At 65.9% G+C, this 44,153-nt stretch carries 48 protein-coding genes and 1 tRNA gene (1 of these 49 cut by a window edge); 14 read left to right on the top strand and 35 right to left on the bottom strand.

The annotated features are described in order from the left end of the window. On the bottom strand, nt 1-416 hold the 5' portion of the coding sequence (locus tag AC5P88_RS09970; RefSeq protein WP_099553174.1) for a GNAT family N-acetyltransferase. Its footprint begins 1 nt before the window's first position; 416 of the gene's 417 nt are visible here — the first part of the coding sequence; its start codon is at nt 414-416; its stop codon straddles the left edge of the window (only 2 of its three bases are visible, at nt 1-2). A 77-nt stretch (nt 417-493) separates the two neighbouring features. Here AC5P88_RS09970 and AC5P88_RS09975 point away from each other — a divergent pair, with 77 nt between their 5' ends. Beyond that, complete coding sequence (locus tag AC5P88_RS09975; protein ID WP_495224930.1) at nt 494-1,450, top strand: SOS response-associated peptidase family protein; 957 nt, start codon at nt 494-496, stop codon at nt 1,448-1,450. Nucleotides 1,451-1,460: 10 nt separating this feature from the next. Here the strand turns inward: AC5P88_RS09975 and AC5P88_RS09980 are convergent, their stop codons facing one another. Continuing rightward, nucleotides 1,461-1,841 (bottom strand): response regulator, encoded by a 381-nt coding sequence (locus AC5P88_RS09980; RefSeq protein WP_049427448.1) that lies wholly within the window; start codon nt 1,839-1,841, stop codon nt 1,461-1,463. A 132-nt stretch (nt 1,842-1,973) separates the two neighbouring features. Between AC5P88_RS09980 and AC5P88_RS09985 the strand changes: the two genes are divergently transcribed. Continuing rightward, nucleotides 1,974-2,059 (top strand) — tRNA-Leu (locus AC5P88_RS09985). A 201-nt stretch (nt 2,060-2,260) separates the two neighbouring features. Then, nucleotides 2,261-3,700 carry a GGDEF domain-containing protein gene (locus tag AC5P88_RS09990; RefSeq protein ID WP_495224931.1) on the top strand — a complete coding sequence of 480 codons (1,440 nt, stop codon included), beginning with the start codon at nt 2,261-2,263 and terminating at the stop codon, nt 3,698-3,700. Here the strand turns inward: AC5P88_RS09990 and AC5P88_RS09995 are convergent. Together AC5P88_RS09995 and AC5P88_RS10000 are read right to left on the bottom strand one after the other, a co-directional pair. Next, nucleotides 3,697-5,523, bottom strand: coding sequence for a methyl-accepting chemotaxis protein (locus tag AC5P88_RS09995; RefSeq protein WP_495224932.1), 1,827 nt, complete (start codon nt 5,521-5,523; stop codon nt 3,697-3,699). The two genes, AC5P88_RS09990 and AC5P88_RS09995, sit on opposite strands and share 4 nt — an antisense overlap. Before the next feature lie 255 nt (nt 5,524-5,778). Continuing rightward, the gene (locus AC5P88_RS10000; RefSeq protein WP_495224933.1) at nt 5,779-6,324 is read right to left on the bottom strand and encodes a GNAT family N-acetyltransferase; all 546 of its coding nucleotides are present in this window, start codon (nt 6,322-6,324) and stop codon (nt 5,779-5,781) included. A 152-nt stretch (nt 6,325-6,476) separates the two neighbouring features. Here AC5P88_RS10000 and AC5P88_RS10005 point away from each other — a divergent pair, with 152 nt between their 5' ends. After that, on the top strand, nt 6,477-7,565 hold the full coding sequence (locus AC5P88_RS10005) for a DUF5694 domain-containing protein (protein WP_111203923.1): 1,089 nt from the start codon (nt 6,477-6,479) through the stop codon (nt 7,563-7,565). 61 nt (nt 7,566-7,626) lie between these two features. Further along, a complete protein-coding gene (locus tag AC5P88_RS10010; RefSeq protein WP_005410081.1) occupies nt 7,627-7,917 on the top strand; it encodes a putative quinol monooxygenase in 291 nt (96 codons plus the stop codon). Here AC5P88_RS10010 and AC5P88_RS10015 read toward each other — a convergent pair. The 10 genes from AC5P88_RS10015 to AC5P88_RS10060 form a co-directional block, all read right to left on the bottom strand. After that, the gene (locus AC5P88_RS10015) at nt 7,859-8,161 is read right to left on the bottom strand and encodes a hypothetical protein (RefSeq protein ID WP_414497308.1); all 303 of its coding nucleotides are present in this window, start codon (nt 8,159-8,161) and stop codon (nt 7,859-7,861) included. The genes AC5P88_RS10010 and AC5P88_RS10015 overlap by 59 nt on opposite strands. A gap of 62 nt (nt 8,162-8,223) precedes the next feature. After that, nucleotides 8,224-10,413 carry a PAS domain S-box protein gene (locus AC5P88_RS10020; protein ID WP_495224934.1) on the bottom strand — a complete coding sequence of 730 codons (2,190 nt, stop codon included), beginning with the start codon at nt 10,411-10,413 and terminating at the stop codon, nt 8,224-8,226. A 208-nt stretch (nt 10,414-10,621) separates the two neighbouring features. Continuing rightward, nucleotides 10,622-13,009, bottom strand: coding sequence for a Tex family protein (locus tag AC5P88_RS10025; RefSeq protein WP_495224935.1), 2,388 nt, complete (start codon nt 13,007-13,009; stop codon nt 10,622-10,624). Nucleotides 13,010-13,216: 207 nt separating this feature from the next. Next, nucleotides 13,217-13,432, bottom strand: coding sequence for a hypothetical protein (locus AC5P88_RS10030; protein WP_005417149.1), 216 nt, complete (start codon nt 13,430-13,432; stop codon nt 13,217-13,219). An 834-nt stretch (nt 13,433-14,266) separates the two neighbouring features. Then, nucleotides 14,267-14,719, bottom strand: a complete 453-nt coding sequence (locus AC5P88_RS10035; protein WP_495224936.1) for a hypothetical protein — start codon at nt 14,717-14,719, stop codon at nt 14,267-14,269. Further along, on the bottom strand, nt 14,716-14,919 hold the full coding sequence (locus tag AC5P88_RS10040; protein ID WP_106551363.1) for a PspC domain-containing protein: 204 nt from the start codon (nt 14,917-14,919) through the stop codon (nt 14,716-14,718). The genes AC5P88_RS10035 and AC5P88_RS10040 overlap by 4 nt, the downstream gene beginning before the upstream one ends. A gap of 66 nt (nt 14,920-14,985) precedes the next feature. Next, nucleotides 14,986-15,354, bottom strand: a complete 369-nt coding sequence (locus tag AC5P88_RS10045) for a YfeK family protein (RefSeq protein ID WP_495224937.1) — start codon at nt 15,352-15,354, stop codon at nt 14,986-14,988. Between the two features lie 33 nt (nt 15,355-15,387). After that, a complete protein-coding gene (phaC, locus tag AC5P88_RS10050; RefSeq protein ID WP_495224938.1) occupies nt 15,388-16,455 on the bottom strand; it encodes a class III poly(R)-hydroxyalkanoic acid synthase subunit PhaC in 1,068 nt (355 codons plus the stop codon). After that, nucleotides 16,452-17,516 carry a class III poly(R)-hydroxyalkanoic acid synthase subunit PhaE gene (phaE, locus tag AC5P88_RS10055; protein WP_106551361.1) on the bottom strand — a complete coding sequence of 355 codons (1,065 nt, stop codon included), beginning with the start codon at nt 17,514-17,516 and terminating at the stop codon, nt 16,452-16,454. The genes phaC and phaE overlap by 4 nt, the downstream gene beginning before the upstream one ends. A gap of 22 nt (nt 17,517-17,538) precedes the next feature. Next, nucleotides 17,539-18,153, bottom strand: a complete 615-nt coding sequence (locus AC5P88_RS10060; protein ID WP_049429661.1) for a CDP-alcohol phosphatidyltransferase family protein — start codon at nt 18,151-18,153, stop codon at nt 17,539-17,541. Nucleotides 18,154-18,503: 350 nt separating this feature from the next. Here AC5P88_RS10060 and AC5P88_RS10065 point away from each other — a divergent pair, with 350 nt between their 5' ends. Further along, nucleotides 18,504-19,148 carry a class I SAM-dependent methyltransferase gene (locus AC5P88_RS10065; protein WP_495224939.1) on the top strand — a complete coding sequence of 215 codons (645 nt, stop codon included), beginning with the start codon at nt 18,504-18,506 and terminating at the stop codon, nt 19,146-19,148. A gap of 119 nt (nt 19,149-19,267) precedes the next feature. Here AC5P88_RS10065 and AC5P88_RS10070 read toward each other — a convergent pair whose 3' ends face one another. From AC5P88_RS10070 to ppsR, 5 genes are all read right to left on the bottom strand, one after another. After that, nucleotides 19,268-20,635, bottom strand: a complete 1,368-nt coding sequence (locus AC5P88_RS10070) for an MATE family efflux transporter (protein WP_495224940.1) — start codon at nt 20,633-20,635, stop codon at nt 19,268-19,270. Nucleotides 20,636-20,768: 133 nt separating this feature from the next. Next, nucleotides 20,769-21,392: a DUF2239 family protein gene (locus AC5P88_RS10075; RefSeq protein WP_495224941.1), complete on the bottom strand. Its 624-nt coding sequence runs from the start codon at nt 21,390-21,392 to the stop codon at nt 20,769-20,771. A 143-nt stretch (nt 21,393-21,535) separates the two neighbouring features. After that, entirely contained in the window at nt 21,536-22,024 is a 489-nt protein-coding gene (locus tag AC5P88_RS10080) for an NUDIX hydrolase (RefSeq protein WP_106551357.1), read from the bottom strand. A gap of 42 nt (nt 22,025-22,066) precedes the next feature. After that, nucleotides 22,067-22,576: a DUF1249 domain-containing protein gene (locus AC5P88_RS10085; protein WP_111113715.1), complete on the bottom strand. Its 510-nt coding sequence runs from the start codon at nt 22,574-22,576 to the stop codon at nt 22,067-22,069. A gap of 195 nt (nt 22,577-22,771) precedes the next feature. After that, the gene (gene ppsR, locus AC5P88_RS10090) at nt 22,772-23,593 is read right to left on the bottom strand and encodes a posphoenolpyruvate synthetase regulatory kinase/phosphorylase PpsR (RefSeq protein WP_006452040.1); all 822 of its coding nucleotides are present in this window, start codon (nt 23,591-23,593) and stop codon (nt 22,772-22,774) included. 144 nt (nt 23,594-23,737) lie between these two features. Here ppsR and ppsA point away from each other — a divergent pair, with 144 nt between their 5' ends. After that, the gene (gene ppsA / locus AC5P88_RS10095; RefSeq protein WP_106551416.1) at nt 23,738-26,116 is read left to right on the top strand and encodes a phosphoenolpyruvate synthase; all 2,379 of its coding nucleotides are present in this window, start codon (nt 23,738-23,740) and stop codon (nt 26,114-26,116) included. Between the two features lie 137 nt (nt 26,117-26,253). Next, nucleotides 26,254-27,150, top strand: a complete 897-nt coding sequence (locus AC5P88_RS10100; RefSeq protein ID WP_495224942.1) for a mechanosensitive ion channel family protein — start codon at nt 26,254-26,256, stop codon at nt 27,148-27,150. A gap of 131 nt (nt 27,151-27,281) precedes the next feature. Here the strand turns inward: AC5P88_RS10100 and AC5P88_RS10105 are convergent, their stop codons facing one another. The 5 genes from AC5P88_RS10105 to AC5P88_RS10125 form a co-directional block, all read right to left on the bottom strand. Next, nucleotides 27,282-28,397: an alkene reductase gene (locus tag AC5P88_RS10105; protein ID WP_495224943.1), complete on the bottom strand. Its 1,116-nt coding sequence runs from the start codon at nt 28,395-28,397 to the stop codon at nt 27,282-27,284. A gap of 158 nt (nt 28,398-28,555) precedes the next feature. Continuing rightward, nucleotides 28,556-29,428, bottom strand: a complete 873-nt coding sequence (locus tag AC5P88_RS10110; protein ID WP_495224944.1) for an EcsC family protein — start codon at nt 29,426-29,428, stop codon at nt 28,556-28,558. Nucleotides 29,429-29,587: 159 nt separating this feature from the next. Then, on the bottom strand, nt 29,588-30,160 hold the full coding sequence (gene orn, locus AC5P88_RS10115) for an oligoribonuclease (RefSeq protein WP_049444646.1): 573 nt from the start codon (nt 30,158-30,160) through the stop codon (nt 29,588-29,590). A gap of 75 nt (nt 30,161-30,235) precedes the next feature. Then, nucleotides 30,236-30,760: a tRNA adenosine(34) deaminase TadA gene (gene tadA, locus AC5P88_RS10120; RefSeq protein WP_495224945.1), complete on the bottom strand. Its 525-nt coding sequence runs from the start codon at nt 30,758-30,760 to the stop codon at nt 30,236-30,238. A 75-nt stretch (nt 30,761-30,835) separates the two neighbouring features. Continuing rightward, complete coding sequence (locus AC5P88_RS10125) at nt 30,836-31,195, bottom strand: winged helix-turn-helix transcriptional regulator (RefSeq protein ID WP_106549107.1); 360 nt, start codon at nt 31,193-31,195, stop codon at nt 30,836-30,838. A 78-nt stretch (nt 31,196-31,273) separates the two neighbouring features. On the opposite strand from AC5P88_RS10125, the gene AC5P88_RS10130 reads away from it, so the two are divergent. From AC5P88_RS10130 to AC5P88_RS10140, 3 genes are all read left to right on the top strand, one after another. After that, nucleotides 31,274-32,041 (top strand): NAD(P)H-dependent oxidoreductase, encoded by a 768-nt coding sequence (locus AC5P88_RS10130; RefSeq protein ID WP_495224946.1) that lies wholly within the window; start codon nt 31,274-31,276, stop codon nt 32,039-32,041. A gap of 68 nt (nt 32,042-32,109) precedes the next feature. Continuing rightward, nucleotides 32,110-32,547, top strand: a complete 438-nt coding sequence (locus AC5P88_RS10135; RefSeq protein WP_106549105.1) for an acetyltransferase — start codon at nt 32,110-32,112, stop codon at nt 32,545-32,547. Between the two features lie 28 nt (nt 32,548-32,575). Then, nucleotides 32,576-32,812 (top strand): hypothetical protein, encoded by a 237-nt coding sequence (locus tag AC5P88_RS10140; RefSeq protein ID WP_258179461.1) that lies wholly within the window; start codon nt 32,576-32,578, stop codon nt 32,810-32,812. A gap of 21 nt (nt 32,813-32,833) precedes the next feature. On the opposite strand, the gene AC5P88_RS10145 is transcribed toward AC5P88_RS10140, so the two are convergent. Further along, nucleotides 32,834-33,340 (bottom strand): GNAT family N-acetyltransferase, encoded by a 507-nt coding sequence (locus AC5P88_RS10145; protein WP_495224947.1) that lies wholly within the window; start codon nt 33,338-33,340, stop codon nt 32,834-32,836. 260 nt (nt 33,341-33,600) lie between these two features. Here AC5P88_RS10145 and AC5P88_RS10150 point away from each other — a divergent pair, with 260 nt between their 5' ends. Genes AC5P88_RS10150 through AC5P88_RS10160 form a run of 3 tightly spaced genes read left to right on the top strand, consistent with a single transcriptional unit; the run spans nt 33,601 to nt 36,288 of the window. Further along, on the top strand, nt 33,601-34,272 hold the full coding sequence (locus tag AC5P88_RS10150) for a hypothetical protein (protein WP_495224948.1): 672 nt from the start codon (nt 33,601-33,603) through the stop codon (nt 34,270-34,272). A gap of 40 nt (nt 34,273-34,312) precedes the next feature. Next, nucleotides 34,313-34,966 (top strand): hypothetical protein, encoded by a 654-nt coding sequence (locus AC5P88_RS10155; RefSeq protein ID WP_495224949.1) that lies wholly within the window; start codon nt 34,313-34,315, stop codon nt 34,964-34,966. Next, a complete protein-coding gene (locus AC5P88_RS10160) occupies nt 34,963-36,288 on the top strand; it encodes an XVIPCD domain-containing protein (RefSeq protein ID WP_495224950.1) in 1,326 nt (441 codons plus the stop codon). The genes AC5P88_RS10155 and AC5P88_RS10160 overlap by 4 nt, the downstream gene beginning before the upstream one ends. A gap of 54 nt (nt 36,289-36,342) precedes the next feature. On the opposite strand, the gene AC5P88_RS10165 is transcribed toward AC5P88_RS10160, so the two are convergent. The 10 genes from AC5P88_RS10165 to AC5P88_RS10210 form a co-directional block, all read right to left on the bottom strand. Next, a complete protein-coding gene (locus AC5P88_RS10165; RefSeq protein ID WP_495224951.1) occupies nt 36,343-37,620 on the bottom strand; it encodes a hypothetical protein in 1,278 nt (425 codons plus the stop codon). Between the two features lie 97 nt (nt 37,621-37,717). Then, a complete protein-coding gene (locus AC5P88_RS10170) occupies nt 37,718-38,722 on the bottom strand; it encodes an XVIPCD domain-containing protein (RefSeq protein ID WP_495224952.1) in 1,005 nt (334 codons plus the stop codon). 57 nt (nt 38,723-38,779) lie between these two features. After that, a complete protein-coding gene (locus AC5P88_RS10175; protein WP_033833160.1) occupies nt 38,780-39,316 on the bottom strand; it encodes a hypothetical protein in 537 nt (178 codons plus the stop codon). 320 nt (nt 39,317-39,636) lie between these two features. Beyond that, entirely contained in the window at nt 39,637-40,161 is a 525-nt protein-coding gene (locus tag AC5P88_RS10180) for a DUF4189 domain-containing protein (protein WP_495224953.1), read from the bottom strand. Nucleotides 40,162-40,574: 413 nt separating this feature from the next. Beyond that, a complete protein-coding gene (locus tag AC5P88_RS10185) occupies nt 40,575-41,030 on the bottom strand; it encodes a DUF4189 domain-containing protein (protein ID WP_495224954.1) in 456 nt (151 codons plus the stop codon). 118 nt (nt 41,031-41,148) lie between these two features. Beyond that, a complete protein-coding gene (locus AC5P88_RS10190; protein ID WP_495224955.1) occupies nt 41,149-41,694 on the bottom strand; it encodes a DUF4189 domain-containing protein in 546 nt (181 codons plus the stop codon). A 110-nt stretch (nt 41,695-41,804) separates the two neighbouring features. After that, entirely contained in the window at nt 41,805-42,323 is a 519-nt protein-coding gene (locus AC5P88_RS10195) for a DUF4189 domain-containing protein (RefSeq protein WP_223846428.1), read from the bottom strand. 14 nt (nt 42,324-42,337) lie between these two features. Next, nucleotides 42,338-42,709 carry a hypothetical protein gene (locus tag AC5P88_RS10200; RefSeq protein WP_495224956.1) on the bottom strand — a complete coding sequence of 124 codons (372 nt, stop codon included), beginning with the start codon at nt 42,707-42,709 and terminating at the stop codon, nt 42,338-42,340. Nucleotides 42,710-42,885: 176 nt separating this feature from the next. Then, nucleotides 42,886-43,482 carry a DUF4189 domain-containing protein gene (locus tag AC5P88_RS10205; RefSeq protein WP_495224963.1) on the bottom strand — a complete coding sequence of 199 codons (597 nt, stop codon included), beginning with the start codon at nt 43,480-43,482 and terminating at the stop codon, nt 42,886-42,888. Between the two features lie 346 nt (nt 43,483-43,828). After that, nucleotides 43,829-44,153 (bottom strand): type IV secretion system protein (locus AC5P88_RS10210; RefSeq protein ID WP_495224957.1); only part of this gene is annotated, 325 nt, incomplete at its 5' end.

Consider the following 44,153-nt stretch of genomic DNA (forward strand, 5'->3'; position numbering starts at 1 on the left):
CAGAACCGGCGATACATCCCGATCGACGCCGGTGCTGTCGGCGCAAAACCAAACTGCGCGTACAACCGGTGTGCTTCACCATCGGCCAACAGGCTGACGTATGCCGATGGCGGCAGATTCGCCTGCATCCAGCCATCCAGGCGCCGCATCACTTCCTTGCCCAGGCCCTGACCCTGCAGGCGCGGCAGCACCGCGATATCGCAGACCTGCAGGTGGCACCCACCATCGCCGACGATGCGGCCCATCGCTACCAGCTCATTGCCCTGGTAGGCACACACGCCATACAGGGTGTTGGGCAGCGCCCGCGTCGCCGCCTCGTGGCTCTTGGCGCTGAGGCCGGCCAGCACGCGCAGCCGGCAGTAGTCTTCAACCGTGGGGACAGCCTCGCGGAACTGGCAGCTGACGGAATCATTCATGCGGTATCTCCCTGTAGGTCGGGCTATCCTGCCGCATCCACGTCGCAGCGAGTGCGACCCAGGCCTGCAGAGTTCCCATGTGCTATTCCGCCCTGATCCGCGCCGACTACGCCACGCTGGTCCGCGAGTTCGGTGCCATCCTGTCGCTGGAGGAGTTCGCCGAACTGTACGCGCACGACCCCGGCAAGAAGCGACCGAAAACTCCGAAAGCAATGGATGACGGCTTTGCCGGCGCGCGCACCGGTCAGGGCCGCGACATCGTCGCGAAGATCCAGCACTGGCACGCACTGGAACGCCAGGATCTGGAGACGGAGCTGGCCCGCCAGCGCGAGCGCCGCGATATTGCCCATGCAACGCTCGCCACCCGCCCCACCCAGAAGGCACGCAACGACCTGCGCGTGGCCGGCAACCGCATCGAGCGCGCCCAGGCCCGGCTCGAAGACCTGCACCGGGTCCAACTGCTGCCGCGCGACAACCGCATTTTCCCCGGTACCTACGCGCCGGTGATGGTCAGCGAGAACGGCCGCCGGGTGATCAAGCCGATGCGCTACCAGTGCCGGCTGCCCGACAAACCGGCACGCAACGACGTGCTCTATCCCGGCACCTACAACGCACGACGTGACAGCCTGGAAGGCTATTGGCGCGGCGCGTTCGGCCTTCGCCACGGCGTTGTGTTGGTGCGGGCGTTCTATGAGCACGTGCCACGCCACGCCATCGCAGGGCGCGCGCTTGGCGCCGCGGAAAAGGAACAGGATGTGGTGCTGGAGTTTCGCCCCGACCCGCCCCGCGACCTGCTTCTGGCCTGCCTTTGGGCGGAATGGGAGGGACCGGAAGGACGCCTGCTCTCGTTCGCCACGATCACCGATACCCCGCCACCCGATGTCGCCGCGGCCGGTCACGATCGCGGCGTGATACCGATCCGCAGGGAGCATCTCGATGCGTGGCTCAATCCCGATCCGGACAACCTGGCCGGGCAGTACCGCATCCTCGACGACCGCGAGGACATCCGCTACGTGTACGAGGAGGCCGGCTGAAGCGCCGTTCTCACGCCGTTGCGCTGGAACGGCCCACCGCACGGGTCAGCGCCCGGGTCAGATCCGCCGACAGATACGGCTTGACCAGCAGTATTCCGGCCAGCATCGACTCGGGCAGCTGCTCAGCCAGCATCCCGGTGGCGAGCACGAACGGTACGCCACGCGCCGACAATGCTGCCGCCACTGGCTCGCTGGTCTCATTGCGGGCCAGGCGATAGTCCAGCAGGGCCACATCCGGGGCCGAGTCTTCCAGCATGCGCAATGCTTCAGCCACGCTCGCCGCCAACCCGACCACGGTCGCGCCGGCATGCACCAGCTGCATCTGCAGCAGGGCCGCACTCATCTCGTCGTTCTCGACCACCAGCACCCTCAGGTCCTGCAACACTGTCATCGGCTATGGCTCCTGGAGGCATTCAAGCCGGCGCAGTATAGCCATCACAGAGCCGATGCCGACAGGAAACGCCCCGATCTGCCTTGCCCCTATGAAAGCCCTGCCCTCCTCGGTTACACTCACGCGCTGCCTGCCGGTGTGGCGGAATGGTATACGCAGCTGACTCAAAATCAGCCGGGGGTGACCCCATGAAGGTTCGAGTCCTTTCACCGGCACCACAGCATCAAAGGCCAGGTCCACGACCTGGCCTTTTGCTTTTCCAGGCGATGCATGCCCCTGTGGCCGCTCCGGCGTCACTGCATTGACGCATAACTGCGACCGCTGACAGCGTTGTCGCTAGACGCAGCGCACACTTTTCTTGCCAGCCTCACGTACATCTGCCTATCGTGATCCCGCCGGATCCGGGGGCGGGGGAATGCATGACGCTGCGTGCTGCACTGTTTTTTCTGGTCACGCACGCACTCGTCATTGCCTTGGTCGGCCCGCAGGACCCTGTCGGCTCCTACCTGTTGCTGATCACCGCCCCCCTGCTGGCCGCACTGGCCTGCGTGCGGCGCGCTCGTGCCAGCCAGGCGGCCTGCAAGTGGCGGCTGCTCGGCGCGGCCGTCGGCCTGTTCTCACTTGCCCTGCTTGCCCTGCTGTACCGCAATGTGGCCGGCCTCGCCCCTGCGCAGATGACCGCCTCAACACTGATCCTGTACGTGTTCTACCGGATCCCCCTGACCTACGTAGCTGCAAGCCCGGGCGGCGGGAACCGCTTCATCCGTGCGGTGGACCTTGCGATCATTGCCCTGCTTTGGCTGCTGTACTACCTGCATACGCGGGCCATGGCGCCTCTCAACACCGCGCTGTGGACGCAGTGCCTGAACACCATGAGCAGCGTGCAGAACAGCCTGGTGTTCTGCTTCGCGCTGATCCGTTTCCTGGCCGAGGACAATCCCGACCGCCGCGATTTCTTCCGCACACTTGCGATCTACGCGCTGGGCTACTTCCTGCTGGCGCTCTACATCAACACCTACCAGCCGCAGACACCTGACGGCAGCTGGGGCGACCTGCTGATCAGCGGGCTGTTCGTGCTGCTGGCCGTCCTGGCCGGCAGCCACCGCCGCCACCCGGCAGTGGAGGTATCCCGCAGCCTGCGGCGCATCGTCGATGCCGGCGTACCACTGATGCTGCCCTTGCTGCTGATGATGGTGGCGCTGCTGGTCGCGCGCCTGCAGCCAAGCCTGGCCATGGTAGGTTTCATCGGTGCGATGCTGGGTTACGCCCTGCGCAGCATGCTGAGCCAGATCGAGATCCAGCGCCAGCGCGATGAACTGGAAACGCTGGCGCGGCGCGATCCACTGACCGGGCTGGGCAACCGGCGCAGTTTCGATGAGTCGCTGGATGGCGCCCACCGCCGCGCGCGCCGCCAAGGCCAGGGCCTGGCGGTACTGATGATCGACATCGACCACTTCAAGCGGCTGAACGACACCTACGGGCACCCGGAAGGCGATCGGCGCCTGCGTGCCGTCGCCGGCATCCTCGACGGCTGCCTGCAGCGCGGTGACGACCTGCTGGCCCGCTACGGCGGCGAGGAGTTCATTGCAGCCCTGCCATCGCCCGAGGCGATGCACGCGCTGCATCTGGGCGAACGCCTGCGTGCCGCGGTCGAAAGCGCCGCACTGCCCGCTGCCGAGGGCCATGTGACCATCAGCGTGGGCGTGGCCTGGCAGTCCGCCAGCGATGAGTACGCGCCCGGAGACCTGGTCGGCCGTGCCGACCAGGCCCTGTACCGGGCCAAGCATGCCGGGCGCAACCGTGTGCACCTTGCCTCGGCCATGCAGCCCTCTGGCGAACCTGTCGGCCCGCGCGCCTAGACGACCCGCAGGGCTGCCCCTCCATGCAGATGCCCTGCGCCGTCCTGCACCCGGAAACCGGCGACGGTCTGCAGCAGCTGTGCCGACTGCTCTTCCATGCTGCGCGCCGCCGCCGACGCCTCCTCCACCAGGGCAGCGTTCTGCTGCGTGCCCTGGTCGATCAGGTCAACCGCGTGGTTCATCTGCTGGATGTCGTCGCTCTGCTGCTGCGAGGCCGTGCTGATCTCGGTCATCAGATCGCTGACCCGGCGGACGTTGGTCACGATCTCGTCCATGGTGCGGCCCGCGCTTTCCACCTGGGCGGTGCCGGCCCCCACGTTGGCCACCGACTCATCGATCAGATGCTTGATTTCCTTGGCGGCACTGGCCGAGCGCTGGGACAGCTCGCGGATCTCGGTGGCGACCACGGCAAATCCACGGCCATGTTCACCCGCGCGCGCGGCTTCCACCGCTGCGTTCAACGCCAGGATATTGGTCTGGAACGCGATGCCGTCGATCACGCCGATGATGTCGACGATGCGCCGCGAGGACGCGTTGATGACCGCCATCGTCTCGACCACTTCATGCACCACACTGCCGCCGCGCGCAGCGACATCGGCGGCTCCGCCGGCCAGCTGGCTCGCCTGGCGCGCGTTGGTGGCGGTGCGCTGCACGGTCTCGGCCAACCCCTTCATCGACACCGCGGTTTCCTCCAGCGAGGCCGCCTGCTGCTCGGTGCGCTGCGACAGGTCGCTGTTGCCTTGCGCGATCTCGGTCGCACCCACCGCAATGGTGTCGGCAGCGAACTTGATCTGGCCGATGATCGCGGCCATCGCCTCGACCAGCGAATTCACGCCCTCGCACAGTTCGGCGATGGAACCCTGCTTGTCGGCCATCGCCACGCGCCGGGTCAGATCACCCTGCTTCGCGGCGGCCACCACCTCGCGGGTCTGCGCCACGGCGCGCTGCATGGCCTGGTTTTCATGCACCTGTGCGGTGATGTCGGTGGCGTACTTGACGACCTTGAACGGCTTGCCGTTGAGGTCGAGGATGGGGTTGTAGGAGGCCTGGATCCAGACCTCGCGCCCGCCTTTGCCCAGGCGTCGATACTGCCCGGCGTCATATTCGCCGCGCCCGAGCTTCTCCCAGAAACGGCGATATTCGTCGCTGCTGCGGTGGCCTGGCTCGACGAACAGCGAGTGGTGCTGTCCACGCACCTCATCGAGGCCGTAGCCGGTGACTTCGAGGAAGTTCTCGTTGGCCGAGAGAATGCGCCCGTCCATGCTGAATTCGATCACCGCCTGCGACTTGCCGATCGCTGCCAGCTGCCCGGCCGAATCGGCCGCCTGCAGCTTCTGCGCGGTGATGTCGGTGGCGAACTTGACCACCTTGTACGGCCGTCCCTGCCGGTCCAGTACCGGGTTGTAGGAGGCCTGGATCCAGATCTCGCGCTGGCCCTTGCCGAAGCGGCGGTATTGCCCGGCGTCATACTCGCCACGTCCCAGCCGCGCCCAGAAGTCGCGGTACTCGGCGCTGCGCGCATGCTCCGGATCGACGAACAGAGCGTGGTGCTTGCCCTGGATTTCCTCCAGCCGATAGCCCATCGCCTGCAGGAAATTGTCGTTGGCCTGCAGGATGGTGCCGTCGAGCGCGAACTCGATGACGGCCTGCACGCGGTGCAGCGCCGCGACCTGCGCCTCGAGTTCGGCACGGTCGGTCGCTGCCGGTTCGGTGCCGGTGCGGTGCTGCGGGGCCAGGACGCCCAGCAGGGCACGCCACGGCGACCAACGGGTATGCAGCTCGACCGGCGCCTGCGCGCCCGCCGTGAAGCCTGGAATGAGCATTGTCTGATCCTCGGTGTCCGACAAAGGGTTGCGACCCGACGGGCGGGATGCCCGGCGGCAACTTCAGTTGCTAAGGACTACAGGTGCCGGCAGGCACCTCTCGAGCGGCTGGCAAGAACGTCTGGTGCGGGTGCGATCGGCATCTGGGAGCGGCGGAACACACAGCGCGGGCCGCCCATCGGGGGCAGCCTGGGGTCCTGCAGCGGGCGACTGGAGCGGGATCCAGAGGGGATATCGGCGATGCCGTCGGCCGCTTTAGCGGGATTCCGCGACGTCCGTCGCAACTCCGTGCATTGCAGCAGGAAGGCGATAGATGATCGTCGTGTACTTCACGCCCTGCTCACGTGCTACAGGCTGTCCACCGAGGGACTCAGCAAGCGAACGGCTGGACCGGTTCTGCTCGGCCACCGGATAGCGGAACGCCGCGCATGACAGCCGCTGCGACGCCGAAGACCACACCGCCGCCACCGCTTCCCGCCCATAGCCATGGCCATGCATTGCTTCAGCGATCCAGATACCCAGTTCGGGCTCTGCATCACCGGTGCGATGCAGGCCGGCCAGTCCCAGGAACACGCCATCCTCGCGCCTGCGGATCACGAACGTAATGTCGGTCCCATCGGTGATGGTGGGCAGCCACGTTCGCCAGACAGCAGCAAACGCCTCGTTCGACGGCGGCGGCTCGAAGGACATGTAGCGGGTCAGCCCGGGGGTGATTCCCGCAAATGCCTCGTCGGCGTCACCGGGCGTGAATGGCCGGAGGTGCAGCCGCGGACTGTCGATGGTCCAGTCGTCGGATGTCATGTTCTGCATTGCCTGAGCGCTGGGTACAGCATCGCTCAGCAGAAGGATGCAGCTCAAGGCAAAAAGGTTTACATGACCAATGCGGGATTCCGCGGCAGGAGAATATGACCAGCATGAAGGTCCCGCAGGATGCTCATCGACATGGAGATCGCATGTTCCCTCGCTTTGCCAGCCTTCTCTTCCTGGCCGTGTGCAGCAGCAGCGCGCTGGCCAACGACACCGCCTATCGACCCGCCTTCCACCCGGACCAGCTGAAGGGACCGCCCGCAGGGCGCCCGAACGAAGTGCTGGTGCTGGGCAGCCCGCACCTGTCCAGCCTGCCGGAGACCTTCACGCCGGCGATGCTGGAACCTCTGCTGCAGCGTCTGGAAGCCTGGCGGCCCACCGCGATCGCAGTGGAGAACCTGTCCGGCCTGCAGTGTGACTTCATGCGCCGCAATCCGGCCCGCTACGCCGAGAGCGTAGCGGACTACTGCGTCGATCCGGCACCGGCGCAGGCCGCCACCGGCCTGGACGTGCCCGGCGCCAACGTGGAGATGGAACGCCTGCTTGCGGATTGGCCGAAGGCGCCAACCGCTGCCCAGCGACGCCGATTGGCCGCAGTGTTCCTGGCTGCGGGCGAGAGCAGCTCGGCAGTCGTCCAATGGCTGCGGCTGCCCAGGGAAGAGCGACGTGCCTCGGACAGCCTGACACCGGAGCTGGTGCAGTTCCTCGACACGCGCATGGCACGCCGCAACGAGGCCGGCCTGGTGGCCGGCGTCCTCGCCGCGCGCCTGGGGCTGGAGCGGCTGTGGGCGGTCGACGACCACACTGCGGATTCGCCTACACCGGAATCGCAGCAGAAGGCCTACGCTGCCGCCATACGCGGTGCCTGGGACAATTCCTTCGTCAAAGCGCGCAGGGCGGCCGATGAACGACTGGAAGCCAATCTTGCTCAACCGGATGGGTTGCTCGCGATGTATCGCGCCTACAACGCACCCGAGGCCGCGATGCTGGCCTTCAACAGCGATTTCGGCGCGACGCTCGTCGAACCCTCGCCGGAAGGCTTCGGCCGCAACTACGTGGGCTACTGGGAAACCCGCAACCTGCGCATGGTCGCCAACATGCGCGACGTGCTCGGCCAACACCCGGGCACCCGCATGCTCACCATCGTTGGTGCCTCGCACAAGGGCTACTACGAGGCCTACCTCAACCAGATGCACGATGTGCAGCTGGTCAGTGCGGACGCAGTATTGCGTTGACGGGATGGGTGCCGGCCACCTGCCGGCACTATCCTGCAGGGCCCCATCCGCAGGTGCCCGCATGCTCAAGGTCATCGCCGAAGACTTCATCCATCCCGATGCCGTGGACACCGTGCTTCCGCTGTACCGGGAACTGGTCGCGTGCACGCAGCGCGAGCCGCTCTGCCTTGGCTATGAACTGTTCGTGGACCAGAAGGATCCCGGGCATTTCGTCTTCATCGAGCAATGGCCGGACCGCGCCGCCCTGGACATCCATTGCGCCAGCGAGCATTTCCAGCGGCTGGTGCCGCAGATCAATGCCTTCCAGCGCGCGCCATGCCGGTTCCTGCTGATGGATGCTGCGCCTCTGTAGCGCCGGCATCAACGCGACCGTGATCCCGGCGACTGTGCCGCCACAGCATCAGGCTGGCCGCCATCGTGCACGCCAGGGTCAGGGCCAGCAGCGCCACCACGCTTCCCTGCAGCACCGGCAGCATTGCCTGGGCCAGACGATCATCACGCACCTCCTCCAGCCGCAGCCAGGCGGCCAGGGTCAGGCACCAACCGACCATGGCCGGGGCGAAGGTGCGCACCGTCATCGGGTTCCAGACATGCATGGGATCACCTGTACGAGAGGAGGTGGGCGGAGTATTCGCGCCCGCCTTCTCACTGGATGAGATCAACCCTCGGCCGCGTCGATGTCATCGCCTGGTAGCTCGCTGGCTTCGCCCTGCACCTGCACGTTGTTGCGGCCCATCGCCTTGGCCCGGTAACACTGGGCATCGGCCGCGGCCACCGCCTGGTCCACGCTCATCCCGCCGGCCAGCGGCGCGATGCCGATGCTGGCCCCTACCCGCAACCGGTTCTGGTCCCACGGAATCGACAGCGACGCCAGGGTGTGCAGCAGCTCACCGCCAATGCGGGCTGCGCGACGCGGCGTACAGCCGGACAGGATCACCGCGAACTCATCGCCGCCCAGCCGCGCCACCACATCCGAATCGCGCACCCCGTGACGCAGAACGCTGGCCACCGCCCACAGCACCGCATCGCCAGCCAGATGGCCCCAGGTATCGTTGATCGGCTTGAACCGGTCCAGATCGATGTACATCAGCGACGCGGCCTGGCCGGTACGTTCAACGCGGGTGATCGCCTGCTGCAGATGCACCTCGAAGCCACGGCGGTTGCTCAGTTCGGTCAGCGGATCGATCTCGGCCAGATGACGTGCCTCGCGCTGGCGGGCACGCTGCTGGGTATCGTCGCGCAGCACCCAGACCGCGCCGCGAACGTGGCCCTCGTCATCGCGCAACCAGGCGCGGGTGAGGTCCACCGGCACCGTGGCGGTACCCTGGCGCAGCAGCAGGTCGGCATGCAGGTCCACCGCGTTGCTTTCCGGATCCAGCAGTACCGACACGTCCAGCACCGAACCCGGCGCGTACTCGGTGGTCAGCGCCAGCACATCCTGCACCTTGTGCCCGGCCAGCGACAACGCGCCGTCACCGGCCAACGTGCGTACGGCGGCGGCATTGGCGTAGTCGATACGGCCATCGAGGCTGACGCTCAGCACCAGGTCGGCTACCGCGTCGAGGGTGATGCGGCTGCGCTGCTCGCTCTCGAACAGCCGCTGCTCGCTGCTGCGCTGGGCGGTGATGTCCTGGATCTGCGACACGAAATGCAACGGCTCGCCATGCTCGTTGCGCACCAGCGAGACCGACAACCGGGCCCAGATCACCTTGCCATCGCGATCAAGATAGCGTTTCTCCAGGTGGTAGTGGCTGCGCCGCCCGGCCAGCAGGTCCTGCACCAGGGCCAGGTCGGTCTGCAGGTCATCGGGATGGGTCAGGCGCTGGAAATCCACCTGCAGCAGCTCTTCCCGCGGATAGCCGAGGATCCGGCACAGCGCATCGTTGACGTCCAGCCATCGCCCTTCCAGCGACACCAGCGCCATGCCCAGCGCAGCCGAGGTGAACGCACCGGCGAACTTCTCCGCGGACAAGCGTGCCTCGGCCCTCGCCTGCAGGATCTCGGTGATGTCGATGGCCATGCCGACATAGCCGATGCGTGCACCGTCGGCACCGTCCATGCGGCTGATCGACAGGCGTACCTGGCGTGGCTGGCCGTCCTTGCGCAGCAGCGTCCATTGCCGCGAATAGGTCTGGCCATCGGCACGCGCACTGAGTGCCTCGAACACGCCTGGCAGATGGCCATCGGCATCGGCCAGCGGTCGCAGCCAGGCGTTCAATTCCTGCGGATCGTGGAAGGCATCCAGCCGGCGCTGGCCAACCACCTCGGCCGCGCTGTAGCCCAGCAGACGTTGCGCGCCGGTATTGAACAGGGTGATGGTGCCATCGGTATCGGTGGCGATCACCGCCACCTCATCGGAGGCATCGACCACAGCCTGCAGGCGTTGACGGGTCTCGGCCGCATCATGGCGGGCCTGCTGCAGTTCGGTCACGTCGGCATGCGCGCCGGCCATCCACAGCGGCCGGCCCTGCCCGTCCCATTCGAAGACGCGGCCACGGTCCTGGATCCATATCCACTGGCCGTTCTTGTGGCGCATCCGCAGCAGGCACGCGTAGTTGTCGGCGCGTCCCTCGAAGTGCTCGTCCAGTGCCGCGTCGGACAGCGCTATGTCATCGGGATGGACCAGCTTCAGGAAGGTCTTCTGGCAGATCGGCTCCAGCTCTTCCAGGCGGTAACCGACAATCTCGGCCCAGCGCGCATTGACCCGCATCTCGCCGGTCTGCACGTTCCATTCCCAGGTGCCCGCAGCGGTGCCATCGATGATCATCGCCAGCCGCCGACGCTCTTCGGCCAGCTCCTGCAGGCGACGCTCCAGCAACCCGTTGCCGTTGGTACGCTGGCCCGCCATCAACGCTCCCTCCGGCCCGCGCAGGCAGGCGTTGGCCGCAGCAATGCGCTGCAGCGTGCACCGAAGACGACGGGTCGTGCTGGCGTCATGGCCCTCCCCAGCGACAGCGGGGGGGCCGAACGCCTCCCCTCCAGCGCAAGTGTGCGCAATCACGGGGAAAACCGACAAGTCCCCCGCCGCGGATCAACCGTGACGGGGGGCACGAACCTCAGCCGCGCTTGGCCCGGGCGAAGGCCTCGGCCAAGGCGTTGTTGGCCGGCGGCGCCGACTGGGCGGGCCGTCCGCTGTTGCCCTGGCCACGGTTCGGCCCGCGGTTCTGCCCGCCTGCGTCGCGGCGCGGCCCCTGGCCCTGCCCGCGCTCCTCACGCTGGCCCGGGCGGCTGGTGGCCTGCCCCGGGGTGTCGTCCAGGCGCCGGGTCAGCGCGATGCGCTTGCGCGGTACATCCACTTCCAGCACCTTCACCTTGACGATGTCGCCGGCCTTGACCACGTCGCGCGGGTCCTTCACGAAGGTGTCGGACAGCGCCGAAATGTGGATCAGGCCGTCCTGGTGCACGCCGATATCGACGAAAGCACCAAAGGCCGCCACGTTGCTGACCACGCCTTCCAGCACCATGCCCTCGCGCAGGTCCTTGATGTCCTCCACGCCTTCGGCGAAGCGCGCGGCCTTGAACTCCGGACGCGGGTCGCGGCCCGGCTTCTCCAGTTCCTTCAGGATGTCGCGCACGGTCGGCACGCCGAAGGTGTCATCGGTGAACTGCTCGGCCTTCAGTCCGCGCAGGAAGCTGCCATCGCCGATCAGCGCCTTGATCGGGCGCGCGGTGCTGGCGACGATGCGCTCGACCACCGGGTAGGCTTCCGGGTGCACCGCCGAGGCATCCAGCGGTTGGTCACCGTCAGCGATGCGCAGGAAGCCGGCGCACTGCTCGAAGGTCTTCTCGCCCAGGCGCGCGACCTTCAGCAGGTCCTTGCGGCGCTTGAACGGGCCGTTGTCGTCACGATGCCGCACGATGTTCTCGGCCACCGTGGCCGACAGGCCGGACACGCGCGACAGCAGCGCGGCCGAGGCGGTGTTCACGTACACGCCCACGGCATTCACGCAGTCCTCCACGCGTGCGTCCAGCGCCCGCGCCAGGCGGTACTGGTCCACATCATGCTGGTACTGGCCCACGCCGATCGCCTTGGGCTCGATCTTGACCAGCTCGGCCAGAGGGTCCTGCAGGCGGCGGGCAATCGACACCGCGCCACGCAGCGACACGTCCAGGCCAGGGAATTCCTTGGCCGCAAATTCAGACGCCGAATACACCGAGGCGCCTGCCTCGCTGACCACCACCTTCTGCAGCTTCGGGTTGCCAGCGGCCTTGATCGCTTCACCGGCCAGCTTGTCGGTTTCGCGGCTGGCGGTGCCGTTGCCGATCGCGATCAGTTCAACGTTGTGCTTCGCGCACAACTGCTTGATCGTCTGCAGCGACTGGTCCCACTGGCGGCGTGGCTCGTGCGGGTAGATGGTGTCGGTGGCCACCAGCTTGCCGGTGGCATCGACCACGGCGATCTTGCAGCCGGTGCGGATGCCCGGGTCCAGCCCGAGCACGGTCTTCGGGCCGGCCGGTGCGGCCAGCAGCAGATCCTTCAGGTTGTCGCCGAACACCGCAATGGCTTCGGCCTCGGCCTTTTCGCGGGCCTGGTTGAACAGGTCCAGCAGCAGATGGGTGTGCAGCTTGGCGCGCCAGGTCAGGCGGCAGGCGTCCAGCAGCCAGCGATCGGCGGCACGCCCCTGGTCGGCAATGCCGGCCCTGCGCGCCACGCGTCCTTCGGCGTACTGGTGACCGGCTTCGGCATCGCTGCCCGGGTCCAGCTCCAGGAACAGGATCTCTTCGCGGCGAGCACGGAACAGCGCCAGCAGCCGGTGCGAGGGAATCTTCGCCAGCGCTTCGGCATGCTCGAAATAATCCCGGTACTTGGCACCCTCGGTTTCCTTGCCCTCGGCCACGCGGGCGCGGATCACGCCGGTGTCGCCCAACCAGGTGCGCAGCTCGCCGACCAGCGCGGCGTCTTCGCCCCAGCGCTCCATCAGGATCGCGCGCGCGCCTTCCAGCGCGGCCTTGGTGTCGGCCACGCCCTTGTCGGCATCGACGAAGGTGGCGGCGAAGACCTGCGGATCCTGCGTCGGGTCGACCAGCAGGCCATCGGCCAGCGGCTCCAGGCCGGCCTCGCGGGCGATCTGGGCGCGGGTGCGGCGCTTGGGCTTGTACGGCAGGTACAGATCTTCCAGGCGGCTCTTGGTATCGGCCGCCAGAATGTCGTTGCGCAGTTCGTCGCTGAGCTTGCCCTGTTCGCCGATGCTTGCCAGCACCGCCGCGCGGCGTTCCTCCAGCTCACGCAGATAGGTCAGGCGTACTTCCAGGTTGCGCAGCTGGGTGTCATCCAGGCCCCCGGTCACTTCCTTGCGGTAGCGCGCGATGAACGGAACGCTGGCGCCTTCGTCGAGCAGGCCGACGGCGGCACGTACCTGGGCGGACTGGGCACCGATCTCGTCGGCGATGGTCTGGGCGATCTGCTGGGCGAGCGCGCTCTGGGCGTTCTTGGCGTCGTGCATTGCTTCAGGTCTGTGCCGCGTTACGGGAAGACCCCATTCTGGCAATCGACGACGCAGCCGGACAAGGCATTGACAGGGGGCAAGGTTCAGCGGCGAGGCCGGATTGGACGCCGGCATCCTGGCGGAGAGAGGGCTCGGACTGGCCCGGGGCTGGGATGCCGGCGCGGGCGCGCGATGGTGGGCGCGCCCTGCCGCGTGTTGCGAAGGTCAGCGGTAGTGGCGGGCGGCGCGCTGCATGACGATGTCGTCACGCATGCCTTCCAGGGCCATCAGGCGGACCTTGCCGACACCCTGCAGTTCCATGAACCGCTCCGTGTAGAACTCCGGCCCCAGCGCGGTGTCGGCGCGGGATTTGCTGAAGCCGTAGGGCACCACGCCCTTCTCGCCATCCTTGCTACCACCGACATAAAGAACGATTGCCATGTGATGTCTTCCTCCAAATTGCTACTGCGTACTGCACTCGATGAGCGATGCTGCGAGCTCATCGAGGGAGAGCTTACCGCGTCGAACCTGACTGGAACGTCACGAAGGCTAATGACGATCGGTTGCATGCAGATGACTGCGGGATCGCAGCAGAATGCTTACGGATCTTTAACTTTCGACTAACGAATCGCGGGGATTCCAGCCAACGGCGCAGCCCCTCGTGGGTGGATTGGTTGGTCGCGAAAAGCCGGTTTCCTGTGGGCTGGCCGGGAAGGTGGGTAGGCCGGGGACGCCGTGAACCCATCCCTGGGGGCTTGGCCGCGGCATCCATGCCGCGGACACCCCGCCCTACCCACCGTCCCGGCCGCTGACACGCTACTGGTGCCTGCCGCCACCCACGGAGAAGAAAAAAGAAGATCAAAAGCAGAAGCAGCCTGGCTGGCCGCTTTTTGTAGAGCCGAAGGCAGCGGCAGGAGCCGCTGCCAACGTCGCGCATGGCGACGGCCCGAAGGGTGCCGGTCAGGACGACCGGCATAGCCCACGCTCGGCTGCTTTCTGGCCCGGTCGCGAAGCCGAGCGCAGGCTCGGCTCTACACGAGCAAGCGCAGCGCGCGACCCGCTTCTGCTGTTCTTTTCTCTTCCGTGGCTGGACGCGGCCGGGAACTGTCAGGGGTCGGGCGGGGTGGGTTCGCGGGACCGTTGGCGCCATGGATGGCGCCATCGAGCCCCCAGGGACGGGTTTACGGCGTGTCCCGCGAACCCACCCCGCCCGACCCGATCACATGATCCGCATTCCGCGACCAAGCCACGAGGGGCTGCGCCGTTGGCCGGAAACTACGGCCACCAGCCGTCCCCGAACCGGGCGTAATGATCCGCCGCACGCTCGAACGGGTTGCGCGCACTCACCCCGCCACACAGCAGGTACACCGGCAGGTACAGCGGCCCCAGCACCATGTACTGGTAGACGTGTGCACGTTCGTGGTCATCCAGCCGGATCAACGGCTCGACGCCCCATCCCGCCTGATGCGCATAGGTCCGGCAGCAAATGCCCAGGTCGTGCCCGGTGTGCAGGATCACATTGCCCAGCGTGATCGCCCCGCCCGGCCCCCATGGCCAGCGGTCGAACACCAGTGCGCGGTCTCGTCCGCTCCAGCGCAGTGTCGCGCCCCCCAGCATCCCGGTCAGGCCGCCGATCAGGCCGATCAGGGAATTGGGCGATGTCCACACTGCGCCCAGTATCTGCAACGCGCACAGCCAGATCGGCCGGGGTCCCGCGGCCGTCTTCAATCGGCCTCGTTCGGCATCAGCAGCCACAGGATCAGGTAGACCAGGATGCCGGGAAAAGCTGCAGAGGCCAGCGACAGCAGCACGTAGATCACCCGCAGCAGCGTGGCGTTCCAGCCGAAGCGATGGGCGATGCCCCCCATAACGCCGGCAATCATGCGGTCGTTCAATGAACGCGACAGCGTCTTGGGCGTGGTGTTCATGGCGGTGTCTCCTCAGCTTGCGGGCAGAGCCAGTCGAGCATCACTCGACTCTACACCGCCCCATGTCTACGGCGTGCGTTGGCGCAGGGCCTGCAGGCGTGCGCCGAACCAGGCGGCCGCGGTCTGTTCAGGCTGTCCCGGGCACTGGATGCGATACGGCTTGCCGCTCATGCTGCTCTGGCTGGCGGCTCGCTCGATGAACTGCTCGGCACTGTCCACCTGGTTCTTCTTCAGCAGGTAATCGTACTTGCGCTGCAGGTGCGCGCGCGCGTCACCGCCGTCATACCAGCTGCCATTGCGCTGGAACCGGCACTGCGAGCCATCGAGGCTGGAGATCAGCTGGGCGATCTCGCGCTGTGCATCCGCACTGGGTGCGGCGTGGGCAAGCGGCGCTGCCAGCAGTGCCGCAAGAATCAACAGAATCCGGTACGTCATCATCCCCCCAGGTCAGTCGAGCATGGCTCGACGCTACAGGTCCCGTGCCTTCAGCCAACCATCGATCATGGCCGGCACTTCGCGCTGCGCGCGGCCGGACACGTAGATGCCGATGTGGCCACCGCGGAAACTGGATTCGGTGTAGTCAGCCGTGCCCAGCCGGCCACGCATCGCACGCGAAGCATCCGGCGGCACCAGATGATCCTGCTCGGCGTAGATGTTCAGCACCGGCAGGGTCACTTTCAAGAGATCCACCGCTTCCTCGCCAATCCGCACCGTGCCCTTCACCAGCCCGTTGCCCTGGTAGAACTGCTTGATGAAGTCACGGAACGCTTCACCGGCCAGGTCCGGCGAGTCGAAGATCCACTTCTCCATGCGCAGGAAATCCTCCAGCGCCGCCTTGTCATCGAGGATGTCGAGCAGGCCGACATACTTCTGCACGTTCAGGCGGAATGGCTTGAGCATCAGGTAGCTGGCATTCATCAGGTCGGCCGGGATGTTGCCCAGCGTGTCAACCAGCAGATCCACATCCACCTGCCGTGCCCAGTGCGAGAGCATGTTGTCGGCGGTCTGGAAATCAACCGGGGTGACCATGGTGATCAGCTTGCCCAGCTTCTGCCGGCGCAGTGCCGCATAGCACAGCGCGAACACGCCACCCTGGCAGATGCCGAGCAGGTCCACCGGGCCACCGCTGCGCGCGCGCAGCGCATCCACCGCGCCATCGATGTAGCGCAGCAGGTAGTCCTCCAGGGTCTGGAAACGCTCGGAGCGGTCCGGGTAGCCCCAGTCCAGCACATAGACGTCCTGGCCCAGCGCCAGCAGCTTCTGTACCAGCGATCGGTCGGCCTGCAGGTCCACCATGTACGGCCTGTTGACCAGCGCATAGACAATCAGCAGCGGCGTGCGGCGGGTGGGTGCCTGCTCGCCGACGAAGCGGTACAGCACCACCCTGCCGTCGCGCCAGACTTCTTCGCGGGCGGTCACGCCATAGTCCACGTCTTCCACCTGCGGCAGCAGCTTCAGCCCTTCCATCAGCTTGCGCTGCATGGCGAGGGTTTCCTGCATCAGGTCATCGGCGTTGAAGCCCAGCGGTCCTTTCATCGGTCACGCGCCCGTGAGGTGGTGCGTGCGGCAGCCTTCTTCGCCGGTGCTTTCTTCGCGGCCGGCTTCTTCGCCGGCGCAGCCTTCTTCACGGCTTTGCGTGCGGCCGGCTTCACCTTCGCAGGTGCCGGCTGCGACACCGGATCCACCGCGGCGGTCCCCGCCAGCACCGCCACCTGTGCCTGCAGGCGGCGAAGGCTGCGCTCCAGTTCGGCAATGCGGCGATGCGCAGCGTCCATTTCGCTGCGGGTCGGCAAGCCGATACGTTCACTCATCTGTTCCACTTCGCGCTGCAGGCCGGCGCGCAGACGCATCTGTGCGTTGCCCAGCGAGGCATACACCTGCTGGAACGGCTCGGACATCGCGACCTTGGCGTAGGCTTCCTCCGCCACCTCAATCCACAGGTCGAACATCGCGCGGGCGCTGGTCAGCTGGCTGCCCGGTTGTTCGTGCTCCGCCAGGCGCTGCTCGAACAACGCGAAGGCTTCGTCCAGCGCCTGCTTGATCTGCTCGACGTAAGCACGCGAATGCTGCTGGTACTCCTCCTGCGCACGCAGCAGGGCCTGCCAGCGTGCCTGGTGCTCGCGGCCGGGCCCGAACGCCGGGCTCTGCAGCCACGGGCCGGCCTGCAGCTGGAACTGCTGCAGCCACGCGGCGAACTCGGGTACGGCGGCGCCGGCCTGGGTGCTGCCCCGTGCGCCCTGCAGCATCCACTGCAGCATGCCGTCGCCCTGCCCCTGCACCGCCTCGCGCCAGGCCTGGGCCACATCGGCACTGCTGGCATCGCGGCCAGCAAAGCGCGCCGCCACTTCCTGCATCGTGCCGTACCAGCTACCCGCCTGCTCGCGGAAACGGCGCACGGCGTCCTCCGGTGCACCCTGCCCCTGTTCGGGCAACAGCTGGCCCCACCAGTCGAACAGGCGCTGCCAGCTGCCGGGATCATCGCCGGCCGGTGCACCGGGCGTGGTCGCATGGCGCAGGGCATCGCCCCAGGCACCGAAGTACTGCCGGGCAAGGGTCTCGAAATCGCTGCTGCCGGCGTCGTGGGCCGAGCTGGTCATCGCAGGCCTCCGCAGGGCTGGCTCATGGCTTGGGAATGCGCAGGGTCTTGCTGATCATCAGCGACCCGGACAGAGCGAACAGCAGCACCATCGGGTGCAGCTGCCAAGGGCCGATCTGCCACTGGCCAAACCAGAGGTCCTGGCCGATGGCATCGGTACCGGCGGCGATCGCCAGCACGATCACCAGCACCAGGCTGGTCGGGATCGGAGTGCCCTCGAAATACTTGACCTTGCCCTCGTCGCCGGCCAGCGCCTCGGCGGTGACGTTGTAGCGCGCCAGGCGGCTGACGCCGCAGCAGACGAAGTAGCTCAGCACCAGCCAGTCCCAGCCGCCCTGCATGCCGCACGCATAGGCCAGCGCCGCCGGCGCCACGCCGAAGGAGATCACGTCCGACAGCGAGTCCAGCTCGCGGCCCAGGGTGGAGCTGGATTTGCGCCAGCGCGCGATGCGCCCGTCAAGGGCGTCGAAAATGAAGGCCAGCGGGATCAGCGCCATGCCGAACAGCAGGTAGCCGCGCTCGCCGTCCTGCAGGAAACGCATCGCGGCGAACACCGCACCGGTGCCGCAGAAAGCATTGGCCAGGGTGAACCAGTCGGCCAGCTGGAATTCGCGCAGCATCGAGAAGTGACGTTTCATGGGGTCTCACGGAGCATCAAGGCCCACAGGTTACCGCGAGCGCCGCCATGGGTGACAGCGCCTGCCAGGCCGATTCTTCACCATGCGCTCACCCATCCTCACCAGCGGTGAATTTTTCGCCACCCATCTTGACAGCCTAGGGGGGTGGCGCCTGTCGCGGCTTATCCACAAAGTTGCCCACGCGTAATCCACACCCCCTGTGGACAACCAGATCTCACCGACTGCGACGCTGGACATTTCCTCATCACCCTGCAGCGGGGTTTCCCTACTTCCCAAGCCGCAAGGTCAGCGCTATGGTCACCGGCGGACCCGCCGCCGCCACGTCCGAATCTCTTCGATGGACGACGACGATGCTGGATGCTTCCACCCTGGCCGCGCAGCTGCGGCAGCCCCATGGCGACGCCGCGCTGGCGGTGGCCGACTCGATGAACCGCAGCAACAGCGCCCTGAACCTGGCCGCGATCGGGCTGCTGGCGGTGGCGGTCGGCGAGCGCATCCTCGAGATCGGCCCCGGCAATGCGGCCTTCGCGCCACAGCTGTTGCAGGCGCCGGGCAGCCAGTACCTGGGCGTTGAACTGTCCGCCGCCATGGTCGAGGCCGGCAACCGGCGGCTGGCCAGTGCCGGCCTGGGCGACCGGGCCGCGATGCGGCTTGGCGATGCCCATGCGCTGCCGGTGGACGAGGCATCCGTGGATGCCGCACTGGCGGTCAACACCCTGTACTTCTGGCCCAACCTGGCCCCGGTGCTGGACGAGCTTGCGCGCGTACTGCGCCGGGGAGGCCGGCTGTGCCTGGCGTTCGGCGATGCGGCCTTCATGCGCAGCCTGCCGTTTGCCGCCGATTTCCAGCTGCACGAACTGGACGCAGTTGAGCTGGCGATGCGCGTATCGGGATTCAACATCTCGGCCTGGCGCAGCCATCGCGAAACCGCCGCCGGCAATGACGGGCAGACGCGGGAGAAGCATTTCCACCTGCTGCTGGCACATCGGCGCTGATTGCCGCCGGGCGTGGCCCGGCGCTAACCGACCCGCATCGGCGTGGATTTTCGCCGGATGCGATCCGACCGAGCGGTAGAGCCGGCCGCTGGCCGGCTGCCCCGGCAATGGCGCTGCGGTCAGGCCGCCGCCGGCAACCGGCTGCGCCACCTCGCGAAACACATCGTCTGCAACACCAGCATCGCCACCAGTCCCAGCGGCCACGCCCACCACAGGCCGGTCAGCCCGTGCCGCGCCTGCAGCCACATCGCCAGTGGCAGCTCCAGCAGCAACACCGCTGTCATGCCCAGCAGCGCCGGCAGCAGCACGGTTCCGCTGCCGCGCATCACGCCGACCAGCACCGTGGTGCCGCCCATCGCCAGCACGCCCCACGCCACCGTGCGCAGCTGCAGTGCCGCCAGTTCGCGCACCTCCGGCGCCGCCAGGATCAGGCCGGTCAGCCACGGCGCCAGCGCCATCACCAGCAGCACCACGACCGTCAGCATCGCCAGGCCCAGCATCACGCCGGTGCGGGCAATGGCGGGCAATCGTGCCGCACGCCCTGCCCCCATCGCATGCGCGGCGAGGATGGTGGCGGTGATGCCCAGCGACATGGCCGGCAGCTGCACCCAGCTCATCAACTGGTTGACCGCACCGTAGGCCGCCGTGGCGGTGTAGCCATAGCGGTTGATCCAGCCGAGCAACACGATCTCGGCAATGGCCAGGCTGAGCATCTGCAGCGAGGACGGCACGCCGATGCGCAGCATCGAACGAATGATCGCGCCATCGAAACGGATGGCCCGCAGCAGCTCATGGCCGGGTGCCAGCGGATGACCCAGGCGATGCCAGCGCCACAGCAACCAGACCAACGCAAGCAGCGAGGCTGATGCCGCCGACACCGCGGCACTGGCCGCGCCCAGCTGCGGGAGGCCGCCCCAGCCGAGGATCAGCAGTGGCGTGCACAGCAGGCCGAGCACGGTCGCCAGCAGCAGCGCGTGCAGCGGCGTCTTTGCGTCACCCACCGCGCGGCTCACGGCCGTCGCCAGCCACAACAGGAAGAACACCGGCGCACTCAGCAGCAGCACCCGCGCATAGACGATGGCCTCGCCGAGGACCGGCGACGGCGTCCCCAGTGCCGCCAGCATCTGCGGCGCGAACACGCCGCCCACGCCCATCACCAGCAGCGACAGCAGCAGGGCAATCGCCACCGCGCTGCCGGCCACCGAGCGTGCCCGCTGCGGTTGGCCAGCGCCCCAGGCCTGGCCGATCAGCACCATTGCGCCCGTCGCCAGGCCCATCACCAGGGCCATCAGCAGGAAGAACACCGGGAAGAACGCCGCGGCGGCAGCCACCGCCTGCGTGCCAAGCAGATGGCCGAGGTAGACGTTGTCCAGCGTGCCGGCGGCCAGCTGCAGTGCATTGGTCATCAGCATGGGCAGCAGCAGGGCCAGGTAGGTGCGCGACAGCGGCGGCGCAACCGGAGGTGTCGCGTGTGCGGAAAGGCTCATGGGGTTTCTCTGGGCAAGGCGCTGCCCTGCCCGGCGTTTCCGCCAGCAAAGCAAGCACGAGGTAAGCGGGCAGTCGCCCGCGATCAAGCGGCGCCGTCGTTCATCCACGGCGCCCTGGGTCGCACGTCAGTACTTAAACAGGTGGGGTATCGAAGGCCAGCCGCAGGGCGTGATCGCGCACGTCCCCGGGCCAGCGGTGCAACGCCGCTTCCAGGCCCGCGCGGTCATGCGCGAACAGGAGGCGGATGGCTTCCTCGAAGCCGGGCAGATCACCGGCAATGGCCTGCAGGAAGTGATAGGCACGCTCGGTATCACGGCGCTGCCGGTCCTTGTCTGCACCCGCACGGCTGGCCGCTTCCACCAGCCTGCGCAGGACCACGGAGGCCCCACCCGGCTGTTCGGCCAGCCACGCCCAATGGCGCGGCAGCAACGTCACTTCGCGCGCAACCACGCCCAGCTTCGGGCGACCGCGGCCACGTGGGGGTGGTGAATCTTCGGTTTCTTCGGTGTGGGTTTCAACATCCGTCTGCAGCGGCACCGGAAACGCTTCGGCGACCCGCGTCAGCAGTTCCGCGTCGCTGCCACGCGTATCGAAATCGCGGGTGCGGCCGGTGGCATTGTCGAACACCAGCAACGGACCTGCAGCGTTGTCGGCGCGCAGCTGTTTGAGGGCCAGCGCGGCCAATTCCGGCGTACCGGAAACGACCAGGCGATGGCCGTCGAAACAGCTGAAGGGGGGCAGTCGGGACGCAGACATGGCATTGGCATCGGGGGCGATGCACAAATATTGCCCGGGTAATTTGCGCCCGTCAATATCACCCGGGTATTAATAGACCAGAAGAGCGTTCCAACCAGGGTTGGCACCCACCGGAATGGTTGGCGCCCGCCCGATCCGCCGGCTCACAGGCGGCTGTAGGACCAACTGACCATGCGCCCGTCCTTGTACGGCATCACCCCGTGGAACGGGCGCGGGTCGGTGTCGAACACCAGCGGCAGGAAGTTGCGGTCGCCCTCCCACATCGGCAGCGTGTCCAGCTTGTCCAGGTCCACCCATTCCAGCGTGCCTTCGTGGTTGCCGCCGTGCGGGGTGCCCTCGAAGCTGTCGATGACGAATACGAAGCCCAGCCAGTCCTCGCCGTGCTTGCCGAAACCCGGCCAGCTGATGGTGCCGCGCAGGCGCATTTCCGTGCAGTCGATGCCGGCCTCTTCCTGGATCTCGCGGCGCATGCTGGCGGCCACGTCCTCGTCCGCTTCGATCTTGCCGCCCAGCCCGTTGTACTTGCCCAGGTGATGGTCACCGGGGCGGGTATTGCGATGGATCATCAGCACCTGGCGACGATCAGGCGACAGCACGTAGCCCAGGGTGGCGACGATCGGGGTATACGGCATGGGGCAGCATCCAGCGGCAGGTCAGCCGTGGATTATGGCCGATCAGCGCACCAGCGACAGGCGGCGTTCGGTGGGTGTGCCTGCGCCATCGGGATCACGGCGCAGGGTGGCCACGCCGTGGCCGCGCTCGGCCAGGTATTCCAGCCACTTGCCGAGGAAAGTATTCATCCGCATGCGGTGGCTGATCAGCTCCGCCGGCGGCGGGTACAGGCCCATGGTGTCCTGCCAGCGGCGGCCGACGTAACAATGGGTGGTCTCGGCCTGGCGCGCGTCACGGTACAGGCGCACATAGGCCGACGGATCGGGCTCGCCGGTGACCGGATCAGCCAGGTCGTAGGTCAGGCGCAGCTCCACCGTGTAGCGGTGGCACTCGATCACGTCCAGGCGCACGTCCAGGCCGTCGCCGATCGAGGAGATGTAGCTGCCCGCCGCCAGTCCGGCCGGTTCGAACAGGCGCACCAGATGGCGGTAGTTTTCCGCGTACAGCCCCATGAGCCAGCTCAACCGGCTCAGGCGGGGAATGCGTTCGGTACGGGGCAAGGCTCGGGCCATGGGTCGATCCTACACGTTGGTGCTTCAACGTGGGGGCGCGCATGCGCAAGCCAACCCCGGGGGTAGTGCCGGCCGCTGGCCGGCAACACTGCGTCGTGGCCGAGGGTTCATCGATCAGCCGGCCAGCGGCCGGCACTACAGCGCGCAGCATCCACTGGTAGCGCCGGGCCATGCCCGGCGAACGTGGCGCGCGCCTCAATACAGCTCGCGCTGCAGCCCCAGCGTGGCCAGCACCTTGCTGGAGATCTCCTCGATCGAGGTATGGGTGGTGCTCAGGGTCGGGATCCGCTCCATCTGGAACATCACCTCGGCCGCGGCCACTTCGCGCTTGCAGGTGTCCAGGTTGGCATAGCGCGAATTCGGACGGCGCTCCTGGCGGATCTGCTGCAGGCGGTCCGGGTCGATGGTCAGGCCGAACAGCTTGCGCCGGTAGTTGCGCAGGCGCGGCGGCAGGCGGTCGCTTTCCAGGTCCTCGTCGGTCAGCGGATAGTTGGCCGCGCGCACCCCGTAATGCAGGGCCAGGTAGATGCAGGTGGGCGTCTTGCCGGCACGCGACACCGCCACCAGGATCACGTCGGCGTCGTCATAGTTCACCGCAATGCCGTCGTCGTGGGTCAGCGCGAAGTTCATCGCATTGATGCGGCGGTGATAGGTGTCGAAATCGACCATGCCGTGGGCCTGGCCAACCCGGGCCAGGCGCGGGCTGGCCAGTTCACGCTCCAGCGGCTCGATGAACGGTGCGAACACATCCAGCATCAGTGCCCCGCTGTCGGCCAGGATCAGGCTCAGGCTCTGGTCCACGCAGGAGTTCACCACGATCGGCCGGACCTGGTACCGCTCCCCCGCCGCCTGGATCCGGGCACAGGCTTCACGCGCTTTTTCGGGGTCGTCGACAAACGACATCCGGTCGGTAATGAAGCTGAACCCGGAGAACTGGGTCAGGAGGCTATGCCCAATGGTTTCAGCGGTGATACCGGTTCCATCGGAAACGTAGAACACCGGACGGATGGTCGACATGCGCGCTTTTACCCCCTACGAAGCTTAAAAAGGCCGCCAGCACAAGCTTGTGCCGACGGTGCTCTGCCCGGCATCATATCGGCTTCTTCCTACGGACGCGGCCACTCAGCCCGCCTCGGGCGATGGCCAAACGGAGCATCGCGCTTGAACGAGAACATCCTGTGGTTGCACGAACTGCGTCTGGCCGATCTGGCCCGCGTAGGCGGCAAGAATTCGTCGCTGGGCGAGATGATCGGCAACCTGGCCGGTCTGGGCGTTTCGGTGCCGGGCGGTTATGCCACCACCGCTGAAGCCTTCAAGGACTTCATCGCGCACAACGATCTGTCCAAGCGCATCTTCGACAAGCTGGCCACGCTGGACGTCGAGGACGTCAACGCGCTGACCGCGGCCGGCAAGGAAATCCGCACCTGGGTGATCGATGCCCCGCTGCAGCCGCAGCTGGACCAGGACATCCGCACCGCCTACGCCAAGCTGAGCGCCGACAACGGCGGTGGCGACGTGGCCGTTGCCGTGCGTTCGTCGGCCACCGCCGAGGATCTGCCGGATGCCTCCTTCGCCGGCCAGCAGGAAACCTTCCTCAACGTCACCGGTGCCGACGACGTCGTGCACAAGGTCAAGGAAGTGTTCGCCTCGCTGTACAACGACCGTGCCATCGCCTACCGCGTGCACCACGGCTTCAAGCACGAGGACGTGTTCCTGTCCGCCGGCGTGCAGTTGATGGTGCGTTCGGGCGTCGGTTCCTCCGGCGTGCTGTTCACCCTGGACACCGAGTCCGGCTTCCGCGACGTGGTGTTCGTCACCTCCTCGTTCGGCCTGGGCGAAATGGTCGTGCAGGGTGCGGTGAACCCGGACGAGTACTACGTCTACAAGCCCACCCTGCAGGCCGGCAAGCCGGCGATCCTGCGCCGCTCGCTCGGCAGCAAGGCGATCCGCATGGTGTATTCGGATGTCCCCGGTGAGCGCGTGAAGATCGAGGACACCCCGGTCGAACTGCGCAACACCTTCTCGATCAGCGACGAGGACGTGCAGGAACTGTCCAAGCAGGCGCTGGTCATCGAAAAGCACTACGGCCGCCCGATGGACATCGAGTGGGCCAAGGACGGTGTCAGCGGCAAGCTGTTCATCGTGCAGGCGCGCCCGGAAACGGTGAAGTCGCGCAGCCACGCCACCCAGATCGAGCGCTTCGCGCTGACCGAAAAGGGCGGCAACGTGCTGGCCGAAGGCCGTGCCGTCGGCGCCAAGATCGGTTCGGGCGTGGCCCGCGTGGTGAAGACGCTGGATGACATGAACCGCGTGCAGCCGGGCGACGTGCTGATCGCCGACATGACCGACCCGGACTGGGAACCGGTGATGAAGCGCGCTTCAGCCATCGTCACCAACCGCGGTGGCCGTACCTGCCACGCCGCGATCATCGCGCGCGAGCTGGGCGTGCCGGCCGTGGTCGGTTCGGGCAACGCCACCAAGGTCATCGAAGATGGCCAGCTGGTCACCGTCAGCTGCGCTGAAGGCGATACCGGCTTCATCTACGAAGGCAAGCTCGGCTTCGAGCGCACCACCACCGATCTGGGCAACATGCCGCCGGCACCGCTGAAGATCATGATGAACGTGGCCAACCCGGAACGTGCCTTCGACTTCGGCCAGCTGCCGAACGCCGGCATCGGCCTGGCCCGCCTGGAAATGATCATCGCCAGCCACATCGGCATCCATCCGAATGCGCTGCTGGAATACGACCGCCAGGACGCCGCGACCAAGAAGAAGATCGACGAGAAGATCGCCGGTTACGGTGATCCGGTCAGCTTCTACGTGGACCGCCTGGCCGAAGGCATCGCCACCCTCACCGCCTCGGTTGCACCGAACGCCGTGATCGTGCGCCTGTCGGACTTCAAGTCCAATGAGTACGCCAACCTGATCGGCGGCAGCAACTACGAGCCGCACGAAGAGAACCCGATGATCGGCTTCCGCGGCGCCAGCCGTTACGTCGACCCGAGCTTCTCGGCCGCCTTCGCGCTGGAGTGCAAGGCTGTGCTGCGCGTGCGCAACGAAATGGGCCTGGACAACCTGTGGGTCATGATTCCGTTCGTGCGCACCCTGGAAGAAGGCCGCAAGGTCATCGAGGTGCTGGAACAGAACGGCCTGAAGCAGGGCGAGAACGGCCTGAAGATCATCATGATGTGCGAAGTGCCGTCCAACGCACTGCTCGCCGATGAATTCCTGGAGATCTTCGACGGCTTCTCGATCGGCTCCAACGACCTGACCCAGCTGAGCCTGGGCCTGGACCGCGACTCGTCGATCGTCGCGCACCTGTTCGACGAACGTAACCCGGCGGTGAAAAAGCTGCTGTCGATGGCGATCAAGTCGGCACGCGCCAAGGGCAAGTACGTCGGCATCTGCGGCCAGGGCCCGTCCGATCACCCGGATCTGGCCGAGTGGCTGATGCAGGAAGGCATCGAATCGGTGTCGCTGAACCCGGACACCGTGGTCGATACCTGGCTGCGCCTGGCCAAGCTGAAGGCCAACGGCTGATGCACTGATGGCCGCAGGCTGACGTCGTGTTCATCGGCGTCAGCCCATACTGCTGCTGCACGCAAGCCCCGCCTCTGCGGGGCTTCGTGTTTCTGGCGTCCAAGGACGCCCTGCCCTTCGCAGCAAAGGATGTCCGCATGATCGCCGCCGCAGCACCCGCCACTCCCGCCGCAACGCCCTGGTTCCACTCACTCGACTGGGAACGCCTGCTGGAAACCTATGGCGTGCCGCTGCTGGCCGCGGTCGTGGTGTTCCTGGTGGGCATGTGGGCGGCGCGACGGCTGTCCAACGCGATGCCACGCGCGACCGCGCGCATGGGCGTGGACCCGATGCTGGGCAGCTTCCTGCGCAACGTGGTCTATGCCACCTCACTGGTGATCGTGGCGCTGCTGGCCATCGACACGCTCGGTGTGAAGATCACCCCGCTGCTGGCCGTGCTCGGCACCGCTGGCCTGGCCGTCGGCCTGGCATTGAAGGATTCGCTGTCCAACATCGCCTCGGGCGTGATGCTGGTGACGCTGCGCCCGTTCCGTGTCGGCGACGTGGTGACCGTGGCCGGGCAGACCGGCACGGTGCGCGAAGTGCGCATCTTCCAGACCGTCCTCACCGGCGCCGACAACCAGCACACGACCATCCCGAACACGCTGATCACCGCCGCACCGATCATCAACCTCACCGCCGAACCGACCCGCCGCGTCGAACTGGTGATCGGCATCGGCTACGAGGACAACATCCAGCTGGCGCGCGACACCGCACTGGCGCTGATGAAGGCCGACCCACGCGTGCTGCAGACGCCGGCACCGGACGTGGTGGTGTACGAACTCGGCGCGCATGCGATCAACCTCGGCATCCGCTGCTACGTGAAATCGGCCGACTGGTTCGGGACCAAGGTGACGCTGCTGGAGCAGCTGAAGCTGGGCTTCGACAAGGCCGGCATCAACATTCCGTATCCGCAGCAGGACATGCACCTGTACCTGCATGGCAAGGATGGCGGCGTGGTCGAGGCGGATGCGCTGGTGCGCGACAAGCCCTGATCCCAAACAGAAATGCCGGCCAGCGGCCGGCACTACCCTGCCCCGCGCCCCCTGGTAGTGCCGGCCGCTGGCCGGCACCCACCCATCTCCATGCACCGGTAGTGCCGGCCGCTGGCCGGCAGCCTCCAGGATCAGGCGGCGACGCTCTCTTCCAGCGTCGGGTAATCGGTGAAGCCAAGCGCACCACCGCCAAAGAACGTCGCACGGTCCGGCGGATTCAGTTCCGCACTCAAGCGCAGGCGCTCAGGCAGATCCGGATTGGCAATGAACGGCCGACCGAACCCGATCAGGTCGGCCCAGCCTTCGGCCAGCGCCTGTTCGGCGCGCTCGGCGGTGTACTTGCCGGCATAGATCAGCGTGCCCGGGTAGACCATGCGCAGCGCCTGCTTGAACGCCGCCGGCATCACCGGCGCATCCTCCCAATCGGCTTCGGCAATGTGCAGGTAGCCCACGCCCAGCTCGCCAAGCAGGTGTGCAGCGGCCAGATAGGTCGCCTGCGGCGTATCGTCCACCGCGCCCTGCAGCGTGGTCAGCGGCGCCAGGCGCACGCCAACGCGATCACCGCCGGCCACTGCCACTACCGCCTGCACCACTTCGCGCAGGAAACGCAGCCGATTCTGCAGCGAACCACCATAGCCATCGGTACGCTGGTTGGCCTGCGAATCGATGAACTGGTTGATCAGGTAGCCGTTGGCGCCATGCAGTTCGACGCCGTCGAAGCCTGCCTCCAGCGCATTGCGCGCGGCCTGCGCGTAATCGGCGACGATGCCCGGGATCTCGTCCTCGCGCAGCGCGCGCGGCATCGAATGCTGGATCATCTCGCCCACGCCCGCTTCCGGGCCTGCACCCGTGGGGTCAACAAACACCTTCACGCCTTCGGCCAGCAACGCCGACGACGACACCGGTGCTGCGCCATCGGGCTGCAGGGCCACATGCGAGACGCGGCCGACGTGCCACAGCTGCGCGTAGATGCGGCCACCGGCGGCGTGCACGGCATCGGTCACCTGCCGCCAGCCCTTTACCTGTTCGGGGCTGTGGATGCCCGGGGTCCAGGCATAGCCCTGGCCCTGCGCGCTGATCTGGGTACCTTCGCTGACGATCAGGCCGGCACCGGCACGCTGCGCGTAGTAGGTCGCCATCTCGGCGGTGGCAACGTTGCCGGCAGCCGCACGCGAGCGGGTCATCGGCGGCATCACGATGCGGTTGGGCAGGGTCAGCGGGCCCAGACGGTGGGAGGTGAACAACATGGCGGACATCTCTTGCGGGGGGAGTGCCAGCAAGAATGGGGACCGCCTGCGAAAGGCAACAGGCGTGTTGTGGCAAAACAGTTGTGCCCGGCAGGCAAGGATGGCCCGGCCGGGGTCGGATCCCTTTGCAACGCAAAGGGCTCTGACCCCAAACCCGGTTACAGCGCCGGCTCGATCAATACACCGCCATGCGCCACCCGGTCATAGCAGGTGCGCACCACGTCTTCCCCGTACTTCAGCTCCAGCCGGCGCACGATGAAGTGGCCACGCGCCATGTCCTGGTAGTAGTCGGTGAACATGGTATTGAGCGTTGCACCGGCAGCGGCACCGACAATCGGCACCGCCTGCGCGGCGAACTTCTCGGTGACCACCACGCCGAAACGCGCCGCCACCTTCTCCACCATCTTCGCCAGCAGCTTGCCAGCTTCCTTCGGTGCCACGCCCAGGGTCAGGTCGCGACCGGTCACCACGCGCCCGGCCAGTTCAGCCGACAGGTGGCGCATCACGTCGGTGGTGAAGCCGCGGGCCAGGTAGTAGCCGGTCTCGCTGGCGTCATCGCGCGGCGAGTTGCCACCCAGCGCGAACACCTCCAGGCAGGCCTGGCGGGTGCTGAACTCGGACAGGTCGAAGCCCTCGCTGCGGGCCACGTCGGCCACCGCGCGCATCATGATGGTGGTCGACACCGGCAGCTCGATGAACAAGGCCGCGAAGCCGAACGCCCCGCCGACCGCGCCGGAGGTGGCCGCCGCCAGTTTGTGCCAACGGGTTGAAGCGCCTTTGCCCGGCGTGTTGTCCATGCTCCACAGCGCGGCCTGCGCGGACTTGGACAGCGCCGCCTGCACCGCACCGTGGATGCGATTGGAGACCGAGCTGGGCAGCGCCTTCACCGCGAACTCCAGCGGCGTGCCGACCAGGTTGGCCATGCGCGCGGTCAGGGTCGGCGCTTCCAGCAGCGCCACCGCCCGCTGCAGGTCGGACCAGTCGCGGGCGTCGTGGGCGATGTCGCGGGGGAGCAGGATAGGCTCGTTCATGGCGCCGATCTTAGCGCCAGGGAGTTGAACGGAGGGTAGTGCCGGCCGCTGGCCGGCAACCCGATACACCTCACGAAAGCCGCCGGATTGCCGGCCAGCGGCCGGCACTACCCGTTCGTGTGTCACCCGACAGCGCCGGGCCATGCCCGGCGTCGTTGTTCAGGCCGTGGGCAAGCCCGACAGCGCCCCCATGAACTGGCGATAGTGGCGCAGCTCGGCGATGGAGTCGTGCACATCGCTCAGGGCCGTGTGGTTGCTGTTCTTGCCGACACCGGCAGCCACCGTCGGCGCCCAGCGCTTGGCCAGCTCCTTCACCGTGGACACGTCCAGGTTGCGGTAGTGGAAGTACTTCTCCAGGCGCGGCATCTGGCGGTGCAGGAAGCGACGGTCCTGGCAGATCGAGTTGCCGCACATCGGCGACAGGCCTGCCGGAATCCACTGTGCCAGGAAGTTCACTGTCTGCGCCTCGGCCTGGCCAAGGGTGGTGGTGCTGTCCACCACGCGCTGCCACAGGCCCGAACGGCGATGCTGGTTGCGGTTCCACTCGTCCATCGCCTCCAGCGTTTCCAGCGGATGATGGATAGCGAATTCCGGACCTTCGGCCAGCACGTTGAGCTGGGCGTCGGTGACCACGGTGGCGATCTCGATGATCGAATCGTTGTCGGTGTCCAACCCGGTCATTTCCAGGTCGATCCAGATCAGTCGTTCGTTGGCCGCGCCGGTGTCCGCCATTGTGTCGCCTCGTTGCTGGGCAGGCGCGCGGCCTACCGGTGAAGGAAAGAGGCGCCCATCATACCCGTTCGCCCCTCAGCCCTCGCCGACCTGGTCTTCCAGCAGCAGCGGCGGCTTGCCGCGCTTGGCGCGGAAGTAGTTGGTCAGGCGCACGCTGGCTTCCTTGGCCAGCACGCCGCCGTGGATCTCCACCCGGTGGTTGTGGCGCGCGTCACCGAGCAGGTCGAACACGCTGCCGCAGGCGCCGGTCTTGGGATCGCTGGCGCCATACACCAGGCGCGAGACGCGCGCATGCACGATTGCCATCGCGCACATCGCGCACGGCTCCAGGGTCACGTACAGGGTGCTGCCGAGCAGGCGATGGTTGGCCAGCTGCTTGCCGCCGGCCCGCATCGCCACGATCTCGGCATGCGCGCTGGGATCGTGCGAGGCGATATTGAGGTTCCAGCCCTCGCCCAGCAGCTGGCCATCGGCGCTTACCAGCACCGCGCCAACCGGGATCTCGTCGAACTCACGCTGTGCGCGCTCGGCCAAGGCCAGTGCATGGCGCATCCAGTGTTCATCGGCGTCGTGCACCGGTACACCCAGGACATCGGTCATGGCGGTTCTCGCTTTTCAACTGGGCCAGGATGGCCGCCGGGGGCGCATTGTACGCCCGGGGCCGTGCAGACGCCGCTAACGTGCGTCGAAGCGCTCTCGGGCCGCGTCGAGCGCAGGGAAGTTGTGCTCGGCCCAGCGGTCCAGGGCAGCCAGCGTGTCGACCAGGCCGCGCGCAACCTCGGTCAACCGGTACTCCACATGCAGCGGCTTGCTGCCCCGGTCGCAACGCTCGACCAGGCCATTGCGCTCCAGCTGCCGCAGGGTCTGGGTCAGCACCTTCTGCGAGATGCCTTCGATCTTCCGCAGCAACGCGCCGTTGCGAAGCGCGCCCTGCGCCAATGCCGGCAGCAGCAGCATCACCCATTTGCCTGAAATCAGCGCAAGCGCGTCGCGTGCGGAGCAGTCGGCGGCATACACGTCTCCGGGATAGGCCATGGTTACCTCAAGGTGCGTAATTGCCGGGGCAGGCCGGCATCGCGAGGATGGTCGCACACTCCACGACTCCCTCGACCCATGCGCGCCCTGATCCTGCTGGCCCACCCCGAGCCCCGTTCGTTCAATGCACATCTGGCCGCGCAGGCCGCCGAGCAGCTGCGGCATGAGAACCTGCAGGTGGACGTGGTCGACCTGTATGCGGAAGGCTTCGATCCGCTGGAAGCGGCTGACCACCATCCGCATCGCCTGCATCCCGACCACTTCGACGCCCAACGCGAACAGCGGCACAGCGCTGAGCAGGGCCAGCTGCCCGCCGAGGTGCAGCGCCATCTGCAGCTGCTGCGGGCCACCGACCTGCTGATCCTGCAGTTTCCGCTGTGGTGGTTCGCGGCTCCGGCCATGCTGAAGGGCTGGCTGGACCGCGTGCTCGTCTACGGGCCGATGTACAACAGCCGGCAGCGCCACGAGCACGGCGTGATGCAGGGCAAGCGCGCGTTGCTGAGCGTCACCACCGGCTCGTCGGCGCGGGCATGCGCGGTGGACGGCCGCGAGGGCGACACCCGGTTGCTGCTGTGGTCGTTGATGTACAGCCTGCGCTACGTCGGCTTCGAAGTGATGGAACCGTTCGTGGTGCATGGCGTGCGTTCCGGGCTGCCAGCGGATCGCGTGCGGGCGCACGACAAAGCAATGGCGGCGGCCACCAGCGACTACCGCGAGCGGCTGGCAGGCTGGCGACAATGGCCGGGCGTACCCTTCAACGACAGCGATGACTTCGAGGATGGGGTGGTGCTGCGCGCCGACGCAGCTGCGCACAGCCCCTTCATCCGCCACCGCGACGCGGGATGAATCTTCGCCTGCAGGCGTTACCGGAAAGCCTCATACTTCGCACTCTTCCGAAGCACCTTGGTGAACCCATGACCACCCTGCGCCCCTCGCGCGCCGACGAAGGCGCCGCCCTCGTCGACCTCTGGCGTCGCGCCGTCGACGCCACCCACGACTTCCTCAGTGCCGAAGACCGCCAGGCCATCGATGCCGAAGTGGCCGGTTTCCTGCCGCAGGCGCCGATGACCGTTGCTGTCGACGCACAGGATCGCCCCCTCGGATTCATGCTGATCGACGGCACCCACATGGAAGCGCTGTTCATCGATCCGGACGTGCGTGGCACTGGGGTTGGTCGCCAACTGCTGCAGCACGCGTTGGCCCTCTGCCCACAGCTGAGCACCGACGTCAACGCACAGAACGCGCAGGCCGTGGGCTTCTATCTGCGCATGGGCTTCGTCGAAACCGGTCGCTCACCGCTCGATTCGCAGGGGCGTGCGTATCCACTGATCCATCTTCGGCATAACGGCTGACATCTGTTGGCCGCAACCGCGTGCTAGCGTGGCTGCCTTCGATCAAGGAACGCCGTGCATGGATGGTGCAAAAGCCCTGTTGACCCTGTTTGCGCTGGGCATCAGCCTGGTCTGGATCCTGGTGCCATTTGCCATCTTCGCTGTCCGCAGCCTGCTGCGTGAGGTACTGGCGGAACAACGTCGCACCAATGAACTGCTTGAACACATCGGCGGTTATCGCATTCCAAAGCCACAACCCGAACCGACCGTCTGGCGCGCGCCCTGACGGGCACGCGCTCGCCGTGGATCAGGCCGTCGCCTCGAAGGCCGGCGAGTACTGCACCTCGCCCTGCGCCAGCGGCAGCTGCAGGCAGAGCGCCTGGAAGTACTCCGCAGGCACACCCGGCAGCACCAGGCCTGGCTCGGCACGGAAGCCGAAGCGGCCGTAATACGCCGGCTCACCCAGCAGCACGCAACCCCGTGCGCCCAGTCCACGCAGCGCGTCGAGTGCCGCGCGCATCAGCGCCGCGCCAATGCCCTGCCCCTGCCACGCCGGCAGAACCGAGATCGGGCCAAGGCCGAACCAGCCTGTGCTTCCATCGCTGATGGTGACCGGCGACAGCGCAATGTGTCCGACCACCTGGCCTTGGGCTTCGGCGACCAGCGAAATGCTCAGCTCCCCACGCGAACGCAGCGCATCGACGATGAACTGCTCGGTGTGGCTGCTGTGCGCGGCTTGGCGGAAGGCAGCTTCGGTGAGCGCATGGATGACGGCGTGGTCGGCAGTGGATTCGGGGCGGATCGTGTAGTCCATGGGGGAAGATTTCGCTTGGGTGATGATCGCGTGAATTAATGATCGATGTCACAGATCGGCGGCTGAATATCGAATTCATTACGCGGTCGTTCCGAATCCGGCAAATCGACTGTGCCGCAAGCACTTCCGCGACACCGCCCAATCCTGAATGCGTCAAATTTCTGGCACTCATGCCCGCTCGCGGCTGGCGCCGGGTTTCCCGGGCACCCCATAATCGGGAAACCTGTCACCAGGGAAGGATATATGGACATGGATGCACGATGCAGGAACACGCCTTGAGCACGGCAACGCCATCGCGAAGCGCGCGATGCTGGCTGCCGGCGGCCCTGCTGCTGGCACTGGCGGCGTGCTCGCCTTACGCAGACGCAGAGCGCGATGTCGCCGCGGGTGGACGCGGCCTGGCCAAGCTCAATCCCGCACCGAAGCAGGCCTATGAGCTGGTGCTGACACTGAAGGACGCGCCGGGTCCGTTCGCGATCGTTGAGGGCGTGGCCCAGTACGACGTCAGCAACTACGCAGATTGTGGTCGGATCCTGCCTGCGACCGGCACTGCAGGGCGCATCACCAGCCAGGAACCCGTCGAGCTACGCAAGGTCGGTGAGAACGAATACCGCGGTACTTTCTACCTGGACCGTATGCAGGACGAGGAGTACTACGGGCGCGGCACTTGCCACTGGGCACTGACGGGCGTTGGCGCGATGTTGCGGGCCACTGCCGGCAAAGCGGACACCCGATTCTTGACGTTCCTCAACAAGGAGCGCATGGAGAACGGCTCTCCTCTAACGCTTCTCTACCCAAAACTGATCTATCCACGCGCCGACAACGTCGCCAACTATGGCGCTAGTGGTGAGGAGGATCCCTTGGCGTACAGCGCCGATCTTCGCGATGCGCTGTTCTCAACCACCACCACTGTGCAGAAACTCGCGCCATGAGCTGCCAGTTCAACCATCCCTACCCCCAAGGAGGCCGACATTGCGCCACAAGATGATCCCGTGCCTTGCTCTGCTTCTATTGACCGCCTGCAACCCGGAGACCGCCATGAACCAGGAACGTGCCGCTGCCGAAGCCGATGTCGCCCAGGGTGGGCGCGGCCTCGCCAAGCTCAACCCCAGCCCGCGCAAGGCCTATGAACTGGTGCTGCGCCTGAAGGATGCCCCCGGTGATTTCGCGGTGGTCGAAGGTGTCGCGCAGTACGACGTGACCAACGAAGACCAGTGCGGGCACATCGAACCGGCCACCGGTACCGCCGCACGCATCACCAGCCAGGAGCCGGTGGAGCTGCGCAAGGTCGCCGACGGCGAATACCGCGGCACGTTGTATGTGGACCGTATGCTGGATGAGGACTACTACGGCCGTGGCGTGTGCAAGTGGGAGTTCAGCGGCGCAGGGGCGATGCTGAAGGCAACGGGCGCCGAAGGCGAAACGCGCTTCCTGACCTTCGTCGAGGCCAAGCCACTGACCGAAGGCAGCGCGCATACGCTCTACTACCCAGACGCGGCCTATCCGCGGGCACCGCTTGCTGCCAACTATCCGGCCACCGGCAAGTCCAATCCTGCAGACTACGTCGCCGAACTGCAGGGCAAGCTGTTCACCATGAGCCTCAGCGCCAGTGAGGTCACCCAATGACCATCACCTCTCAGGACTACGCCGCACTTTCCGATGACGCCTATAAGGATCGTGCAGTCGGGCGACGGGCTCCGGGCCAGGAAGAGAAAGTCACGCTCAACGGACACGAGTACAGAGTTCTTGAGCATGTCGACAATCGGATCAACGGTTACCAAGGCACCATTTACCAACGCACGGACACCAACGAGATCGTGGTCGCTCATCGCGGCACGGAGCAGATCGCCCGCGACGCGATCCTGACTGATGGCGGCATGGTGGTAGCCCGTACCAACGTACAGGCCCCCGATGCCATCGCCCTGACTCGAAGCGCGTTGGATATCGCCAAGCAGGACGCCGCATTCGGAGGGCGTGCCCCGCAGGTCACCGTCACCGGCCACTCCCTCGGCGGCGCCCTGGCCCAGATCACCTCGCACCATTTCAACGTCAAGGGCGAGACCTTCAACGCCTATGGCGCGGTCAGCCTCAGCTACCGCATCCCCGAAGGTGGCAACACCATGATCAACCACGTCATGGCCTCCGATCCGGTCAGCGCCGCATCGCCGCATTTCGGCCAGGTCCGCATCTATGCGAAGCCGGACGAAATCAAGACACTCGCCGCAAACGGCTTCAGCAACCATCCGATGCGCGCCCTGATCCCGGACAGCCCGCTGATTGCAGCAGGCAGCTCGTTCGGTGCGCACAAACTGGGCAACTTCCTCGACCAGGGCTCTGTGCTCAAGCACCCTGAAACGCAGAAGCTGGCCAAGGACAACGCCAAGATGATCGAGGAGTACCGCGACGACGTGGAATCACTGCGCCGTGGCGTTACCCGTGCAGCGCGTGGCATCCCGGGCGGCGCCATCGATCTGTACGACCACATCCGCGGCCCGCTTCAGCCTGGTGAACCGGCACGCCGCGAAGCGGAGAAGAACGGCCATCACACCAGCATGCTGCGCATGGACGATGCCAACCACCTGGGCAACCCATTGTTCAACGACGCGATCCGTGGCGTGCATGCGCAGGACGTGCGGGTCGGGCGCGTGCCGGACGTGATGAGCACGCAGCTGGCTGGCAGCCTCGCCGCCGAGATGCATGCCGCTGGCGGCAAGCGGATCGACGAAGTCGTGATGAACGCCGATGCCTCGCGAAGCTTCGCGGTGCAGGGCCAGGGCGGCGACCCGGCACACCTGCGCGTGTCGGTGGACACGGCCATGGCGATGAACACGCCGCTGGAGCAGAGCAGCCAGCGCATCGACCAGCAGGCCGCCGGTCAGCGCCATGCACTTGAGCGTGACCAGCAACTGGAGCAGCAGCAGAACCAGACCCGCAGCATGCAGGCCTGATGGACTGCACGGGAGCCGGTCATTCCGGCTCCCGCTGCACGTCGGCACTCCGGCTCAGGGACCGGAGGCAGCCATCGGCGCGGAGGTACCGGCCGTCACAAACAGATCCGGGCCAGAATCCGGGAAGCCGCCACAGGCCCGATCCCCCGGTGCCACTGGGTCGCAGGGCCACTGGCTGCGCGAAACCTTTTCGCGCAGCTCGAAGCGATCTCCGGTCCAGACCACGAATGCCAGGTGCTCGCGGTTCCAATCACTGAACGCACGCGGGCCACCCTTCTGGGCGGTCTCCGGGTACTGCACGAACCAGCGCATGGCCGGGCCGTACTGCAGCTTGCTGTGGTCCAGGCTGATCCGGCCTTCGCGCGACAGCTGGCGTGCACGATCGGCCTCCGTCAACGGCGGCATCGTCGGCATTGCATCGGCGGTCACATCCCGCGGCGCCGCATCCCCGCGGACCTGGTACACACGCTGGGCCACATAGGCCTCGCGGCAATCCCCCGCTGGCACGCGTACCGGCTCCGCGCCGTACTCATCGCGGTTGGCGACCCGGTCGCTGCAGGTGAACGGCGCCGACACCAGGTAAAACGTACTGTCGGCGTCACGCCCTTCCAGCGAACGCACCCAGATGTCGCCCATCCGCACGATGAAGTCCGGGCGCTGGCCGTAGCCCGGTACCGCCTTGAACCAAGCCTTCTGCTGTACCTCTCGCTCGCGCCAGCCGCGTGGCAGGTGGATATCCTGCGCGGGCAGCGCGACCAGCAGCGCGGCCAGATGCGCCGGCATCGTGCCCTGGCAGGCGCCAATCAGCAGGTCGCCCTGGGTCGCCAGTCGCCCGGCCAGATCCACCGGACAGCGGGCACCGAGCGCACGCTCGGTGGCCTGTTCCGGAGGCAACGGCACGATGGCCAACGCGGGCGGTGCGGGTGCTACCGCCGGAACGGTTGGCTCGACGGTGGCAGGCGGTGCAGCCACAGGCGCCGCCACTGCGGGCGCAACGGGCGCAACCGGCGCAGGCACCAGGTCCGCGGCCGGCGCCGGCTGCGTGCCCACCCCAGGTGCCGCAGGAGGTGTCACGGCAGCCGGTACTTCGGGAGCCGGCGCCGCGACAACGGCTTCGGCCGTCATGGGTGCTGCAACGGGCGCCGCCCCTGCAGGCGCGTCAACGGTCGCCTCGGCAGCGGGGGGCGTTTCCACGGCGGGTGCAGCTGCTTCCTGAGCCTGTGCCGACGCTGCGGCAAGTCCAAGTAACAGCAACCAGAGCGGCGGCAGGCGGCGCACGGATGCATTGCAGCGGGCAGCGGCGTGCCGGGCATTCGAGGGAACGATTCGCATGTGGTGTCCTTACGTTTGGGTTTCCATGTCGGCGCCACAGGGCGCCACGCGTCGTACGTAAAAATACCGGCGGCCCCCTGCCCGCCGGCATCAGGTGTTACATGGATCGAGAACGCTGCTCCTGCTCGCGGGCGAGCGCGGCCGTCGGATCCTGCTGCGCAACACTGGCCGCCAGCTGCTGACTACTCTGCGCCAGTGGCTGCTGTGCGGCCTGCTCCCGGTCTACGGACGCACGCAGCATCGCCGGATCACCCAGCGCGCCCTGCACCGCAAACAGCGTGCGGCCATCGCTGCCGGCCAACAGATGATCGATACGCGACAGGCCGGCCTTCTGCGCGCCCAACGCCAATGCGCCAGCGGTATTGTCGAGTTCCTGTGCACTGCGCAGCCCACTCTGCGGTCCCAGCTGCTGCAGATGCCTGCGCGCATCCTCGAACAACGCATTGCCGGGCTCACCGGCATGCGACATGTCACGTGCAACGGTCTGCGCCGGCGCACCGACTTCGCCGCGATCCAGTCGCGCCATCACGTCCGGCGTCAACTTCTGTTGCCAGACCTCGAAGCGTTGCCGGCGTGCCTCGATGCCATTGAGCGCGCCATTGAGCGCATGCGTTGCTTCGCGCACATCCTCGCGCGCCGCCTCCGGCACCCGCGTCTGCCACTGCCAGACGGCAATACGGCCTGCGTGCTCGGGCTGCGCGGCCAGCTCCGGCTGATTCACCAGGTCCAGATCCAGCGCCTTGCCGGCACGCTCGTAATTTTCCTTGCCGACCAGCGGCAGATAGCCGCGGCCGTGGTACTTCAGCGCGTCACCAGGCGCGTCGTTGCCCATGCGCCCGCCATACATCAGCTCGGCCAGGTTTTCCGGGCGGCCACGCAGCGCTTCCTGGCGGGCGCCCTCCAGCGCAGCGTTGCCATTGCGCCATGCAGCTTCCACCGGGATCTGCGAGATTCCCCGGGTGAAGTTGAAACTCTCGTTGAGCCGGCTCAAGCCGCGCGACTCGTGCCCCGCCTGGGCCATGAAATTGGCCAGTTCAAGCGGGGAGTCGATGCCGGCTTGGGTCGCCTGCCGCAACAGCTGCGACTCTCTATCGGTCGACACAGTGCAACTCCTGAATCTTCATCAGCGCGGATTCCCTTCCGCCGGTTGGAGCTTGGCTCATGGAAGCGACACCTCGGCGACACTGGACGGGTCGAAGTCCTCGAACCGCACCCTGCCCAGCTCCGCCACCGAGTAATCCCGGATGTTGGTCGCTTCGGTCTCGATATCCACAACCTTGCGTCTCACCCCGTCCACCCAGCAGGCCTTGTCCGCGGGCGCATAGCGGAACCGGTAGGTGCTGCTCCAGCGCTCGCGGCTACCGCCGTTGGTGATCACGCTGAAGGTGCCCTTCTCGACCATTGCATACGCAAAAGGGTCGCCGGCCAGGCCACCTCGGGTGGAACACGGCACCAGCTTGTCGTTGCGCGCGGCCAGCTGCCAGCGCCCGCGCCCATCACCGCGCAGCAACAGCAGCACCCGGTTTGGCCCGTGCTGGCCGGGCACCAGCCCTTCCGGCGTCGGCTGGTCGATGACCAGCAGCTGATACTCGATGCCATCGCCGTTGAGCTCGCCCCTGACAGCTTCCAGCAGGTTCGCACCGGACGGAACAAATGCCAGGGCATCGTCCATGTGTGCGCCAACCCTGTCTTCCATCCCCTCCCACTCCTTCAATGTGGTCATGCCGATGCCCGCCTCCCTGCCCAGCCGGAATGCGGTACTCCGGCTTATCCGCGTTTGCGCGGACAGGGATCATAGCCTTGCGTACGGCAAGACCGCGATGATGACGAGCGTTACCCGATGCAGGGGCTGACAGCGTCCTCATTGGACGGAAGAACTCCTGCATTCGGCGGCACTGGCGCGTCATTTTCATGACGCGCGAGGAGCTTACCGCGAGGCGTTCTGCCGCGTCGAAGGCCGAGGAAATCGAAAAGCGGAATTGATCACAGAAAACGAGGCTTAGCGTGAATGGCGCCTTACCTGATGAACAGATCCGCCGTGCAGGCCGTTCTGGCGATCCCGCATTGCCCCTGCGGCAGCTGCTTCCATGCCGCCTTCGCGTTGCATTGCTGCATCGCGACAATGACCGCTCCCTGTTCGGACATGGCGGTGGCAACGCTGGTGGTTTCAGTGCCCAGGCCCGCGTGGGCGACCGCCACGCATTGCGCCTGGAACAAGGTCGCCAATGTGCATTCGCCCTTCCCGAACTCCTTGCACTCCTTCATGGATGCGCGCTTGGCCTTGCCCCGCGAACGCATCGAGTTGCTGATGAAGGTATCGCCGCGGGCATCCATTGCCACGCCGCGCACGGTCTGCGCCCAGTTGGGGCGATTGTTGTACGGGGATCCTGAGCTGCTCACCGGAATAGGCGCACAGCCCTGTACACCCTGACCACCGATGGGATACATGCCCTGCGGGCAGTTGCCTTCGGCAAGCGCGTTGAATGGCAACATGCCTGCAATCAGCAGGCAGGGGAGGAAAGCGAGGTGGATCCGTTTCATGGGGAGACTCATTCCTTTGCTGCCCATTGTGAGAGGTGGGACGGCCTGAGCAGACGATCGCTGCCCAAACTTGCCTCCCGGATTGGGAGGGCTCCGCAGAGCAGACAAGGCCCAGGCTGGCCGGGTACCAGATCATTGGAGAACTCGGCGATTCCAACCGGAGTGCTCGGCAAGCCCCATGGTCGCGCAGCCACGCTGAACGCTCAAAGTCAATCGCGTCAGACTGTGCATCAGCGCAGGCTCGACTGAAGTAAATCACCCAGTTGAAATAGAGCCGGGGCACAGCAAGTTACTGTCGATCAAATAGACGCCGTCGCACCAATATCGCCTTCACGTCGGCATATCGAAGCTTGCCCTAGCCGTTGCCCTGAGCAATCAACACGCTCCAGGTGCTGGCTGTCAGGATCCTTTAGCTAGAACGCCTCATAGACCGGCTCAGAACACGCTGAGTAGGCGACTTTGCATTGCGTTCCAGCCGGATCCACGCAGATCTTTTGTGCCTGCGCAATGGCTTCCTTCAAGTCTTGACCGCTCGCAACGCCACCACGCGCCCCATTGCATTGGCTCTGAGGAACGACCCAAGCGGCACACTGGTTTCGGTACGCGATGAGTATTCGGCAGTCGCGAGCAGCGTGCATGCCGCATCCATCGAGAGCGACACGCTCTGCATCCTCTTTCGTCGCCCTCCCTGTCGCCACGCCTGCTTCGTTCGTACTGGGCGAGGAAGCAATGGCACCCCACGTCTTATGCCACTGGCCAGCGGGTTCCGCCCCACGGGCGCTCCCCCCCCGCTCCAGGGATGGGGGCACACCCCCCCACCCCTTGATCGCCGATGGGGTACTGGCCGGCCGGGCATCGGCCCTCCGCATTGGCGTTATTGGCAACGAGGAGTGCAGCAAACAGCAGCGTCAGAGTCACGAACGCCGGATTACCGCGTAAAGGTTTGAAATCGGCCATTGTCTTGAATCTCCATGACGTCACAACCGATCAGTCTTGCTGGAAGAACGGTTTGGTACAGTCAGAATGGAAAACGGAGCAAGCCTGACTTCCCAAATCCTTGCAGTCCTTGGCTGCCCGCTCCTGCGCCTGTTCTTTCGTCGCCCCGGTGTTGAATCTCATGCCATTGTCCGGTCGTGCAGCCCGGACAACCGCATAGCATTGGTTGTAGTAGGTAAAAACAACTGTGCAGTCGGTAGCTCCGCCCTGCCGGCATCGCTCGACGGCTTGGCGCTCTGCCGAAGCCTTGGCCTGATGCCCAGTGGCAGAACCTGCATCTCCTCCAGGCGAGCTGGCGACTGCACCCCATGTCTTGACCCAGTACCCGGGATTCTCCTGCGGGGCGCTCTGAGTCGCGCCGGGTATGGGTGCGCAGCCTCCAACGCCTTGGCCACCAATCGGGTACTGGCCCCCAGGGCAACGGCCTTCGGCATTGGCATTTTCAGTAACGACGAGCACGGCAAACGCCAGCGTCAAAAACCCAAGAAATGTTACCCAGATGCTTGAATCCGGCCATTGCCAAGACATTTTGGACATCACTGTTGATCACTCGGTGGTCTGATGCTCCGCACCCGTCATCTTCCTTGAAGCCTTCCGCAGTGCTTCAAGCGACATCCAAAGAACGGGAGGCAATATGATTTGCCATATCAGCCCTCCTGAAAGAAGGGCTTGGTGCAGTCCGAGTGGACGAACGTGCACTCCTGGCTTCCCGAATTCCGACAATCCTGCGTCGCCCTTTCCAGCGCCTGTTCCTTGGTAGCACCCGCGTTGAACATCGTTCCATTGTCCGGCCGGCCGGTTCTGATGGACGCATAGCACTGGTTGTAATAGGTGTACAGAACCTTGCAATCAGTTGCTCCCCAGTGACCGCAGCGCTCGATCGCCTGTCGCTCGGCCGAGGCCTTGGCCTGATGGCCAGTCGATGCACCCGCATCGCCATTCATGGATCCCGCAACGGCTCCCCACGTCTTAACCCAGTGCCCGGGATTCTCATCAGGCGCGCTCCGGCCTGCACCAGGGATGGGAGCACAGCCGCCCACTCCCTGATCGCCGATCGGATACTGGCCCGGAGGGCAGCGACCTTCTGCTAACGCAGAATTGATGTATGCAGAACCCATAAACACGAAAGACAAGCAAAGATATTTCAGAAAACCGTTGGCGCTCATCGTCAGTCCAGCCTCTAATTTCCTTGATTGGCGTTCGCCGCGCCACGTTGACCAGGTGTGGTTCCTCCCGCCCCGCCCGTGCCGTCAAACACTCGGCCCAGACTGTTCTGAGGATTTGCTGCATTGTGGCCCGACGCCGCCTCTGGAGCCGCCGGCGGCGGAGCCGACATGCCCGGCGGACGACCATCGGCACTCGGCGAGGCACTTGCGCCACCACCTATCTGCGAATATGCCATGAAGGTGCCCAGGGTACCCTGGAAGAACATCGCTGCCATTGGGGGTGTAGTCAGGATCAACGCGGTGAGGATCAGGCCCATGCCTCCCTGCTGCATCGCCTGGCTGGTCATGCCATCGCTGGACGCGCCCATCAGCGGGAACTTGTTCACAAGCGCTATCATCCAGGACGAGGCAGAACTGATGGTTGGCGACATTCCCACTTGGCACAAAGCCAACGCCTGATGCACGGCCAGAAACGGGAAAGGCCTTCATCAGGCCTTTTCCTTTGAGAAATCACGGCAAAATTGCAACGAGCGACAGAGCTCTATTGCCGCTAGACCTCACATCAGCGGAATGGCTTGAACTCAGACATACTGCAAGCAGAGTAGATAACAGTACAACTGCGCCCTTTACCCTCGGATTCACAACGGCGTACTGACTCCACCTTCGCATCCTCTTCATTAGGTGATCGATACGCCACGGTTGTCACGTCGGCGAGGGGTACTGAGCCGATCACCGGGCCAGCTAGCGCGGCGCATTGATTGTGGTACTCAAGAATGACTTTGCACTTCTGCCCTCCCATGCGCCGACATTCAGAGAGCGCGAGGGATCTGGCTTCGCTCTTTGTTTTTTTTACCTCTGCCACACCAATCGCCAAATTTTGGCCAACTTGATGGTCTGCGTCCTGCGCCAATGCACCCCATCGGGTTTCCCATTTTCCAGTTGGCATGGGGCCACTACTCTCACCACCAGCTTGACCACCGGGAATTGGCGCACAACCTCCTACACCCTGACCTCCCACTGGGTACTGCCCTGGGGGGCAACGTCCTTCCGCCAACGCCACATTAGAAATAATGAGCAGCAAAAGCACGACAATGCACTTCATACGCACACCTCTATCATTCGATACTGTCATTCCACGATCAGGCACCAGCCTGCCCATACTTTCCAGTATCTTGCTTGATCTCACCTGATCGCCCAATACCGTAACCAGAAGTCGCGCCGTGGCCCGAACTGACCGATGGAGCACTGGAATGATCCTTTGTCTGGGCCGGCGTGTAGTAACTACCCGGCGGCTGCCCACTCGGGCCCGGCGGCTGCGCCACCGGGCTACCACCTATCTGCGAATATGCCATGAAGCTACCCAAGGTGCCCTGGAAGAACATGGCTGCCATTGGGGGCGCAGTCGGGATACGCGTCGTTAAGATCGGGCCTATGCCGCCGTGCCAGATCGTCGATTGGTCATGTTACCGGTGGACGCGGCCATAACCGAGAAGTCGATCATCGGCTCATTCGTACAGAATGGAGCCGAAACACGAGTCATGGCCTCTTACACGGGGTAGCCATTCACCACGTTCATAGGACGCGCCCATGAGCGGGGACTTGTTCACAAGCGCCGTCATCCAGAACGAGGCCGACACACGGATGACCATGTCCAGCGCGATCGAGACCATCGCCGCCAGCACCGCCATGGAGAACATGGTTCCAATGCCATAGAACAACCATCGCTGGAACAACTGTTTGGTCTGGTCGAACAGAAGGCAAAGAATGAACAACGGCCCGAATCCGATGAACAACGCCATTGCCACTTCGTAGAGCAGAAGCATTGAACCC

The organism is Stenotrophomonas sp. YJH_SMC_8, from assembly GCF_059371315.1.

Excerpts from the sequence above, each read along its gene's own strand:
- AC5P88_RS09990 (WP_495224931.1), top strand. The coding sequence starts at position 2,261 with ATGACGCTGCGTGCTGCACTGTTTTTTCTGGTCACGCACGCACTCGTC.
- AC5P88_RS10150 (WP_495224948.1), top strand. The coding sequence starts at position 33,601 with ATGCAGGAACACGCCTTGAGCACGGCAACGCCATCGCGAAGCGCGCGA.
- AC5P88_RS10195 (WP_223846428.1), bottom strand. The coding sequence starts at position 42,323 with ATGAGCGCCAACGGTTTTCTGAAATATCTTTGCTTGTCTTTCGTGTTT.
- AC5P88_RS10180 (WP_495224953.1), bottom strand. The coding sequence starts at position 40,161 with ATGAAACGGATCCACCTCGCTTTCCTCCCCTGCCTGCTGATTGCAGGC.
- AC5P88_RS10030 (WP_005417149.1), bottom strand. The coding sequence starts at position 13,432 with ATGGCAATCGTTCTTTATGTCGGTGGTAGCAAGGATGGCGAGAAGGGC.
- AC5P88_RS10070 (WP_495224940.1), bottom strand. The coding sequence starts at position 20,635 with ATGAGCCTTTCCGCACACGCGACACCTCCGGTTGCGCCGCCGCTGTCG.
- orn (WP_049444646.1), bottom strand. The coding sequence starts at position 30,160 with ATGGCGGACACCGGCGCGGCCAACGAACGACTGATCTGGATCGACCTG.
- AC5P88_RS10045 (WP_495224937.1), bottom strand. The coding sequence starts at position 15,354 with ATGACGTACCGGATTCTGTTGATTCTTGCGGCACTGCTGGCAGCGCCG.
- AC5P88_RS10125 (WP_106549107.1), bottom strand. The coding sequence starts at position 31,195 with ATGGCCTATCCCGGAGACGTGTATGCCGCCGACTGCTCCGCACGCGAC.
- AC5P88_RS10080 (WP_106551357.1), bottom strand. The coding sequence starts at position 22,024 with ATGCCGTATACCCCGATCGTCGCCACCCTGGGCTACGTGCTGTCGCCT.
- phaC (WP_495224938.1), bottom strand. The coding sequence starts at position 16,455 with ATGAAAGGACCGCTGGGCTTCAACGCCGATGACCTGATGCAGGAAACC.
- AC5P88_RS10135 (WP_106549105.1), top strand. The coding sequence starts at position 32,110 with ATGACCACCCTGCGCCCCTCGCGCGCCGACGAAGGCGCCGCCCTCGTC.
- AC5P88_RS10160 (WP_495224950.1), top strand. The coding sequence starts at position 34,963 with ATGACCATCACCTCTCAGGACTACGCCGCACTTTCCGATGACGCCTAT.
- AC5P88_RS10190 (WP_495224955.1), bottom strand. The coding sequence starts at position 41,694 with ATGTCCAAAATGTCTTGGCAATGGCCGGATTCAAGCATCTGGGTAACA.
- AC5P88_RS10100 (WP_495224942.1), top strand. The coding sequence starts at position 26,254 with ATGATCGCCGCCGCAGCACCCGCCACTCCCGCCGCAACGCCCTGGTTC.
- AC5P88_RS10010 (WP_005410081.1), top strand. The coding sequence starts at position 7,627 with ATGCTCAAGGTCATCGCCGAAGACTTCATCCATCCCGATGCCGTGGAC.
- ppsR (WP_006452040.1), bottom strand. The coding sequence starts at position 23,593 with ATGTCGACCATCCGTCCGGTGTTCTACGTTTCCGATGGAACCGGTATC.
- AC5P88_RS10105 (WP_495224943.1), bottom strand. The coding sequence starts at position 28,397 with ATGTTGTTCACCTCCCACCGTCTGGGCCCGCTGACCCTGCCCAACCGC.
- AC5P88_RS10025 (WP_495224935.1), bottom strand. The coding sequence starts at position 13,009 with ATGCACGACGCCAAGAACGCCCAGAGCGCGCTCGCCCAGCAGATCGCC.
- AC5P88_RS10175 (WP_033833160.1), bottom strand. The coding sequence starts at position 39,316 with ATGGAAGACAGGGTTGGCGCACACATGGACGATGCCCTGGCATTTGTT.
- AC5P88_RS10145 (WP_495224947.1), bottom strand. The coding sequence starts at position 33,340 with ATGGACTACACGATCCGCCCCGAATCCACTGCCGACCACGCCGTCATC.
- AC5P88_RS10060 (WP_049429661.1), bottom strand. The coding sequence starts at position 18,153 with ATGAAACGTCACTTCTCGATGCTGCGCGAATTCCAGCTGGCCGACTGG.
- AC5P88_RS10015 (WP_414497308.1), bottom strand. The coding sequence starts at position 8,161 with ATGCATGTCTGGAACCCGATGACGGTGCGCACCTTCGCCCCGGCCATG.
- AC5P88_RS10075 (WP_495224941.1), bottom strand. The coding sequence starts at position 21,392 with ATGTCTGCGTCCCGACTGCCCCCCTTCAGCTGTTTCGACGGCCATCGC.
- AC5P88_RS10110 (WP_495224944.1), bottom strand. The coding sequence starts at position 29,428 with ATGAACGAGCCTATCCTGCTCCCCCGCGACATCGCCCACGACGCCCGC.
- AC5P88_RS10130 (WP_495224946.1), top strand. The coding sequence starts at position 31,274 with ATGCGCGCCCTGATCCTGCTGGCCCACCCCGAGCCCCGTTCGTTCAAT.
- AC5P88_RS10085 (WP_111113715.1), bottom strand. The coding sequence starts at position 22,576 with ATGGCCCGAGCCTTGCCCCGTACCGAACGCATTCCCCGCCTGAGCCGG.
- AC5P88_RS10000 (WP_495224933.1), bottom strand. The coding sequence starts at position 6,324 with ATGACATCCGACGACTGGACCATCGACAGTCCGCGGCTGCACCTCCGG.
- AC5P88_RS10065 (WP_495224939.1), top strand. The coding sequence starts at position 18,504 with ATGCTGGATGCTTCCACCCTGGCCGCGCAGCTGCGGCAGCCCCATGGC.
- AC5P88_RS10020 (WP_495224934.1), bottom strand. The coding sequence starts at position 10,413 with ATGGCGGGCCAGCGTACCAACGGCAACGGGTTGCTGGAGCGTCGCCTG.
- phaE (WP_106551361.1), bottom strand. The coding sequence starts at position 17,516 with ATGACCAGCTCGGCCCACGACGCCGGCAGCAGCGATTTCGAGACCCTT.
- AC5P88_RS10165 (WP_495224951.1), bottom strand. The coding sequence starts at position 37,620 with ATGCGAATCGTTCCCTCGAATGCCCGGCACGCCGCTGCCCGCTGCAAT.
- tadA (WP_495224945.1), bottom strand. The coding sequence starts at position 30,760 with ATGACCGATGTCCTGGGTGTACCGGTGCACGACGCCGATGAACACTGG.
- AC5P88_RS09975 (WP_495224930.1), top strand. The coding sequence starts at position 494 with ATGTGCTATTCCGCCCTGATCCGCGCCGACTACGCCACGCTGGTCCGC.
- AC5P88_RS10040 (WP_106551363.1), bottom strand. The coding sequence starts at position 14,919 with ATGAACACCACGCCCAAGACGCTGTCGCGTTCATTGAACGACCGCATG.
- AC5P88_RS09995 (WP_495224932.1), bottom strand. The coding sequence starts at position 5,523 with ATGCTCATTCCAGGCTTCACGGCGGGCGCGCAGGCGCCGGTCGAGCTG.
- AC5P88_RS09980 (WP_049427448.1), bottom strand. The coding sequence starts at position 1,841 with ATGACAGTGTTGCAGGACCTGAGGGTGCTGGTGGTCGAGAACGACGAG.
- AC5P88_RS10005 (WP_111203923.1), top strand. The coding sequence starts at position 6,477 with ATGTTCCCTCGCTTTGCCAGCCTTCTCTTCCTGGCCGTGTGCAGCAGC.
- AC5P88_RS10205 (WP_495224963.1), bottom strand. The coding sequence starts at position 43,482 with ATGGGCAGGCTGGTGCCTGATCGTGGAATGACAGTATCGAATGATAGA.
- AC5P88_RS10185 (WP_495224954.1), bottom strand. The coding sequence starts at position 41,030 with ATGCGGAGGGCCGATGCCCGGCCGGCCAGTACCCCATCGGCGATCAAG.